57 protein-coding genes and 2 tRNA genes (2 of these 59 running past the window's edge) are annotated in these 56,235 nt (G+C 51.6%); 33 read left to right on the top strand and 26 right to left on the bottom strand.

Annotation, left to right across the window (positions count from 1 at the left end):
- Positions 1-403: the 3' end of a DNA helicase IV gene (helD, locus tag FDX22_RS09275; protein WP_146717088.1), read on the top strand. Its footprint begins 1,652 nt before the window's first position; the window shows 403 of its 2,055 coding nt (coding positions 1,653-2,055); its start codon lies beyond the left edge, outside the window; it ends in the stop codon at positions 401-403.
- A 30-nt stretch (positions 404-433) separates the two neighbouring features.
- On the opposite strand, the gene mgsA is transcribed toward helD, so the two are convergent.
- Positions 434-892 (bottom strand): methylglyoxal synthase, encoded by a 459-nt coding sequence (gene mgsA, locus FDX22_RS09270; RefSeq protein ID WP_115258915.1) that lies wholly within the window; start codon positions 890-892, stop codon positions 434-436.
- A 93-nt stretch (positions 893-985) separates the two neighbouring features.
- Entirely contained in the window at positions 986-1,648 is a 663-nt protein-coding gene (locus FDX22_RS09265; protein ID WP_096757635.1) for a DUF2057 family protein, read from the bottom strand.
- 172 nt (positions 1,649-1,820) lie between these two features.
- Here FDX22_RS09265 and FDX22_RS09260 point away from each other — a divergent pair, with 172 nt between their 5' ends.
- Positions 1,821-2,234 carry a CoA-binding protein gene (locus FDX22_RS09260; RefSeq protein ID WP_096757634.1) on the top strand — a complete coding sequence of 138 codons (414 nt, stop codon included), beginning with the start codon at positions 1,821-1,823 and terminating at the stop codon, positions 2,232-2,234.
- A 49-nt stretch (positions 2,235-2,283) separates the two neighbouring features.
- Here FDX22_RS09260 and hspQ read toward each other — a convergent pair whose 3' ends face one another.
- Both hspQ and rlmI read right to left on the bottom strand, forming a co-directional pair.
- Positions 2,284-2,601 (bottom strand): heat shock protein HspQ, encoded by a 318-nt coding sequence (gene hspQ / locus FDX22_RS09255; protein ID WP_005123508.1) that lies wholly within the window; start codon positions 2,599-2,601, stop codon positions 2,284-2,286.
- 57 nt (positions 2,602-2,658) lie between these two features.
- Positions 2,659-3,849 carry a 23S rRNA (cytosine(1962)-C(5))-methyltransferase RlmI gene (gene rlmI, locus FDX22_RS09250; protein ID WP_146717087.1) on the bottom strand — a complete coding sequence of 397 codons (1,191 nt, stop codon included), beginning with the start codon at positions 3,847-3,849 and terminating at the stop codon, positions 2,659-2,661.
- A 94-nt stretch (positions 3,850-3,943) separates the two neighbouring features.
- Here rlmI and yccX point away from each other — a divergent pair, with 94 nt between their 5' ends.
- Positions 3,944-4,225 (top strand): acylphosphatase, encoded by a 282-nt coding sequence (yccX, locus tag FDX22_RS09245; protein WP_096757632.1) that lies wholly within the window; start codon positions 3,944-3,946, stop codon positions 4,223-4,225.
- Here the strand turns inward: yccX and tusE are convergent.
- Positions 4,222-4,551: a sulfurtransferase TusE gene (gene tusE, locus FDX22_RS09240; RefSeq protein WP_096757631.1), complete on the bottom strand. Its 330-nt coding sequence runs from the start codon at positions 4,549-4,551 to the stop codon at positions 4,222-4,224. The genes yccX and tusE overlap by 4 nt on opposite strands.
- A gap of 88 nt (positions 4,552-4,639) precedes the next feature.
- The gene (yccA, locus tag FDX22_RS09235; protein ID WP_096757630.1) at positions 4,640-5,299 is read right to left on the bottom strand and encodes an FtsH protease modulator YccA; all 660 of its coding nucleotides are present in this window, start codon (positions 5,297-5,299) and stop codon (positions 4,640-4,642) included.
- A 271-nt stretch (positions 5,300-5,570) separates the two neighbouring features.
- On the opposite strand from yccA, the gene FDX22_RS09230 reads away from it, so the two are divergent.
- A complete protein-coding gene (locus FDX22_RS09230) occupies positions 5,571-7,199 on the top strand; it encodes an ABC transporter substrate-binding protein (RefSeq protein ID WP_146717086.1) in 1,629 nt (542 codons plus the stop codon).
- 143 nt (positions 7,200-7,342) lie between these two features.
- Positions 7,343-7,430, top strand: a tRNA-Ser gene (locus FDX22_RS09225).
- Between the two features lie 211 nt (positions 7,431-7,641).
- On the opposite strand, the gene FDX22_RS09220 is transcribed toward FDX22_RS09225, so the two are convergent.
- The 4 genes from FDX22_RS09220 to FDX22_RS09205 all read right to left on the bottom strand — a co-directional run bounded on the left by FDX22_RS09220 (position 7,642) and on the right by FDX22_RS09205 (position 10,375).
- Positions 7,642-8,493: an aldo/keto reductase gene (locus FDX22_RS09220; RefSeq protein ID WP_096757627.1), complete on the bottom strand. Its 852-nt coding sequence runs from the start codon at positions 8,491-8,493 to the stop codon at positions 7,642-7,644.
- A gap of 143 nt (positions 8,494-8,636) precedes the next feature.
- A complete protein-coding gene (locus tag FDX22_RS09215) occupies positions 8,637-8,936 on the bottom strand; it encodes a putative quinol monooxygenase (protein ID WP_115258908.1) in 300 nt (99 codons plus the stop codon).
- A 132-nt stretch (positions 8,937-9,068) separates the two neighbouring features.
- Complete coding sequence (locus tag FDX22_RS09210) at positions 9,069-9,683, bottom strand: LysE family translocator (RefSeq protein WP_135912281.1); 615 nt, start codon at positions 9,681-9,683, stop codon at positions 9,069-9,071.
- Between the two features lie 95 nt (positions 9,684-9,778).
- Positions 9,779-10,375 (bottom strand): urea carboxylase-associated family protein, encoded by a 597-nt coding sequence (locus FDX22_RS09205; protein WP_146717085.1) that lies wholly within the window; start codon positions 10,373-10,375, stop codon positions 9,779-9,781.
- Positions 10,376-10,579: 204 nt separating this feature from the next.
- Here FDX22_RS09205 and FDX22_RS09200 point away from each other — a divergent pair, with 204 nt between their 5' ends.
- Positions 10,580-11,056 carry a glutathione peroxidase gene (locus FDX22_RS09200; protein WP_146717084.1) on the top strand — a complete coding sequence of 159 codons (477 nt, stop codon included), beginning with the start codon at positions 10,580-10,582 and terminating at the stop codon, positions 11,054-11,056.
- A gap of 45 nt (positions 11,057-11,101) precedes the next feature.
- Here FDX22_RS09200 and FDX22_RS09195 read toward each other — a convergent pair whose 3' ends face one another.
- Complete coding sequence (locus FDX22_RS09195; RefSeq protein ID WP_146717083.1) at positions 11,102-12,310, bottom strand: multidrug effflux MFS transporter; 1,209 nt, start codon at positions 12,308-12,310, stop codon at positions 11,102-11,104.
- Positions 12,311-12,659: 349 nt separating this feature from the next.
- On the opposite strand from FDX22_RS09195, the gene FDX22_RS09190 reads away from it, so the two are divergent.
- Entirely contained in the window at positions 12,660-13,496 is an 837-nt protein-coding gene (locus FDX22_RS09190; protein WP_135912278.1) for an alpha/beta fold hydrolase, read from the top strand.
- 133 nt (positions 13,497-13,629) lie between these two features.
- Here the strand turns inward: FDX22_RS09190 and FDX22_RS09185 are convergent, their stop codons facing one another.
- Entirely contained in the window at positions 13,630-16,749 is a 3,120-nt protein-coding gene (locus tag FDX22_RS09185; RefSeq protein ID WP_146717082.1) for an efflux RND transporter permease subunit, read from the bottom strand.
- Positions 16,750-16,777: 28 nt separating this feature from the next.
- Complete coding sequence (locus tag FDX22_RS09180; RefSeq protein ID WP_146717081.1) at positions 16,778-17,935, bottom strand: efflux RND transporter periplasmic adaptor subunit; 1,158 nt, start codon at positions 17,933-17,935, stop codon at positions 16,778-16,780.
- Between the two features lie 440 nt (positions 17,936-18,375).
- Here FDX22_RS09180 and FDX22_RS09175 point away from each other — a divergent pair, with 440 nt between their 5' ends.
- Entirely contained in the window at positions 18,376-18,735 is a 360-nt protein-coding gene (locus FDX22_RS09175; protein ID WP_096757619.1) for a YcgJ family protein, read from the top strand.
- A 75-nt stretch (positions 18,736-18,810) separates the two neighbouring features.
- Here FDX22_RS09175 and cbpM read toward each other — a convergent pair whose 3' ends face one another.
- The 3 genes from cbpM to dsbA form a co-directional block, all read right to left on the bottom strand.
- Positions 18,811-19,116, bottom strand: a complete 306-nt coding sequence (cbpM, locus tag FDX22_RS09170) for a chaperone modulator CbpM (RefSeq protein ID WP_146717080.1) — start codon at positions 19,114-19,116, stop codon at positions 18,811-18,813.
- Positions 19,116-20,036 carry a curved DNA-binding protein gene (gene cbpA / locus FDX22_RS09165; protein ID WP_135912272.1) on the bottom strand — a complete coding sequence of 307 codons (921 nt, stop codon included), beginning with the start codon at positions 20,034-20,036 and terminating at the stop codon, positions 19,116-19,118. Before cbpA ends, cbpM begins: the two co-directional genes overlap by 1 nt.
- 204 nt (positions 20,037-20,240) lie before the next feature.
- A complete protein-coding gene (gene dsbA, locus FDX22_RS09160; protein ID WP_115258904.1) occupies positions 20,241-20,864 on the bottom strand; it encodes a thiol:disulfide interchange protein DsbA in 624 nt (207 codons plus the stop codon).
- 345 nt (positions 20,865-21,209) lie between these two features.
- Here dsbA and FDX22_RS09155 point away from each other — a divergent pair, with 345 nt between their 5' ends.
- The 5 genes from FDX22_RS09155 (at position 21,210) to agp (ending at position 26,002) form a co-directional block, all read left to right on the top strand.
- Complete coding sequence (locus tag FDX22_RS09155) at positions 21,210-21,572, top strand: copper resistance protein (RefSeq protein WP_146717079.1); 363 nt, start codon at positions 21,210-21,212, stop codon at positions 21,570-21,572.
- Positions 21,573-21,620: 48 nt separating this feature from the next.
- Positions 21,621-23,501, top strand: coding sequence for a protein-disulfide reductase DsbD domain-containing protein (locus tag FDX22_RS09150; protein WP_146717078.1), 1,881 nt, complete (start codon positions 21,621-21,623; stop codon positions 23,499-23,501).
- Positions 23,498-24,121 carry a DsbA family protein gene (locus FDX22_RS09145; RefSeq protein WP_096757613.1) on the top strand — a complete coding sequence of 208 codons (624 nt, stop codon included), beginning with the start codon at positions 23,498-23,500 and terminating at the stop codon, positions 24,119-24,121. The genes FDX22_RS09150 and FDX22_RS09145 overlap by 4 nt, the downstream gene beginning before the upstream one ends.
- Positions 24,111-24,617, top strand: a complete 507-nt coding sequence (locus FDX22_RS09140) for a protein disulfide oxidoreductase (RefSeq protein WP_146717077.1) — start codon at positions 24,111-24,113, stop codon at positions 24,615-24,617. The genes FDX22_RS09145 and FDX22_RS09140 overlap by 11 nt, the downstream gene beginning before the upstream one ends.
- A gap of 143 nt (positions 24,618-24,760) precedes the next feature.
- A complete protein-coding gene (agp, locus tag FDX22_RS09135; protein ID WP_146717076.1) occupies positions 24,761-26,002 on the top strand; it encodes a bifunctional glucose-1-phosphatase/inositol phosphatase in 1,242 nt (413 codons plus the stop codon).
- Positions 26,003-26,049: 47 nt separating this feature from the next.
- On the opposite strand, the gene FDX22_RS09130 is transcribed toward agp, so the two are convergent.
- Entirely contained in the window at positions 26,050-26,277 is a 228-nt protein-coding gene (locus FDX22_RS09130; RefSeq protein ID WP_096757610.1) for a YccJ family protein, read from the bottom strand.
- 20 nt (positions 26,278-26,297) lie between these two features.
- Positions 26,298-26,894, bottom strand: coding sequence for an NAD(P)H:quinone oxidoreductase (gene wrbA, locus FDX22_RS09125; RefSeq protein ID WP_096757609.1), 597 nt, complete (start codon positions 26,892-26,894; stop codon positions 26,298-26,300).
- A gap of 385 nt (positions 26,895-27,279) precedes the next feature.
- On the opposite strand from wrbA, the gene FDX22_RS09120 reads away from it, so the two are divergent.
- Together FDX22_RS09120 and rutR are read left to right on the top strand one after the other, a co-directional pair.
- Complete coding sequence (locus FDX22_RS09120) at positions 27,280-27,453, top strand: general stress protein (RefSeq protein ID WP_096757608.1); 174 nt, start codon at positions 27,280-27,282, stop codon at positions 27,451-27,453.
- 194 nt (positions 27,454-27,647) lie between these two features.
- A complete protein-coding gene (rutR, locus tag FDX22_RS09115) occupies positions 27,648-28,286 on the top strand; it encodes an HTH-type transcriptional regulator RutR (RefSeq protein WP_096757607.1) in 639 nt (212 codons plus the stop codon).
- Here the strand turns inward: rutR and FDX22_RS09110 are convergent.
- Together FDX22_RS09110 and putA are read right to left on the bottom strand one after the other, a co-directional pair.
- Entirely contained in the window at positions 28,283-28,678 is a 396-nt protein-coding gene (locus tag FDX22_RS09110) for a lysozyme inhibitor LprI family protein (protein ID WP_115259968.1), read from the bottom strand. The two genes, rutR and FDX22_RS09110, sit on opposite strands and share 4 nt — an antisense overlap.
- Before the next feature lie 795 nt (positions 28,679-29,473).
- Complete coding sequence (gene putA / locus FDX22_RS09095; protein WP_135912267.1) at positions 29,474-33,436, bottom strand: trifunctional transcriptional regulator/proline dehydrogenase/L-glutamate gamma-semialdehyde dehydrogenase; 3,963 nt, start codon at positions 33,434-33,436, stop codon at positions 29,474-29,476.
- 422 nt (positions 33,437-33,858) lie between these two features.
- Between putA and putP the strand changes: the two genes are divergently transcribed.
- The 6 genes from putP (at position 33,859) to phoH (ending at position 40,949) form a co-directional block, all read left to right on the top strand.
- On the top strand, positions 33,859-35,367 hold the full coding sequence (putP, locus tag FDX22_RS09090; protein ID WP_096757603.1) for a sodium/proline symporter PutP: 1,509 nt from the start codon (positions 33,859-33,861) through the stop codon (positions 35,365-35,367).
- Positions 35,368-36,320: 953 nt separating this feature from the next.
- Entirely contained in the window at positions 36,321-37,154 is an 834-nt protein-coding gene (gene efeU, locus FDX22_RS09070; RefSeq protein ID WP_146717075.1) for an iron uptake transporter permease EfeU, read from the top strand.
- Between the two features lie 58 nt (positions 37,155-37,212).
- Entirely contained in the window at positions 37,213-38,340 is a 1,128-nt protein-coding gene (gene efeO / locus FDX22_RS09065) for an iron uptake system protein EfeO (RefSeq protein ID WP_115258893.1), read from the top strand.
- A gap of 5 nt (positions 38,341-38,345) precedes the next feature.
- Positions 38,346-39,629, top strand: coding sequence for an iron uptake transporter deferrochelatase/peroxidase subunit (gene efeB, locus FDX22_RS09060; RefSeq protein WP_146717074.1), 1,284 nt, complete (start codon positions 38,346-38,348; stop codon positions 39,627-39,629).
- A gap of 259 nt (positions 39,630-39,888) precedes the next feature.
- Positions 39,889-40,182 (top strand): hypothetical protein, encoded by a 294-nt coding sequence (locus FDX22_RS30005; RefSeq protein WP_170973033.1) that lies wholly within the window; start codon positions 39,889-39,891, stop codon positions 40,180-40,182.
- Positions 40,161-40,949: a phosphate starvation-inducible protein PhoH gene (gene phoH / locus FDX22_RS09055; protein ID WP_186805289.1), complete on the top strand. Its 789-nt coding sequence runs from the start codon at positions 40,161-40,163 to the stop codon at positions 40,947-40,949. Before FDX22_RS30005 ends, phoH begins: the two co-directional genes overlap by 22 nt.
- 239 nt (positions 40,950-41,188) lie before the next feature.
- On the opposite strand, the gene FDX22_RS09050 is transcribed toward phoH, so the two are convergent.
- Positions 41,189-41,276: transfer RNA gene (locus tag FDX22_RS09050), tRNA-Ser, on the bottom strand.
- A gap of 232 nt (positions 41,277-41,508) precedes the next feature.
- Between FDX22_RS09050 and ghrA the strand changes: the two genes are divergently transcribed.
- The 4 genes from ghrA (at position 41,509) to FDX22_RS09030 (ending at position 44,467) form a co-directional block, all read left to right on the top strand.
- The gene (gene ghrA / locus FDX22_RS09045; protein ID WP_096757599.1) at positions 41,509-42,447 is read left to right on the top strand and encodes a glyoxylate/hydroxypyruvate reductase GhrA; all 939 of its coding nucleotides are present in this window, start codon (positions 41,509-41,511) and stop codon (positions 42,445-42,447) included.
- 119 nt (positions 42,448-42,566) lie between these two features.
- A complete protein-coding gene (locus FDX22_RS09040) occupies positions 42,567-43,304 on the top strand; it encodes a phosphatase (protein WP_115258890.1) in 738 nt (245 codons plus the stop codon).
- Between the two features lie 24 nt (positions 43,305-43,328).
- Positions 43,329-43,883, top strand: coding sequence for a molecular chaperone (locus FDX22_RS09035; protein ID WP_146717073.1), 555 nt, complete (start codon positions 43,329-43,331; stop codon positions 43,881-43,883).
- Between the two features lie 101 nt (positions 43,884-43,984).
- On the top strand, positions 43,985-44,467 hold the full coding sequence (locus FDX22_RS09030) for a DUF1097 domain-containing protein (RefSeq protein ID WP_135912264.1): 483 nt from the start codon (positions 43,985-43,987) through the stop codon (positions 44,465-44,467).
- Between the two features lie 52 nt (positions 44,468-44,519).
- Here FDX22_RS09030 and csgG read toward each other — a convergent pair whose 3' ends face one another.
- The 4 genes from csgG to csgD are packed head-to-tail and all read right to left on the bottom strand — an operon-like array spanning position 44,520 to position 46,865.
- Positions 44,520-45,353 (bottom strand): curli production assembly/transport protein CsgG, encoded by an 834-nt coding sequence (gene csgG, locus FDX22_RS09025; RefSeq protein ID WP_096757595.1) that lies wholly within the window; start codon positions 45,351-45,353, stop codon positions 44,520-44,522.
- 25 nt (positions 45,354-45,378) lie between these two features.
- Positions 45,379-45,792, bottom strand: coding sequence for a curli production assembly/transport protein CsgF (csgF, locus tag FDX22_RS09020; RefSeq protein ID WP_096757594.1), 414 nt, complete (start codon positions 45,790-45,792; stop codon positions 45,379-45,381).
- Positions 45,793-45,817: 25 nt separating this feature from the next.
- Positions 45,818-46,210 (bottom strand): curli production assembly/transport protein CsgE, encoded by a 393-nt coding sequence (csgE, locus tag FDX22_RS09015; RefSeq protein ID WP_115258887.1) that lies wholly within the window; start codon positions 46,208-46,210, stop codon positions 45,818-45,820.
- Between the two features lie 4 nt (positions 46,211-46,214).
- Positions 46,215-46,865 carry a biofilm master transcriptional regulator CsgD gene (gene csgD, locus FDX22_RS09010; protein WP_115258886.1) on the bottom strand — a complete coding sequence of 217 codons (651 nt, stop codon included), beginning with the start codon at positions 46,863-46,865 and terminating at the stop codon, positions 46,215-46,217.
- Between the two features lie 763 nt (positions 46,866-47,628).
- Here csgD and csgB point away from each other — a divergent pair.
- The 6 genes from csgB (at position 47,629) to FDX22_RS08980 (ending at position 51,510) form a co-directional block, all read left to right on the top strand.
- Positions 47,629-48,084 carry a curli minor subunit CsgB gene (csgB, locus tag FDX22_RS09005; protein WP_115258885.1) on the top strand — a complete coding sequence of 152 codons (456 nt, stop codon included), beginning with the start codon at positions 47,629-47,631 and terminating at the stop codon, positions 48,082-48,084.
- Positions 48,085-48,124: 40 nt separating this feature from the next.
- A complete protein-coding gene (gene csgA / locus FDX22_RS09000) occupies positions 48,125-48,580 on the top strand; it encodes a curli major subunit CsgA (protein ID WP_115258884.1) in 456 nt (151 codons plus the stop codon).
- A gap of 60 nt (positions 48,581-48,640) precedes the next feature.
- The gene (gene csgC / locus FDX22_RS08995; RefSeq protein ID WP_096757589.1) at positions 48,641-48,973 is read left to right on the top strand and encodes a curli assembly chaperone CsgC; all 333 of its coding nucleotides are present in this window, start codon (positions 48,641-48,643) and stop codon (positions 48,971-48,973) included.
- Positions 48,974-49,123: 150 nt separating this feature from the next.
- Complete coding sequence (locus tag FDX22_RS08990) at positions 49,124-49,444, top strand: type 1 fimbrial protein (protein ID WP_115258883.1); 321 nt, start codon at positions 49,124-49,126, stop codon at positions 49,442-49,444.
- Between the two features lie 100 nt (positions 49,445-49,544).
- Positions 49,545-50,087 carry an O-acetyl-ADP-ribose deacetylase gene (gene ymdB / locus FDX22_RS08985; RefSeq protein ID WP_146717072.1) on the top strand — a complete coding sequence of 181 codons (543 nt, stop codon included), beginning with the start codon at positions 49,545-49,547 and terminating at the stop codon, positions 50,085-50,087.
- Complete coding sequence (locus FDX22_RS08980; protein ID WP_146717071.1) at positions 50,023-51,510, top strand: phospholipase D family protein; 1,488 nt, start codon at positions 50,023-50,025, stop codon at positions 51,508-51,510. Before ymdB ends, FDX22_RS08980 begins: the two co-directional genes overlap by 65 nt.
- A 15-nt stretch (positions 51,511-51,525) precedes the next feature.
- On the opposite strand, the gene mdoC is transcribed toward FDX22_RS08980, so the two are convergent.
- Positions 51,526-52,686, bottom strand: coding sequence for a glucans biosynthesis protein MdoC (gene mdoC, locus FDX22_RS08975; protein WP_115258880.1), 1,161 nt, complete (start codon positions 52,684-52,686; stop codon positions 51,526-51,528).
- 271 nt (positions 52,687-52,957) lie between these two features.
- Here mdoC and mdoG point away from each other — a divergent pair, with 271 nt between their 5' ends.
- Both mdoG and mdoH read left to right on the top strand, forming a co-directional pair.
- Positions 52,958-54,493 (top strand): glucans biosynthesis protein MdoG, encoded by a 1,536-nt coding sequence (mdoG, locus tag FDX22_RS08970; RefSeq protein ID WP_096759435.1) that lies wholly within the window; start codon positions 52,958-52,960, stop codon positions 54,491-54,493.
- On the top strand, positions 54,486-56,235 hold the 5' portion of the coding sequence (mdoH, locus tag FDX22_RS08965; protein WP_115258879.1) for a glucans biosynthesis glucosyltransferase MdoH. It continues 779 nt past the right edge of the window; only the first 1,750 of its 2,529 coding nucleotides appear in the window; it begins with the start codon at positions 54,486-54,488; its stop codon lies beyond the right edge, outside the window. The genes mdoG and mdoH overlap by 8 nt, the downstream gene beginning before the upstream one ends.

The following is a 56,235-nucleotide window of genomic DNA, read 5'->3' as shown; positions in this document are numbered from 1 at the left end:
TAAGCTGTCTGGTTTTGCGAAAGCCGAGGAGCGAATTCTGGTACTGGCGCGCTATCATCATCTGAAACCTGCCAGCCTGGAGAAGGCGGCGACCCGTTGGCCCAAGCTACAGCTTGAGTTTATGACTATCCATGCCAGTAAAGGGCAGCAGGCGGATTACGTCATTATTGTCGGGCTTCATGACGGTAATGATGGTTTCCCGGCACCAGCCCGCGAGTCAATTATGGAGGAGGCGCTGCTGCCGGCGGTAGAAGATTTTCCTGATGCAGAAGAGAGACGCTTGCTTTACGTGGCGCTTACGCGTGCACGGCATCGGGTATGGCTGCTGTTTAATAAAGACGCGCCGTCGTGTTTTGTCGATGAGCTTAAACAGCGGGATGTGCCAGTTAGCCGTAAACCTTGAAAGCAGGCGGCGACAGCCGCCTGCTGGCTATTATTTGAGGCGCTCAGCCAGGTAGCGGGCGTAATCGGGGATCAGGATCTCCGTCTCGTCGCTGAAATTCGGCGACTGGATAATAAAGTCGGCCGTCGACACGTTGGTCGCTACCGGAATATTCCACACCGTTGCCAGGCGCAGAAGGGCTTTGACATCAGGGTCGTGAGGCACGGCATTGAGCGGATCCCAAAAGAAGATCAGCACATCAATTTTCCCTTCAGAGATCAGCGCTCCCACCTGCTGGTCGCCGCCCATCGGGCCGCTCAGCATAGCGTTAACGTCCATACCGGTCGCGCGCTGGATTAAATTACCCGTTGTGCCTGTCGCATAGAGAACGTGTTGTTCCAGCAGTGGCTGGTGGCGTTCAACCCAGTTCATCAACATCTTTTTACAGTGATCGTGTGCAACCAGCGCAATATGCTTGCGCGCTGGCAATGTGCGAGTCGTCAATTCCATAGTACCGCTCCCAAGTTAACCTTGCTACAGAGTACTGGAAGCACTTGACGCTGCAAGAGAAAGACAAAAAAAATGCGTACGTGGACATAAATGTCATGAGGGGGGCTGCTTCTCTGCCCATTGCAGGAAGTTACTTCGTGTTTGCGCGTCGGCCTGCTGAAACCAATATTTTAACCTCTGCTCGGTGAGCGCTTGCGATTGAGGCGGCACCCGATCCAGTTCAGAAACCCCGGAGAGTAACGAACTGTCATCGGCCATCATGGTGGCAAATTGTGGTAATGAAGCATGCTTAGCCGCTTTGTTGTAGCGTTCGGTCTCCAGTTCATAATCAACGGTTTTCGCGGTGGATGTGATGGTCATCACATCCAGCTTGACCGGAATCGGCATGGCGTCACCATCCAACAGTTCCACACGAGGGGTTTCATCGAAATGTGCCGCGTCACGCTCATTGCCCAAACGCGGAAGATGAAAATTAACCTGACTGACTAATTGGGTATCGAAGCTGATGACCAACGGGGGGGAGATATACAGCCGTTCTTCATGGCTGGACAGGCGAATGGTTTTCTCGACGCGAAAAACCAGCTGATGCCGACCATTTTCCAGCTCAATGCTTTCGGCACCGCGTAACAATGAGCTGGAGACTTTTTTTCCGTCCAGTACCAGCAGGTCAATGTCGCTTGACAGACGCAGTGAGGTCGCATAAACGGATACCGGCAAACACAGGGCAATCAAGGCTGTCACAATGCCGGCTCTCATAGGGTTCTCCTGTCCAGAAAATACCTGAGTAAGATGTATCAAAAGTTTTCGACAATCATGTTTACTAACATATAGACATAATTTCCAGTTTAGCTCTCATGCGCCGGTATGGGATGAATGGTTGCAACGTCAGGTTTGTCGTACACTTTGCAAAACAGCCTGGAGGAAGATGATGAAAGAGACCGATATTGCTGGCATTTTGACATCCACCCGCACGATTGCTTTGGTAGGGGCAAGCGATAAACCCGACCGCCCCAGCTATCGCGTGATGAAATATTTGCTCGATCAGGGCTATCACGTTATTCCTGTTTCCCCCAAGGTTGCCGGGAAAACGTTACTGGGACAGCAAGGGTATGCGACGCTGGCGGATGTGCCGGAGAAGGTGGATATGGTGGATGTCTTCCGTAATTCAGAAGCGGCCTGGGGTGTTGCGCAGGAGGCGATTGCCATCGGGGCAAAGACATTATGGATGCAGTTGGGCGTGATCAATGAGCCGGCGGCGGTGCTGGCGCGTGATGCGGGTCTGGCTGTGGTGATGGATCGCTGCCCGGCTATCGAGATCCCGAGACTGGGGCTGGCGAAATAAGAATGAGCCGTTGCCGGATGAGTTTATCGTCATCCGGCAACGGCTAAAGTCAGTTGCGCAGGCGTGGAGCCTGAAGCTGTTTACGGATGGTCCGTGCCAGTTCATCCATCGATGGTTGCTCTGGATGTTCTTCCTGTAGCTCACTGCTCAACTGTGCTTCCGCCAGATACGTATGCACTGGCAGGCCATTATCGTCTTCCATCACCACGTGATACCAGGGAGCGGCGCGAAGTTCGTCGTTAACCGCCAACTCATCAGGTGACGGGTCATCAAGCGAATATTCCGGGTCGATATCCACGACCACTCCGAGGTAACCTAACAGGGAATGGCGGACCTGCTGGCCGATACCGAATTTGCTGGCAATCATAGTCACCTCCCGGGAAATAGATACCCTCTATGTAAGGGCAATATTCCACTTTTCAAGTTACATGATGCGACAGGCAAACCCTTTCAGATACAGCCCTTCCGGGTAGGTAGCGATCACCGGATGATCGGCGGCCTGACGGAACTGCTCTATAAATTGTACATCACGACCCGCATCTAATGCGGCATCAGCGATGATTTTCTGAAATAAATCGGTCGTCATCAGTCCGGAGCACGAGAACGTCAGCAGTACACCGCCAGGATTCAGTAGCTGGATAGCCAGCATATTGATGTCCTTATAGCCACGACAGGCGCCCATTAGCTGGCTTTTGTTTTCCACAAACTTCGGCGGATCCATCACGATGACATCAAACTTCTCACCGCGATCGCGATAGGCGCGCAGCAGTTTAAAGACGTCATCGCGCACAAATTCAGCTTTGCTCAGATCCAGCTTATTCAGTTCGACGTTTTGTCTGGCGATGTCGAGCGCTTCCTGCGAGGTATCAACGCTGACGACCTGGCTGCATCCACCCATCAGCGCAGATACCGCGAAACCGCCGGTATAGGAGAAACAGTTCAGGACACGTTTGTCTTGTACATAACGACGCGTGGCCAGACGGCTGTCACGCTGATCCAGGTAGTAACCTGTCTTATGACCGTGCTGAATATCGACCAACAGCTTCATGCCGTGTTCTTCAATCGGCAGCAGGGCCGGAGGCAGTTCGCCCGTGACGGGCCCCTGGGTCAGCTCCATACCTTCTTTTTTGCGCACTGCAACATCGCTGCGATCATAAATGGCGCATTCAGGGAACACCGTTTGCAGGGCGCTAATCAGCGCGGCACGCTGATATTCAGCCCCGGCGCTGAGCAGTTGCAGGACGAGGAAACGGCCAAAACGGTCAATGGTGATACCCGGCAGGCCATCGGATTCTCCGGCGATCAGACGGTAGCTGTCCAGGCCGTCTTTCTTCGCCAGCCAGTCGCGCCATGTCTTTGCTTGCTGCAAACGGCGGGTGAAGAAGTCAATATCAATGGATTCGGACTTGTCGAATGTCCAGACGCGTGCACGGATCTGCGACGCCGGTGACCAGGCTCCGCGTGCTAACCATTTACCCTGATGGTCAACAATATCGATGGTTTCACCCTGGCTGGCTTTACCTTCCATACGGGCGACGGCACCAGAAAATACCCACGGATGGCGGCGAAGTAATGATTTTTCGCGCCCTTTGGCTAACACTAAACGTACACTCATAATTTGCTATTCTGTCGATTCAAAGAAATGGGCGCCATTGTCCTGAGTTTTTCGAGGATTTGCAACGCGCAACGCGATGATAAGGAGAACCGCTATGTCTAAAGTCTGCATCATTGCCTGGGTTCACGGCCGGGTACAGGGCGTGGGTTTTCGCTACACCACTCAGCATGAAGCACAACGGTTGGGATTAACCGGATACGCAAAGAACATGGATGACGGTAGCGTAGAGATTGTCGCCTGCGGCGAAAGCGACCAGGTGGAACAACTGATGAGGTGGTTAAAGGCTGGGGGCCCGCGTAGCGCCAGGGTAGACAGAATTCTCAGCGAACCCCACCGTCCTGGCGATGATTTAAAGGGATTTAGTATCCGCTATTAAATACATTTTACCGGTTTAGGCAGGCCCGCGATTTTGGTTGCCTGTTTAGCCGGACCTTTCGGAAACAGACGGTAAAGATAACGGCTGTTACCTTTGTCTTCGCCAAACTTGTTGGCCATCGCTTTTACCAGCATGCGGATTGCCGGAGACGTATTAAACTCCAGATAAAACTCGCGTACAAAGCGCACCACTTCCCAATGCTCGGGCGTCAGGGTAATACCTTCGTTTTCGGCAATGGCAGCGGCCAGCGGCTCACTCCACTCGGTAGTGTCTTTTAAATAGCCTTCGCTGTCGGTACTGATTTCTCTACCTTCAAAGATCAACATAATCCTTCACTGCGTTAGTCAAACTGGCGGCAGTTTAGCAAAAAAGAAAGCCCCGCATAAGCGGGGCTGGATAATGCGAGTTGACAACTTAGTCGCGGCTGGCGAAGCCCAGAATGCTCAGCAGGCTGACGAAGATGTTGTACAGCGACACATACAGGCTGACCGTTGCACGGATGTAGTTGGTTTCACCGCCACGGATGATATTGCTGGTTTCGAACAGGATAGCGCCTGAAGAAATCAGAATAAACACCGCGCTGATAGCCAGATGCAGAGCCGGCAGCTGCAGGAAAATATTGGCAACCATACCAATCAGCACCACCACGATACCCGCCATCAGCATACCGCCGAGGAAGGACATGTCTTTACGGGTGGTCAGCACGTAGGCAGAACAGCTGAAGAAGACCAGCGCGGTACCGCCCAGCGCCATACCGATGACATCACCCATGCCCGCAGACAAGTAGGCATTCAGCATCGGTCCCAGAATGTAGCCCAGGAAGCCGGTGAAGGCGAAAGCTGACAGAATACCGACCGGCTTATCTGCCGTTTTATAGGTCAGGAACATCAGGCCATACATACCGACCAGCGTCAGGATAAGACCCGGGGATGGCAGCATCAGCACGGTGCTAGCCGTTGCGGTGATGGCAGAAAACGCCAGCGTCAGGCTAAGCAGAAAATAGGTATTACGCAGCACTTTATGCGTGCTGAGTAGCGATGTACGGTCGCGCGATGAACTAATAATACGATCCATGAGTCACTCTCTTATGACAGATGTAATTAATGACGGAGGATAATGAAATCGCGGGTAATGACACAGCGGTTTTACCCATCTTTACGCATTTTAACCCGCCAGACTTAAGCATTTTATTTCAGCAAAAGTGCCTGAATCAGATGTTACCACTTAATGTTTGAAAATGTCAGATCGATATCTGATAGGTAACTGAAAAATATTGCGTTATCCCCTACATCCCTTTAAGAGTGACTGCGGTGTCATCATAAAACAGAACAATAAGGTGCAGGGAATGACTCAACAAAAATCGAAGGTATTTACGTTTTCGCTGTTGACCGCCTGTTTGATATCGATAAACGGTGCGGTATGGGCTGCCAATGTTCCTGCAGGAACAACATTGGCCGAAAAACAGGAACTGGTGAGAAATAACGGGAGTGAACCTGCATCGTTGGATCCGCATAAAGTTGAAAGCAACGTTGAATTTACTTTAATCAGCGATATGTTCGACGGTCTGGTTGCCGTCAGTCAGGATGGGGCTATCGAGCCTCGACTGGCGGCATCCTGGGAGAATAAAGATAACACCATCTGGACCTTTCATTTACGACCGGGTATTACCTGGTCTGATGGCTCTGCCATTACCGCACAGGATGTTGTCTGGAGCTGGCAGCGTCTGGTTTCACCGCAAACAGCCTCACCGTATGCCTCTTACCCTGGCAACATGCATATTGCCAACGCTGTCGATATCGCACAGGGGAAAAAAGATCCCGCCACGCTGGGTGTAAAAGCACTGAATGATACCACGCTGGAAATTACCCTGACGCAACCGACGGCGGCGTTTCTGGCTATGCTGGCGCACCCGTCACTGGTACCTCTGGATAAGGTACTGATTGGCCGTTATGGCGACAAGTGGACCCGACCAGAGCATTTTGTCAGCAGTGGACCGTACGAACTGTCGCAGTGGGTGGTGAATGAGCGAATTGTCGCGGTGCGCAATACGTACTACTGGGATAACGCGCACACGGTCATTGATAAAGTCACTTATCTGCCTATTAGCTCAGAAGCGGCAGATGTTAACCGCTACAAGGCCGGTGAAATCGATATTGTCTTAAGCGTGCCGGTGAATCAGTTTGCCCAGTTGAAAAAAACAATGGGTAATGAGCTTCACGTCTCACCGTTGTTATCAACCTATTACTACCAGTTTAATACGACCCGGGCGCCGTTTAACGACTCGCGCGTGCGTCGGGCGCTGAATATGGCGCTGGATAAAGACATCATTGCCCAAAAGGTGATGGGGCAGGGGCAGCGGGAAGCCTGGGTTATCAGCCAGCCTGAAATTGGCGGGGTGACGTTATCCGCGCCAGAATACGCGTCGTGGCCGCGGGATAAACGTATTGCGGAAGCGAAAAAACTACTGGCAGAAGCCGGTTTTGGCCCTGAACATCCGCTTTCATTAAATTTGCTCTACAACACGTTCGAAACGCATCAGCGGATTGCGATTGCGGCATCGTCGATGTGGAAGAAAAATTTGGGTGTCGAGGTGACGCTGCAAAACCAGGAGTGGAAAACGATGCTGGACACCATGCACACCGGTAATTTTGACGTGGTGCGCTATGCGTGGATCGCTGATTACGATGATGCTTCAAGCTTCCTGAATATTTTCCGTACCGGCGATAGTGAGAACACGACCCAGTACAGCAACCCTGCCTATGATGAGGCGATGAGTCATGCGGCGAAAGCAGGTTCAGTGGAAGAACGTGGCAAGTACTATCAGCAGGCGGAAGCGCTTTTGGCTGAGGATGTGCCAGCCATTCCGATTTATCACTATGTTCGCGCACATCTGGTGAAGCCGTGGGTAGGGGGATTTGCGCCGGATAACCGGGGCTATTACTACACCAAAGATATGTTCATCAAAAAACACTAAGTGGCAGAAGAGCATATTTGTGCTGAATAAACGTTCAATCTGTTGTTATTTCAGTCGATTAACAACATTTTGACTGTTTTTCAGGCAAACGAACACATTGGTGCTTTACAGGTCCGTTCGGGATGTTTATAGTGCGCCTCATTGGAAGCGTGGCCGAGCGGTTGAAGGCACCGGTCTTGAAAACCGGCGACCCGAAAGGGTTCTAGAGTTCGAATCTCTACGCTTCCGCCAAATACGAAACCCAAGTCGTTATGCGACTTGGGTTTTTTCGTTTTATTCGGTTCTGGTTGCGGCATTTAACGTGTCAGGCAAACAGATTCAGCGTGTTAGTCATGTAAGCCGTGGCTTAGCCCCATGAAACCGAGTCCTGTCGCCAACACGTCGAGCCAGGATTGACCGAGATAACGTGTTTGCGACAGTAAACCACTGTTTGTGTCGCGGATTAGACGTCGAGCTTACGGCCAGCCAGCCATTCCACTCTGGCCGGGTCGCGATGGGAAAAGAATGCGCTGGTTGCGGTGTCGATCGCGGTGATGTGCAGCATGTCTTCCGCGCTCAGTTCAAAATCGAGGATGTTGATATTCTCTTCCATACGTTCTTTACGCACCGATTTTGCCAGTGACACGATGCCACGCTGGAAGATCCACCGCAGGACAACCTGACCGACGCTTTTGCCGTATTTCTGGCCTATCGCTGTTAACTCAGGATGCTGGAACAGACCGTTTTTCCCTTCGGCAAACGGGGCCCACGCTTCAGGTTGAATGCCACGACTTTGCATCCACGGCACGGCATGCAGCTGCTGATTGAAAGGGTTCACTTCAATCTGATTCACCGCCGGGGTGACCTTATTAAAGGCAATAAGATCGGCCAGTCTGTCGGGATGGAAGTTGCTCACGCCAATAGCACGAATTTTACCTGCCTGTTGCAGCTCTTCCATGGCACGCCATGCGCCGTGGACATCGCCGTAAGGCTGGTGAATCAAATACAGGTCAACATAGTCGAGCTGTAGTCGGTTCAGTGACCGCTCGAACTGGGCCTTCGCACCTTCGTAGTTTGTATCGTGTAACCACAATTTGGTGGTCACAAAAAGCTCATCGCGGGCGACGCCGCTTTGTTTTAGCGCGTTGCCTACCTGAGTTTCATTCAGGTAAGAGGCTGCGGTATCAATCAGGCGATAACCCGTTTCGATGGCGTCAATCACCGCCCGCTCGCACTCGGCGGCATCCGTCATCTGGAATACACCAAAGCCCAACAGGGGCATGTTAATACCGTTATTCAGTGTGACTGTTTGCATGACGTTATCCTTCAACTGTTGTCCAGTAACAGCATAACGCAAACTGATTTATTTGATTAGATGGAGTAATTCACTAAGCTTTATTAGATGGATTCATTAATCTTATGGAACAACGCTGGTCGGCTTCGAGCCGGAAACGGACTTTATCTCTCCGGCTCCACCCGACCATCCATCAGGATATACTGCGCCGCTTTACGTGCGTATTGATCAATCAAAGGAACAAGCCGAGTAAAATGCTCGCTGGCACAGTGTGCATCGAGTGCTGCCCGGTCTGGCCACTCTTCAATGAAAATAAAATGCCCCAGATCCTTTTCATCCCGGTACAAATCATAAGCAATACACAGAGGCTCTTTCTTCGTTGCCGCGATGAGTTCGCGGTATAAAGGGAGAACGTTGTCGACGCATTCAGGTTTGATAAAATCTTCGGCGATGACTTTTAGCATGCGAACTCCTTCATTAAAAATGGTACAAGGTTTTTTACGGATAATGCCAGCCTCAAGGGCCGGTCAGAGCCAGAAACAGACGCTCAGATTTAATAAATCTGCCGACAAATGGCCAGCAGACTTTTTAGGGTATTAGTTGCGTGCAGCGATAGCCGCAGCGGCACCGCCCATAGCAACAGCGCCTATACGATTGGCAAATCTCACCGCTTTAGGAGTCCGTAATAAAACGCGTGCTCTGTGTGCAAGGAACGTCCAGGTCAGATCGATCGCGGCCAATGTCACCAGCGTAATGCTGGCAAGGATTGCCCATTCACTTACACCGGCTTTTGACAAATCGATAAACGACGGAAGAAGAGCCAGGTAGAACACCATGATTTTGGGGTTACCCAACGTTAATGCCATACCCGCGCTAAACATTGACCATGAAGATGTCCGTTGCGGAAGTTCGTCTGTTTTCTCATTCACAGGCTTGCGCCACATTTTAAACGCAAGCCAGCAAAGGTAGGCGATGCTTACCCATTTCAGAATATGAAAACCGAACTGGAATGTTTGCGCGAGGGTAGTTAGCCCGGCCATAGCCATGGAGAGCCAGATCACTTCACCTATCCACATTGCAGCGATGAAAGGTATGACATTTCGCCAGCCATTCGTAATGACCCGTGACACAAGGGCAGCAATACTGGGCCCTGGAACGCCGGCATTAAGAAACAGCGCTCCGGCAAATAAAAAATAAGGAATAAATTCCATCGTTAACCTCAAATAAAAGTGCCCCGAAAGGCTTATTGCACCTGCTGTGCTCGTCCTGGAAGTCGGTGATAGCCCAGTCCTAATCTATCAGAATTTCAACCAACGATAATCTGGATACCAGTACAGTGGCCCCCATTGGTCGGGTGGAAATCAACAGAACAGGCAGTAACCACCACATAGAGATCTGTTTCCGCGAGTAATAGCACATTTCCTCCGGGGGGATTGTTCGAAGCCAATACCTCAAGCTTACCGTTAGCCTGCGGTTCTGAGCGTTGGAAAAAATTGACCGGATCGGGAACGATGGGGAGTGATATGTCTGCCGCCTGCAGTGCTCTCAGCATGTTGTCACGACAGTTCGGGTGATCATACAGGCCTGCTCGTTCGTAAAGTCCAGGGTTGCAGGCCGGGAACAGCATATCATGCGGGCATGGTGAGTTATCTTGCACTAATGTGAGTAAGGGTTTGGCTTTTTCACTGTAAAAAGACTCTCCCGGTGCGGGGAATAATCGCTCTGTTATATCTCGCGTCTGAGATGTGCTTAGCCAGTCAATTTCACCAGCGCTGATAGACATTGCCCACAAGTCCGCAACCTGCTGTCCTTCAGGGTCAATAACACTGAATGTTTGACCTTTAGCAACCCAAAAGCCACGACCATCCTGTGGCGGAATATCTATCTTTATCTGCTCGCTCATTTCCTGACATCCATTCTGATTACCAGTAACGAAGATTAACAAAATGGCAGTGGCGTAACTAATGAATGATGAGGAAACGGATATTGCTCGTATAATAGGGTGTTAATCAATGGGGAGCCGGATCTCCTCGCCACGACCCGCGACGATTACCCCAGCAGCAACCCGCTGCATGGCAATGTCGACGTCTGCTCTGAGGATCCCGACATGACCACTTTTCATCAACTTACTGCCACCAGCCTGCAGGGTCAGCTCATCTCTATGGCTGACTACGCTGGCAAGCTGGTTCTGGTCGTTAACACCGCCAGCCATTGTGGCTTTACGCCACAATACGCAGGTCTTGAGGCGCTTTACAAGAAGTACGCCGCGCAGGGACTGGTGGTGCTGGGGTTTCCCTGCAACCAATTTGGTAAGCAGGAACCCGGCGGTGCCGACGAAATCGCTCAGACCTGCCACATCAACTACGGTGTGAGTTTCCCGATGTTCGAGAAAGTGGAGGTCAACGGCGGCGCAACGCATCCGGTATTTCGCTACCTGAAAGACGAATTGCCAGGCGTGCTGGGTGGGCGGATCAAGTGGAACTTCACTAAGTTCCTGATTGGACGTGACGGTAAACCGCTCAAGCGTTTTGCACCGTTCACCACCCCAGAGAAAATAGAAGCCACAATTCTTACAGCACTGTAAATCTAAGAGTTTTGCCATTCTCTGGGGGAATAGCAGTATCTCGTGCTACTGCGGATTTTTTACCTGAATGCTCAGTGCCATGACGGCACTGGCTGTCGTAAATACCGCAATGACCCAGCTCATTGTCCAAGGTGTGCCATCGCTAAAGAGTGGCAGCAACAGCGAGGAGATGATGCCGCTACCGTATTGCAACGCGCCCATTAGCGCCGATGCGGAACCGGCGACATTCGGCGCGGCGTCCAGTGCACATGCCGTAGACGTCGCGGCGATGATGCCATTCATTGAGAAGAACACGAATACGGCTCCGACAATCACGGTGATCCCTCCCGCGCCCAGACCCGTTGTAACAGCCAGCACGATGGCGGCAACGGTAGCGATGAAGACAGCAATCTTAAGTAACGCCTCCAGTGGGTAGCGATAAACCAGGCGTCTGTTGACCATGCTCACGGCCATCAGTCCCACAATGTTGATGGCAAATAACCAGCCATAATGCTGCGGATCAACGCCGAAGTACGTGATGTACACAAATGGGGAACCGGTGATAAAGGCGTAGGCCGCGATGTAGTAAAACGTCAGGCATAGCGTAAAGCGCATATATCTGGTGTTGGTCAGTAATGCGGAATAATGATGAAAGGCGCTGGAGATGGAAGCCTGGGAACGTTTGTCTTCCGTCAGGGTTTCCGGTAGCCAGCATAACGACAGCAGCATGAATGTACCGATTATCGCCAGTAGCCAGAAAATGGTGTGCCACGAGGTGACCTTAATCATTTGCCCGCCAATCAGAGGACCGGCAATCGGCGCGATAGCCATGATGATCATCAGGGTCGACAGCATTTGTGCTGCGCGAGTACGGCTAAACAGGTCGCGGATCATTGCGCGCGCCAGCATCGGGCCGGTACAGGCACCTAGCGCCTGAAAAACACGCCAGAAGACAATGTGTACAATATCCGTTGATAACGCGCAGCCGACTGAACCTATAACGAATAAACTCAAACCAATGAATAGCGGCAGACGCCGCCCATAACGATCGCTAATCGGTCCCCAAATCAGTTGTGCAATGCAAAAACCCATGAGAAAACCGGTGATGGTTAACTCAGCATCGCCGTGTAAATCTTTTGCCATTATGGGCATTGCCGGCAGATAGATATCGGTTGATAAGGAGGTCACGGCCATTAAGGCGCTAAGGATAAGGATAAAAGTAAGACCGGTTTTTTTAGCCGTCGCTGACTGCGTTTGTGCTTGTAGGTTAAGCATGCTGAACCATCTGGATATTGAAAGACAGGACCATGTTAACGGGTTTGTGCTTGCAGATAATGGTCAGCAGGAGGATAGGCGCTATGAGTGGTATTCATTAATAATGTGAATTTTAATTTTCAGGTAAGTGGATGTTGGCTATTAACGCTTTGTTTTTAACGATTTATTGATGGCATACGTTATATATCCAGTAAAACCAAAATTAATAGGTTTCTTTTTTTGCAACTATACTCACTAAGCCTTACGCAGGTTCATTCGCGTTGATGTGTAACATGCTGGTAAGACGTTGCGCGATCAATGTGGTATCAACGATCTTTAGGCGGAATATCCTCTCGAGGGAAATACAACTATGTCATTTGTAAAAACAAAAGATGGTGTAAACATTTTTTATAAAGACTGGGGTGCGAAAGATGCGCAACCTATCGTATTCCATCATGGCTGGCCGCTGAGCGCAGATGACTGGGATAACCAGATGTTATTCTTCCTTAATCACGGTTATCGTGTTATCGCCATCGATCGTCGCGGGCATGGACGTTCAGATCAGGTGAGCGACGGTCATGATATGGACCACTATGCGGCAGATGTGTCGGCCGTGGTAGAGCATCTTGACCTGCATAATGCCGTGCATATTGGTCATTCCACGGGAGGGGGGCAGGTGGCAAGATATGTCGCTCAATACGGACAACCGCAAGGTCGCGTGGCGAAAGCCGTGCTGATCAGCGCCGTGCCACCGCTGATGGTTAAGACAGATAATAATCCGGGAGGGACACCGCTCAGCGTTTTCGATGGATTCCGCCAGGCGCTTGCCGCCAATCGCGCGCAGTTTTATCTTGACGTGGCAACCGGGCCTTTTTATGGATTCAATCGGGAAGGGGCAGAGATATCCAATGGAACTCTTCAAAACTGGTGGCGACAGGGCATGATGGGGAGTGCAAAAGCGCACTACGAAGGAATTAAGGCGTTCTCTGAAACCGATCAGACCGATGATTTAAAAGCCATTACGCTACCCGTTTTGGTGATGCAAGGAGATGATGATCAGGTCGTCCCTTATAAAAATGCAGCGCTGTTGCAGGATAAATTGCTCGTTAACAGCGTTCTGAAGATTTATCCAGGTTATCCGCATGGGATGCATACTACCCATGCCGAGGTGATTAATAACGATCTGTTGCACTTCATTCAGGCCTGAAAATATTCTGAAGTTGCGGTGAATGTTCAGAATATGCATTAAATCATTGTTAATCGATTATTTAAACACTCTGGGATTACATAATGTAACCCCAGAGTGTTTATCATATACGGATATATTATATTTATTTATATCAGCGCGATGTTTTAAATCGCGCTAACGTGTTTTCAACGAGCACAAAGAAGACCGGGACAAAATAAATCGCCAGTACGGTCGCCGCCAGCATGCCCCCGATTACGCCGGTACCGACGGCATTTTGTGCACCAGAACCCGCGCCGTTGCTTATAGCCAGTGGAATTACACCTAAAATGAAGGCCAGTGAGGTCATCAGAATAGGGCGCAGACGCATTTGCGCCGCCTCGACGGCAGCCTCAAGCGGTGTTTTACCTTCTTTTTGCATAATCTCGACGGCAAACTCAACGATCAGAATGGCGTTTTTAGCCGACAGGCCCATCGTGGTGAGCAGGCCGACCTGGAAGTAAACATCATTGCTCAAACCACGCAGGTCGGTAGCCAGCAACGCACCGGCGATGCCAATGGGCACTACGAGCATCACGGAAAAAGGAATGGACCAGCTTTCATACAGTGCTGCCAGCGCAAGAAAGACTACCACGAGCGAAATGGCATATAGCATGGGGGCCTGGTTGGTGGATAACGCCTCTTGATAAGACAGACCCGTCCACGCGTAGCCGACGCCGGCAGGGAGTTTATTAATCAGGGATGCCATAAAGTTCATTGCATCACCGCTGCTTTTCCCGGCAACCGGCTGTCCCAGAATTTCCATCGCAGGCTGCCCGTTGTAACGTTCAAGACGGGGTGAACCATAGGTCCATTCGGTGGTTGAGAAGGCGGAAAGCGGGGTCATAGAGCCGGAGGCGTTGCGCACGTACCAGTGGTTTATATTGCCAGGTAGCATACGGAACGGCGTATCAGCCTGGACATACACTTTTTTAACGCGGCCCTGGTTAAGGAAATCATTGACATAGCGGCTACCAAACGCTGTGGAGAGGGTCTGATTAATATCCGCGAGTGAAACGCCCATGGCCTCAGCTTTTTTGGCGTCAACATTAACATGGAACATCGGTGTGTCTTCCAGCCCGTTAGGACGCACCCCGGCGACCTCTCCGGATGACTGACTGGCCAGCTCCAGCAACTGATTGCGTGCCTGCATCATTTTTTCGTGTCCGAGATTACCGTTATCCAGTAGCTCCATATCAAACCCTGAAGCGGTTCCCAGTTCTGCTACCGCAGGTAAATTGAACGGATAAATCACGGCATTATTAATGGTGCTTAAAGCCACCATTGCCCGTTGAATAATGGCGGTAACTGCATTTTCTTCACCAACACGTTCTGACCATGGCTTCAGGCTGATAAAGGCCAGCCCGTTGTTTTGCCCCTGGCCGCTGAAGCCAAATCCACCAACGGTAAAAACAGACGCGACATTTTTCCGTTCTTTCGTCAGGTAGTAATCTGTTATTTCGTCGAGGACTTTGCGGGTATTGACCATCGTTGAACCTGAAGGCAATTGTGCCGTGGTCATGAATACCCCCTGATCTTCTTCAGGTAAAAAGGAGGTTGGGGTGCGTAAAAACAAGCAAATCATGCCGGCCCCGATCACCAAATAGATGACCATATAACGGCCTGTGCAACGCAAGAGTTTACGCGTGCTGTCCGTGTAGTGCCGGGTGCACTTCTCCATGAAATGATTGAAATGGGTGAACAGAAAATGTGTTCTTGTATTCTCCTCCTCAGGCGCGGGTTTCAACAGCGTGGCGCAAAGTGCGGGTGTCAGGCTCATCGCCACGAATACCGATAGCGTCATAGAGGAGATCAAGGTGATGGAAAACTGACGGAAGATTTCACCTGTCGCGCCGCTCATAAAGGCCATCGGCATAAATACGGCAGATAACACCACGGCAATACCGACCAGCGCTCTTTGCAACTGGCTCATCGCTTTATGCGCTGCCTCTTTTGGCGGCAATTTTTCTTCGCAAATAATACGCTCAACGTTCTCGACCACTACGATGGCATCATCGACTAAAAGTCCTATTGCCAGCACCATGCCAAACATCGTCAGTGTATTAATCGTAAAACCGGCGACAGACAAGATGGAAAATGTGCCGAGAATAACCACGGGAACTGCGATTGTGGGGATAAGCGTCGCGCGGAAATTTTGCAGAAATAGATACATGACGAGGAAGACCAGGATAATTGCCTCGATCAATGTTTGGAAAACACCCTGAATTGAAATCTTGATAAACGGGGTGGTGTCATAGGGGTAAACGGTCTTCATGCTGGCCGGGAACCAGGCCGATAATTTGTCCAGCTCTTTTTTGACCGCCTGGGATGTTTCCAGGGCATTTGCGCCGGCGGCAAGCTTAATCGCGATCCCGGCGGCAGGTTTGCCGTTATACCGTGCGACCGTCGAATAATTTTCCGCCCCCAGCTCAATTCGCGCAACGTCACGCAACAGAACCTGAGAACCGTCTTGCTGGACTTTCAGAAAGATCTTGCCAAATTCATCGGTACTTTGCAGGCGAGTCTGAACAACGATCGACGCATTCAACTGCTGGTCTGCCGACTGAGGCATCCCCCCCAGTTGTCCCCCCGATATCTGATTATTCTGTATCTTAATTTGCGCAATAACGTCCTGCGGTGTGAGGCTATATTTGTTGAGTTTTTGCGGATCCAACCAAATGCGCATGGCGTATTGTGAACCGAATAATTGCACGCTCCCCACCCCGGCAGTACGACTGAGAGGATCTTTAATGTTTGAGGCAACATAGTCAGCAATATCATATTGGCTCAGGCTGTTGTTATCCGAGATAAAGCCGGCAACCATTAAGATATTGCTACTGGATTTATCCACGCTGACCCCTTGTTGCTGAACCTCCTGCGGCAAGGAGGGCATCGCCAACTGCAGTTTATTCTGCACCTGAACCTGTGCAATATCGGGTGATGTGCCGGTTTTAAACGTCAGGATAATTGACGCATTGCCTGCCGCGTCGCTGGTGGACGACATGTACATCAGGCCATCAAGACCATTCATATTTTGTTCAATCACCTGAGTGACGGAGTCTTCTACGGTCTTTGCGTCTGCGCCAGGGTAGGCGGCGTTAATCGTAATCGTCGGGGGCGCTATTTGCGGATATTGGGCGATCGGCAGGTTCATAATAGCGATCCCCCCGGTAAACATCAGAATAATCGCCAGCACCCAGGCAAAAACCGGGCGCTCAATAAAAAAGTTAGCCATGAAGAAGGTGTCCTTAATACCTGAAATATTACTGTTCGGTTACCGTGTCAGGGCTGTTTGATGGCGAAGAGAGAACCCGGGCTTTCATTCCCGGACGGATTCGTTGTAATCCGGAAACAATAACCCGGTCGCCGGGACGTAATCCTGCGGTCACTAACCATTGGTTACCGACAGCTTTTACTGCGTTGATTTGGCGCAGTTGCACCCTGTTTTTCTGGTCGAGGATCAGGGCAGTCGCCTTTCCCTGCTCGTTATGGGTAACCCCTTGCTGAGGAACCATTAGAACGTTCTGCTGGCGACCTTCATCCAGTAAAGCCGTAACGTACATACCGGGTAAAATCTCGCCGTCAGGATTCGGGAAGATGGCGCGCAGGGTCACGGAGCCAGTGACTTTATCGACGGCGGGATCGGAAAACTGCAGCGCCCCGGTATAGCGGTAGGGTTTGCCATTTTCCAGCATCAATTCAACCGGGATCTGGCCTTTTTCCTGGGCGATTTTTCCACTGGATTTTTCTTCTTTCAGGCGTAAGAAGTCCTGCACCGACTGGGTTAAATCGACGTAAATCGGGTCTAATTGCTGAATGGTGACCAGCGCGCTTTCCTGATTCGCGGTGACCAGTGCGCCAACGGTAACGGAAGACGTGCCGCTAATGCCATCGATAGGCGAGGTGACATTGGCGTAATGAAGGTTAATGGCGGCCTGCTCGACGTCCGCTCTGGCGACGGCAACATTAGCGTCAGCTTCATTAAGCTGTGAACGCGTGGTGTCATAATCCTGACGACTGACGTAATTGGATTTTAATAAAGCTGACTGGCGCTGGAATGTTAAACGTAGATTATTGGTAGTGGACAGTGCTTTTGCCAGAGCGCCTTTGGCCGCATCGAGTTTTGCCTGCAGAGGCGCCGGATCAATTTGGTAGAGCGATTCACCTTTGCTGACTTTATCACCCTCAATAAAATTTCGCTTAATAATTATACCGCTGACCTGCGGTCTGATCTCAGCAATTTCGAACGATACGGCCCTGCCCGGAAGTTCACTTTTAATATCAACGGAAGAGGGTTTCAGAGTAATAATCCCAACTTCGGCTTCTCTGGTGATGTTTTTTTCTGAGGATTGATTGTCACACGCGGTGATAATTGCGACACTAAAAAACAATGGTATCAGCAGTAAGCGTTTTCTGTTCATAGTAATCCCTGAATAAATTTGACGTACACAGTAATTTGCATTGTATGCAGGGGAGGGATGTCATCGATAAATAGCATGAGGCGATCAGGCATAAGAAGGATAAAGCCTATTTTTGGCTAATGATTTAGCAAGTGAATTACAGGTAACAGAGTGCGTTATTTAAATTCAGGTTCACCCAATGTGTGATGGCGAGTTATACTTGCACTATCGTATTTAAAGCACACGCCGACAGGGCGAATGTCAGGGGCAGAATCATTACGCCTTTTGTTTTGTTCATTTTAATTCCCTGCTAAAAAAGACAGGTTTATAGTAAACCTTTGCACATTATTGTCATCAAGCGCGCAGCTGATTATCTAAAAGTAATATAATTGTAGCTCATGGTTATAGATGGTTTCTGGTGTACAATATTAATCATGTCAGGCGAAGAATATAGGGAGAGTATGATGATAAAAATTGGTAGCCTGCTGGCAGTTGGTATCCTGTCACTGCCCGCGTACGCCGCGACCACCGGACCACACAGCCCTGTCGCGGGCGTACTGTGCGACAAATATATCTGTGCGGATGAGCACGGCTTGTCGGTGGCGCTGACCACGAAGTATGTCGGAAAGAAGCAGGGTGATAAACTGGCAGCGGCCGGACAATTTGACACGACGGCCTTTACCTTCCAGGGCGGTCTGTTCTGCGACACCACTGAGCGTCTGTGCCGGGATGACCGATATTTTGGACCAGACGGTAAACGCAGTGGCAAAGTGAACACCCACTACACGGCGTTGCTGTTCGGCAAGACGGATAAATCCTGACTACACGGGTAAGCGCTGAATTCGTCGCTTACCCGTGGTATTTCACGTTATCAATCGGGCGTTAATCTCAATACGTTATGAATGCGTGACAAAGCGTGACAAACGCTGGCGCAGCAGGCGATTTTCCTGACGCAACTGCGCATTCTCTTCCAGTAACGTGAGCGCAACGGCTATCCCCGGCCAGTCAAGCGCCAGTTCCTGACGTAAACGCAAAGCCCGTCGTACGACACTTAATGCGCGATCGTCAAACTGCCAGTGGGCGCTTTCATCTTCGCGGGGTTCGATCATCCCCAGGCCGACAATCTCAGTCAGCTCCTCGGCGGAAACGCCGGTATGCAGGCAAAACTCAGTAATGGTAAAAGTGACGGTAACGTTAGCCATTATGCTTTCCCCCACTCTTTGCGTGGATCAAAGGTCTTCTGCGCGTCCGCTAGCTGTTGCCACAATGCGACGCTGTTGTCGTCAGGTTTGGGTGGCATCACAATTTTGATCACCGCGTACAGGTCGCCGGTCTGTTTTTTACTCACCAGCCCTTTGCCCTTGATGCGTAATCGTTGTCCGGCCTGGCTGCCAGGTGGGATCGTCAGCAGGATACTCTCTGTGAGTGTTGGCACGGTCACTTTTGTGCCCAGTGCGGCTTCCCATGGGGCAAGGGGCACGACAATTTCCAGGTCCTGATTGACGATATCAAATAGCGGATGCGGCGCGATATGAATCACCAGCCACAAATCACCGTTCGGGCCACCGTTCTCACCGGGCGTGCCCTGGCCTTTCAGCCTGATGCGCTGGCCGTTGCCTACACCTGCTGGAATTTTCACATTCAGCGTTTTGGGGATCTCTCGCTCTACCAGGCCAAACGCATTGTAGACCGGTAGGGAGTAACTGATGGTGCGGCTATGCTCAGCAAGGGTTTCTTCGAGGAACACGGCCACATCGATTTCGATATCGTGCCCACGACGGGCGTGGCGCTGTTGCGACTGGCGAGCGTGTTGACCAAAAATGGAGGAGAAAATATCGTCAAAATCTTCGGCGTTGTAGCTCTGACCTTCACCTTGCTGGAACTGACGGCTGAACTGCGGATCGTTGCGGTGCTGCCACAACTGATCGTATTCGGCACGACGTTGTTCATCGCTTAAGACTTCCCAGGCTTCAGCAACCTCTTTAAAACGCGCTTCGGCGTCGGTTTCTTTGCTGACGTCAGGATGGTATTTGCGGGCGAGTCGACGATAGGCGGTCTTGATGGTTTTGAGATCGTCCGTCGGTTTCACGCCCATGATGGCGTAATAATCCTTTAATTCCATAGTGTTATCTCGTATGAATCAACCCATGAAGAAGGATACCCCTCGGGAAAGGCATCACCGTAAGTTTAGGGTAATCCTGAAAAGTGCGAATGCCAACTATGAAAGGGACGAAAACAGTGACGCCTGACGGCATGAATCGGACATTGTGCACCACCAACGGTAGCAGATGGTTTCTGTTGGTGGTGCGTCGTGCAATATTAATGATCAGGATTTGGTAATAAGAAAACGGACCGTCTCTGCGTAGTTCTGCACAAAGGCATTCACGTTATCGGAATTTAATCCTTTCGGGTTAATCATATATTTGCCGTTAATGAAGATAGCCGGTACGCCTTTCAAATCGACGGCTTTGGCCAATTCTTGCTGTTTAGCGGTCAGTGATTTCACCGCAAAGCTATTCCATGCGGCATCATAATCGCTGGCGCTCACGCCTGCCTGGATAAACACGTTGCGAATATCATCAGCGGTTTTAATCGACTGTTTCTTCTGTACGGCATCAAAAAGTAAAGGTTTAACCTTATCTTCTACATTTAACAGCATGGCGACAGACCAGGCGTGCGTCATATCGGCTCCCAGAGGACCTAAAAAGTCGACGTGGTACTCGGTGAGTTTAACATCCTCAGGTAAGGCTTTTTTCACATTATCAGTAACTTCCAGGACCTCATCGTATTGATAGCAAGAGGGGCAGTAGAAGGAGAAAAACTTCAGTGCAGCAGGCGCTGACGGTACGGCTTTTTCCAGCGTGATAAATTCTTTTCCATCGGTAAATGTTGCGGCCTGAGCACTCACGGTAAACAGCAACCCGATCAGCGGGAGTAGATATTTTTTCATTTTCATATACTCTAAATAACATATTATAAACAAAGATGTTTATAATGAACGCGATGTCCATTACGCCATCATTATAATAAAGCATTTATTTTATAATGCGCTGCTCCTTACTTTGATTTACGCATGGATGCTTTTTAATAACGTATTTAAATGTCTGGGTGGATTTTTTGGAGTTATCGGAAATAGCGAAATATTTCCCTCGTTATATTTTACGGTGGCGATTATTTGTTTCCATGACATACACGCAGGGCGAATGAATGTCCTGCACCGACATAACTTTACAGCGTAAAGGTTGCCAAAACCTCGCCAGTAGCTAAGATAACCGCGTCAATCAGTGAGGGTAAAATGGCAAAACGTCAACGGATGGGATGGTGGTTCCTGTGCCTGGCATGTGTCGTAGTGATGGTATGCACTGCGCAGCGCATGGCGGGTCTGCACGCGTTGCAGATGAACACCACTGCCGCAACCGTTGTTGCCAGCGCGCAAATAGAGGCTGATGACGCCTCACCCGTGACCCCTTGCGAACTGAGTGCGAAGTCATTGCTGGCTTCGCCTCCGGTGCTGTTTGAAGGTGCCATTCTGGTGCTTTGCCTGCTTCTGTCGCTACTGGCGCCGGTGCGGGTTTTTCGTCTGCCGTTTTTCCCACCGCGAGCTATCTCGCCGCCCACTCTGCGGGTTCATCTCAGGTTTTGCGTCTTCCGTGAATGACAGAGCAGCCGTTGCTGACTGTTAGATAATTATTCACGGAGAAAAAATATGATGACTGTTTTCAGGCAGGCGCTGCTCTGTCTGTTATTGCTATGGCTGCCCGTATCCTGGGCGGCTGATATCGGCTGGCTGCGCTCAGCCGAGAATGACCATGCCAGTGTGCGGCTGCGTGCCGATACGTCCGCCGAGGGGGAAACCAGGCTGCTGCTGGACGTCAAACTGGAGGATGGCTGGAAAACCTACTGGCGCTCACCGGGCGAGGGCGGCGTCGCGCCGTCTATTGCCTGGAAGGGCGCCATGCCAACCGTGGACTGGTTCTGGCCCACGCCTGCGCGTTTTGAAGTCGCCAACATTACTACCCAGGGCTATCACGATCGGGTGACGTTCCCGATGGTGGTGCGCGGTACGTCACCGGCTACGCTGAACGGCGTTTTGACGCTGTCGACCTGTAGCAACGTTTGTCTGCTGACAGATTATCCCTTTTCTGTGACGCCTTCTGTCCTGGACGCCACCTTTGCCCATGACTATGCACAGGCCATGGGGCAGATCCCACTTGCCAGTGGTCTGACGGATTCTCTGCACGCCGGGGCGCGCGCTGGAGAACTGGTCGTCGAGGCGCAGCGTAAGGGCGGCTGGTCTACACCGGGGTTGTACCTGGATACTGTCGATGAGGCGGACTTTGGCATGCCGACAATGCGCGTGGAGGGTGAAACGCTGCGCGCCACGATCCCGGTGCATGACAGCTGGGGTGAGGGTGCGCCGGATCTGCGCGGTAAATCGCTCACGCTGGTGCTGGCAGATAACGGTGTCGCTCAGGAAAGTCGTCTTGTCATTGGTGACGCGCCGGCAGCAGAAAGCGCGGCGCTCCCGCTGTGGCAGGTGGTGTTGATGGCGCTTCTGGGCGGGCTTATCCTCAACCTGATGCCCTGCGTGCTGCCGGTTCTTGGGATGAAGCTGGGTTCAATTTTACTCGTCGAGGAGAAAAACCGTCGCCAGGTTCGCCGCCAGTTTCTGGCTTCGGTGGCCGGAATAGTGGTCTCCTTTATGGCGTTGGCCGCGCTGATGACGGTGCTGCGGATGACCAATCAGGCACTCGGCTGGGGGATCCAGTTCCAGAGCCCGTGGTTTATCGGCGTGATGGTGCTGGTGATGCTGACGTTCAGTGCCAGCCTGTTCGGGCTGTTTGAATTCCGTTTACCTTCAAAGATGACCACTACGCTGGCGACCCACGGTGGCAATGGCCTGGCCGGTCATTTCTGGCAGGGCGCGTTTGCGACGCTGCTTGCCACGCCGTGCAGTGCGCCGTTCCTGGGTACGGCTGTGGCGGTGGCGCTAACGGCTTCACTACCCACGCTGTGGGGGCTGTTTCTGGCTCTAGGACTGGGAATGAGTTTACCGTGGCTGCTGGTGGCTCTGCGCCCGGGTCTGGCGCTGCGTTTACCGCGTCCGGGACGCTGGATGACTATCCTGCGGCGTTTGCTCGGGGTGATGATGCTCGGTTCAGCCATCTGGCTGGCAACGTTGCTGCTCCCGCATCTGGGGTTTACCAGCCAAAGTGCTGCCAAAGAGAGCGTCAACTGGCAGCCGCTTAGTGAACAGGCCATTACCGACGCGCTGGCTCAGCATAAACGTGTTTTCATCGATGTGACCGCCGACTGGTGTATTACCTGTAAGGTCAACAAATTCAATGTCTTGAATAAAGAAGACGTGCAGGCCGCCCTGCAGCAGCCCGATGTGGTGGCACTGCGCGGTGACTGGACGCTGCCCTCTGAAGCAATTACCGAATTTCTAAAAAAACGCGGCCAGGTTGCTGTGCCGTTTAACCAAATTTATGGCCCCGGCATGCCGGAAGGCCAGGCGTTGCCGACGCTGTTAACCCGCGATGCGGTGTTAAACACGCTGGTAGATGCTAAAGGAGTTACACCATGAAACTGTTGATTGTTCTGCTGTTGTCCCTGTTTTCTGCCGTCAGTGTGGCGCAAGAGCCCGCGCCGTTTACCCCGGAGCAGGAAAAGCAAATTGAAGCGTTAATTCAGGAAGCGCTGTTTAACGATCCGGACAGTCCGCGCATTGGCGCGAAGCAGGCAAAACTGACGCTGATTAACTTTACCGATTACAACTGCCCGTACTGCAAGCAACTGGATCCGATGCTGGAAAAAATTGTGCAAAAGTACCCGGACGTAGCCGTAGTGATTAAACCGCTGCCGTTTAAAGGTGAAAGCTCGGTGCTGTCGGCGCGCACCGCACTGATGACCTGGCGTGAGCACCCGCAGCAGTTCCAGGCGTTACATGAAAAACTGATGCAGAAAAGAGGCTACCATACTGCTGCCAGTATTAAACAGGCGCAGGAGAAATCGGCGGCAACCCCGGTCACATTGGATGATAAAAGTATGGAAACGCTGAGCACCAACCTGCAACTGGCGCGGCTGGTAGGTGTGCGCGGTACGCCTGCCACGATTATCGGCGATGAACTGATCCCAGGCGCCGTACCGTGGGAAACGCTGGAAGCTGTGGTCAAAGAAAAGCTGGCGGCGGCCAATGCTCAGTGAACTGCGCCGCTGGCTGCGCGAAGGGCTCATCTTACTGGTGCTGATTGTGGGCGCGATGTTGCTGATGGATGCGTGGCGAGCGCCCACGCTCCCCACCGCTTTTGACAGCACGCCATTGCAGACTTTGGAGGGTGAAACCGTTACCTTGGCGGCGCTCAGTCAACAAGAACCTGTGCTGCTCTATTTCTGGGCCAGCTGGTGTGGCGTTTGTCGCTTCACCACACCGGATGTTGCCCGGTTGCAGCGGGAAGGCGAGAACGTGATGACCATTGCGTTACGCTCCGGCAGTGAAGCGGAAGTGTCTCGCTGGCTGTCGCGCAAAGGCGTGGACTTCCCGGTCATCAATGACGCCGATGGCACGCTCTCCCGCAGTTGGGAGGTTAGCGTTACGCCGACACTGGTAGTGATGTCGCAAGGCCGCGTGGTCTCCACAACCAGCGGCTGGACCAGTTACTGGGGCATGAAATTGCGGCTGTGGTGGGCAAAAACGTTCTGAATATCGTGCCGGGGAAACCCGGCATTTTTTTACAGCTGAGATAAACCCTTAACTACACCTGCATTTTTGCGAAAGCGTTCCCGGAAAAATGTCTTGTTTCTGTCACACTCAGTGGTGATTGATAACAACAAGAGGTCGTAGGGATGAATAAATCGCTAATCGCCGCAGCCGTGGCAGGGGTCGTATTACTGTCATCCGCCGCACAGGCGCAGACCGCGCCGGAGGGCTATCAACTCCAGCAAGTATTGATGATGAGCCGACATAACTTACGTGCACCTTTAGCCAATAATGGCAGCGTTCTGGAGCAATCGACGCCGAAGCCGTGGCCACAATGGGATGTGCCGGGCGGTCAACTCACCACCAAAGGCGGGGTGCTGGAAATCTATATGGGCCATTACATGCGTGAATGGCTGGCAGAGCAGGGGATGGTGAAATCCGGTGAATGTCCGGCCCCGGACTCGGTGTATACCTACGCCAATAGCCTGCAGCGTACGGTCGCAACGGCGCAGTTCTTTGTGACCGGCGCGTTCCCGGGCTGCGATGTTCCCGTGCACCATCAGGAAAAAATGGGCACCATGGATCCCACCTTCAACCCGGTAATCACTGACGACTCTGCCGCCTTTAGTCAGCAGGCCGTGCAGGCGATGGAAAAAGATCGCAGCAAAATGCAGCTTAGCGACAGCTACCAGTTGCTAGAGCAAATGACAAACTACAAAGACTCACCGTCCTGTAAAGAAAAACAGCAGTGCTCACTGACCGACGCCAAAGACACGTTTACTGCGAAGTACCAACAGGAGCCAGGGGTTTCAGGACCGCTAAAGGTTGGTAACTCGCTGGTGGATGCGTTCACGTTGCAATATTACGAAGGGTTCCCGCTAAATGAGGTGGCCTGGGGTGAGATCAAATCCGATCAACAGTGGAAGGTGCTGTCAAAGCTGAAGAATGGCTATCAGGACAGCCTGTTTACCTCGCCGGCCGTGGCGCAAAATGTGGCCAAGCCGCTGGTGAAATATATCGATAATGCACTGGTGACCGAGCGTACAAAAGCGCCGAAAATTACCGTGTTGGTCGGTCACGACTCCAACATTGCGTCATTACTCACCGCGCTGGATTTCAAACCGTATCAGCTGCATGACCAGAACGAACGCACGCCGATTGGCGGGAAGATTGTCTTCCAGCGCTGGCATGACAGTAATGCTAACCGGGATCTGATGAAAATCGAGTATGTTTATCAGAGCTCGCAGCAGCTGCGTGATGCACAGGTGTTGACGTTGAAATCACCCGCGCAGCGCGTGACGCTGGAACTGAAAGGCTGCCCGATAGATGCGAATGGCTTCTGCCCGATCGATAAATTCAATAGCGTGCTGAATGCGGCGGCAAAGTAGAGTGAAATAACAAGAAACTCCCCCGTGCAGACGGGGGAGTCATGATGCTAGACGTTTTTACGTTCGATAGTCTGTTCACCCCAAAAGAGTGAGTCTTTGTCCGTTTTCTCGAAGGCTTTGATCAGCACCTCGTCGCTGCCTTCTTCCCAAATTTTCTCCGCCAGTTTCTCGTCATAATGGGCGACTTCAAAAATAGCCTCGGCGATTTCCGGCGATGTATTGCGCAGACGCGCCCATTCACCGACGCGATGGGCTTTCGCTTCTTGAGTTGGCATACGAATCCTCCTGTTGCAGATTAGCCGTTGAGTTTTACTGCCAGACCGGCGACATATTCACCCTGATAGCGGGCGATAGACAACTCTTCCTGACTTGGCTGGCGAGAGCCGTCGGCCCCGGCAATGGTGGTCGCGCCGTACGGTGTCCCGCCGCGAACTTGCGAGACGTCAAACAGCTCTTGCGCGGCGTATCCAATAGGAACGATGACCATCCCGTGGTGGGCAAGCGTTGTCCAGGTTGAGGTAATGGTTTGTTCCTGACCGCCGCCGGTTCCTGTTGAGCTAAATACGCTGGCGAGTTTGCCGTACAGGCCGCCAGAAGCCCACAGGCCACCGGTCTGATCCAGGAAGGTACGCATCTGACCGGACATATTGCCAAAGCGGGTAGGGGTGCCGAAAATAATGGCGTCGTAATCAGCCAGTTCTTGCGGGGTCGCGACAGGGGCATTTTGTGTTTTACCGCCCGCCTTCAGGAAGATCTCAGGCTGCATCGTTTCTGGCACACGCTTAATAATGACTTCCGCGCCATCGACCTTATTTGCACCTTCTGCGACTGCATGGGCCATCGTTTCAATGTGTCCGTACATGGAATAATAAAGCACCAGAACTTTTGCCATTTTACACTACTCCTCGAGTTAACCGTCTGTGTAGCGAATCGCTACCTCTCTTTAAAGATATGACGTACTGCCAGGAGTGCAAATTTCACCATCATTTCTTTGATTTATAACAATTTTAATGGCAGTTCTATTTTGTCGCAAAATGATACATTTTTGAGCAGGTTGGATTTGCTAGTCATAAGAAAGGGTTATTGATTTCCGGCGGTGATTATTCGCCAAATACCGGCAAACCTGTTGCAGAATATTACCGTTAGCCGGTTGTCAGGCCAGTCTTCACTATGCTTAATCCCACGCAGCGAACATAGGGCATTGCCCACAGCTTGCGTGAGGTATCACTCCTCAGTACCTATGCAATATGATGTCTAATCAATGACGGAGGTCAGTAATGGCAAACCATCGAGGCGGTTCCGGCAACTTTGCGGAAGACCGCGAAAGAGCATCAGAAGCAGGTCGAAAAGGTGGCCAGCACAGCGGGGGTAATTTCAAGAATGACCCGCAACGCGCTTCAGAGGCAGGCAAAAAAGGGGGCAAAAATAGCCACGGCAATAACAAAACGTAATTGCCAGGCTGTCTGTTAACTATATCGTGACGTCTGAGCGTTCAACGACAGACGTCGCAAAGCCACCGCCGCCGGATTGTCCGGCGGTTTTTTTGTTTGAAGGATGCACGGTAACTACTTCCCGTGGCCGCTTTAATTTATCCATTCACCGTATGATTTGTTATGCTGACGCCCTCAGAACAAGGGGAGGGCGGATGGCTCAAGGCGTAGAGAAAAAAACAGGTAAACGCTCGCAGGCGGTCAACGCGAAACGCCAGGCCATTTTAACTGCGGCGCTAAATATCTTCTCCCAGTTTGGGATCCACGGAACGCGTCTTGAACAGGTGGCTGAGCAGGCGGGCGTGTCAAAAACCAATCTGCTCTATTATTACCCGTCAAAAGAAGTGCTCTATATTGCCGTGTTACGCCAGATCCTCGACATCTGGTTGGCGCCGCTGAAGGCCTTTCGTGAAGACTTTGCGCCGCTGGTGGCGATCAAAGAATATATCCGCCTCAAACTGGAAGTTTCCCGCGATTACCCGCAGGCATCACGGCTGTTTTGTATGGAGATGCTGGCAGGTGCGCCGCTGCTGATGACCGAGTTGACGGGAGATCTCAAAACGCTGATTGATGAGAAATCCGCGCTGATTGCCGGGTGGGTCAGTAGCGGAAAACTGGCTCCGGTCGATCCGCATCATCTGATTTTTATGATTTGGGCTTCAACCCAGCACTACGCCGACTTTGCTCCACAGGTGGAAGCAGTGACGGGTGCGACACTACGCGATGAAGCCTTTTTTAACCAAACGGTTGAGAACGTCCAGCGGATGATTATCGAAGGGATCCGCGTGCGTTAACCGGCGGGCGGTAACGGGCAGCTTAAATCACCTTCTTCACACTGCAGCAGCGAGGCGAGAAACGCTTCGCGCTCGTGGGTTTTATCGGTCAGACACTGGCTCGCGATCATCGATTGCACGCTGCCGCCTTCCGTACCTGAGCTGATTAACGCGCAGTCAGCATCGCGCAGAGTTATCCACGCGACTTGCGCCTTTTTCAGTAATTCACGTTGAGTGGGCGCTGCACGCTTAAGCGCATTCTGATAGGTATCATTGAGCTTTGCATCCGCCGTTTTAAACTGCTCAGCAGCGCAGGTGTTCATCTCAGTTTGGGTGTTCGCGTTGGTGCAGTCTTCTGCCAGCGCCGGGCTGCTGAGCAGCAGTGCCGCACATGTCAGTACAATTCGTTTCATGCTTCTCTCTGACTCCATAAAAAAGGCCCCGTTACCGGTAATACTGTTCATTCAACGACTCAGTTTCAGAAAGCATCAACCAGTGTTGGGGAGGTGATGAACATGCTATCTCAGAGAGAGGTTCCGTTCACCTCATGTTCATCGTTTTTCTGAGGCACCGATTCCTGTGAACGTGTAAAGGGCGTTTTCCGCCACGCCCTTTACAATCCCGGCTCCCGGCAGGAAAATTGCCACTTCGTGGTTCCCTCCGCTTATTCCTCCAGGCTATCGGGCCGGGCGCGAGGTAGCGTCCCTGCAAAACGCGCCCTGAGCCAGCATCCATGCTGGCTCTCCCGGTCTTACGGAAACACGTCGGCAATTTTCAGCCGGACCAGCCCACACCTGTCCACCTGTGCTTTTACTTGAATATCTCTGAACAGCAAAACGGATATAGCTGAAAGCCAGAGCGCTGAAGCGACACCCTGGTCCGGCTGAAAATCGATGAGCCGTTGACGGCTGACCGGGTCTGCCCGCAGGGATGCGGGCAGAGGGGACGGCCTGCATGGATGCAGGCTCGGCCCCGACCCGACAGTCAGACGGAATAAGACGAATAACTCGCGTAGCGACGATTTTCCCGCCGGGAGCCTGGGTTGCAAGGGAGGCGGCGGTGAGCCTCCCTTGCACGTTCACGGGTACCTGAGCTTCAGAGAAATGATACCGCTGAGGTGAACGGAACCCTGAGCAAGAATCACATGTTCACCCTACATGCTTAACTGAATGGTATTGCCGTTACCGGAGCCTTAATTAACCATACCCTTAGCCGATTGTCATCAGGCTGGCGTTACCGCCAGCAGCAGCGGTGTTGACGCTCAATGAGCGTTCAATATACAGCCGCTCCAGCAGGATATTGCTCTCACCACGGGCAAAGCCTTGTACCGAGACAATTGCGCCATCCCGTGCGGCAACCGCCTCGCATAACGCGCGCAGTTGATCGGAATCACCGTGGAAGATAACGGCATCGAACGGTTGTACGGTCAGATTATCCGCTTTGGCAAACTGGATGCGCCCGGAAAGAGCGGCAGGCAGACGTTTTGCCAGATCGCGGTGGAAAGCATCATCCGGCCACAGGATGAGACTGCCCACGGAAGCCACGGCGGCGACCTGAACCAGTGCGTCCTGTTCGTTATCGGCAATACACAGAACGCGATCGCGAGGTAACAGCGTCCAGGTGTTGCGCTCGCCGGTAGGGCCAGGCAACAAACGCTGAGTTCCGGCCTGCGCCAGTTCAGCAAACTGTTGGCACAGGGTCTGCAACGCCGGGCGATCGGCTGCCCATTCGGTGAGGGCATCCAGCGGCTGGATCAGCGCCGCCTTGAGCTGTGCATCGACAGGGTAATCGGCATCCTGGCGCGCCAGGGTGATGCTTAGCGCATTTTCCGGACGGTTAGCCAGCAGACGGTACAGATACAGCGGACCGCCGGCTTTCGGACCGGTGCCTGACAAGCCTTCGCCGCCGAAGGGCTGCACGCCGACCACCGCGCCAACCATATTACGGTTGACGTACAGGTTACCCACGTGTGCGGAGCCGGTGACCTGAGCGATGGTTTCATCAATACGGGTATGCACACCCAGCGTCAGGCCGTAGCCGGAAGCATTGATTTGCTCAATCAGATTGCCCAGATTGCTGCGGGTGTAGCGTACGACGTGCAGCACCGGACCAAACACCTCTTTTTGCAGTTCGTCGAAGCTCTCCAGCTCAATCAGCGTCGGCGCAATAAAGGTACCGGTTTGCCATTCCCGCGCATCCTCGCTGTTTTCACGTGCAGCCTGGAATACCGGACGTCCCTTGGCGCGCATGGCCTGAATGTGGCGCTCAATATTGGTTTTGGCCTCATCGTCAATAACCGGCCCAATGTCAGTGGTCAGGCGGCCCGGATTGCCCATCCGGCATTCGGCCATCGCGCCGCGCAGCATTTTCAGTGTGTGCTCGGCGATGTCATCCTGCAGGCACAGGACGCGCAGTGCCGAGCAGCGCTGTCCGGCGCTGTCAAAGGCGGAGGCCAGCACATCAACGACCACTTGCTCCGTCAGCGCCGAGGAGTCGACGATCATCGCGTTCATTCCACCGGTTTCGGCGATCAGCGGGATCGGACGGCCTTGCGCGTCAAGACGGCGAGCAATATTACGTTGTAACAGCGTGGCGACTTCCGTTGAACCGGTGAACATCACGCCGCGTACGCGCTCATCGGACGTCAGCTGTGCCCCGACGGTTTCACCCTGGCCGGGCAACAGTTGTACCACGCCTGGCGGCACGCCAGCTTCCAGTAAAATGGCGATCCCCTGGGCGGCAATCAGCGGTGTCTGTTCTGCCGGTTTTGCCAGCACGCTATTGCCTGCAGCCAGCGCGGCGGCAATTTGCCCGCTGAAGATGGCCAGCGGGAAGTTCCACGGGCTGATACAGACCACCGGGCCGAGCGGACGATGGGTTTCGTTATCAAAATCATCGCGGACTTGCCCGGCGTAATAATGCAGGAAGTCGACCGCTTCACGCACTTCGGCAATGGCGTTGCTAAAGGTTTTACCTGCTTCGCGAACCAGAATGCCAATCAGTTGCTGCATCTGGCCTTCCATCAGAACGGCGGCGCGATGCAGAATAGCGGCGCGCTCCTGCGGCGGCGTTGCGAACCAGATCGGCGCATTATTTACCGCGCTTTGTAACGCTTGCTCCACTTCATTCGGGGAGGCTTCACGCACGTAGCCCACAATATCTTTCGGCTCCGCTGGGTTAATTACCGGCGTCATTTGTCCGTCAGTCACCGGATGCTCCAGCATCGGTTTCGCGTGCCATTTTTGCAGTGCGCTGTTGAGCAGGGCAGAGGACAGCGAGGCCAGGCGATGTTCGTTCGCCAGATCCAGTCCGCCTGAGTTTTCGCGTCCCTTGCCGTACAGGTCGCGTGGCAGCGCAATCTTCGGATGCGGTAGACCCGCCAGGCCTTCCTGCTGCGCCAGTTTTTCTACGGCTTCGACCGGGTCGGCGACCAGTTCATCCAGCGGCAGAGTGGTGTCGGCAATACGGTTAACGAATGAGGTATTCGCGCCGTTTTCCAGCAGCCGACGCACCAGGTACGCCAGCAGCGTTTCATGGGTCCCTACCGGTGCGTAAATACGGCATGGGCGGTTCAGTTTGCCATCGGCAACTTTGCCGGTAACCTGCTCGTACAGGGGTTCACCCATGCCGTGCAGGCACTGGAACTCGTACTGTCCGGGATAATAGTTCTGACCCGCTAACTGATAAATGGCCGCCAGCGTATGGGCGTTATGGGTGGCAAATTGCGGGTAGATCAGATTCGGCACGGCAAGCAGTTTTTTGGCGCAGGCCAGATAGGAAACGTCGGTGTAGACCTTACGGGTATACACTGGATACCCTTCCAGACCGTCCATCTGGGCGCGTTTAATTTCGCTGTCCCAGTATGCGCCTTTTACCAGGCGGATCATCAGGCGACGGCGGCTGCGCGTGGCCAGATCAATCAGATAATCAATCACGTACGGACAGCGTTTCTGGTAGGCCTGGATGACAAAACCAATCCCGTTCCAACCCGCCAGCTCAGGTTCGAAGCACAGTTTTTCCAGCAGATCGAGGGAGATTTCCAGGCGGTCTGCTTCTTCGGCGTCAATATTGATGCCAATGTCGTACTGACGCGCCAGCAGGGTGAGCGACTTCAGGCGTGGATAAAGCTCGTCCATTACGCGATCGTACTGCGCACGGCTGTAGCGTGGGTGCAGCGCCGACAGCTTGATCGAAATCCCCGGCCCTTCATAAATGCCGCGTCCATTAGACGCTTTACCAATCGCGTGGATAGCCTGCTGGTAAGACACCATATAGGCCTGCGCGTCAGCGGCGGTCAGTGCTGCTTCTCCCAACATGTCGTAGGAGTAGCGGAAACCTTTGTCTTCCAGCTTCCGTGCGTTAGCCAGTGCTTCGGCGATGGTTTCCCCGGTGACGAACTGCTCCCCCATCAAGCGCATCGCCATATCGACGCCTTTGCGGACCAGCGGCTCGCCGCTCTTACCGATGATGCGGTTCAGCGAGCGCGAGAGGCTGGCTTCGTTATGTGTGGAGACCAGGCGTCCGGTAAACAGCAGTCCCCAGGTTGCCGCGTTGACGAATAACGACGGGCTGCGTCCAATGTGCGACTGCCAGTTACCGTTGCTGATCTTGTCGCGGATCAGCGCATCGCGCGTGGCTTTGTCGGGAATACGCAGCAGCGCTTCCGCCAGGCACATCAGCGCAACACCTTCCTGAGAGGATAGCGAGAACTCTTGCAAGAGTCCCTGTACCATGCCGGCGCGACCGCTGGCGGTTTTCTGGTTACGCAGTTTGTCGGCTAACTGATATGCCAGCTTATGAGCCTGTTCAGCGATCGGTTGCGGCAGACGCGCCTGTTCCATCAGCATCGGTACGGCGTCGGTTTCTGCACGACGATACGCGGCGGTGATCGCCGCCCGGGAAACAGACTGCGGCAGGATCTGCTCGGCAAACTCGAGGAAAGGCTGGTGAGTTTCATTCTGGTATGCCGAGGCGTCATCACCTTCATTGGCTGCACCCGCCAGTAGGGCAGGCAGCTCAGGCAGGGCATCGTCATTTTCCAGTCTTTCGAGATAATTAAAGATGGCTTGTTTGATCAGCCAATGCGGCGTGCGATCGATTCGTGTTGCGGCTGTTTTAATACGCTCGCGTGTGGCGTCGTCCAGCTTAACCCCCATCGTGGTGGTTCCCATGCCGTTTACTCCTGTTGTGCTGAAATACGGGACTGATAGTTACTGAGAAATATCCACTATGTTGCAACTTTGTGCAACCGTGTTAAATGTGACTTGGTTTGCAAGCTTGAAAATGAATGAAATGTTAATAAATGTGGTATTTGTTGGGGTGTCTGTAAAAAATACGAGCGCTTTTTCTCTGCGGCAGTTAACACTTTTTAAAGGTGCAACCGCGAAAAGTGTGAGAGAGTGCAACCTCCAGAAAAATGCTATCTACTCGAGATCAAAATTGATGTAAATGGTGTGTTAAATCGATTGTGAATGATCCTTGCTTCCGGCAGGATACGGTCGCCCAGGTCAACATAGATATCTTTGCCACGTTCCGGCAGGGTAATAAAACGGCAAGCCACGGCATTGTCGATACATAATTTTGGAGAGTTTTGATGGCTATTAGCACACCGATGTTAGTGACATTCTGTGTCTATATTTTTGGCATGTTGTTGATTGGGTTTATTGCATGGCGTTCAACCAAAAACTTTGATGATTACATTCTGGGTGGACGCAGCCTGGGGCCGTTTGTCACCGCGCTTTCCGCCGGGGCATCCGACATGAGCGGCTGGTTGCTGATGGGGCTGCCGGGGGCGATTTTCTTGTCGGGGATTTCAGAAAGCTGGATCGCCATCGGCCTGACATTAGGCGCATGGATCAACTGGAAGCTGGTGGCTGGACGTTTACGCGTACACACCGAGTTCAATAATAATGCTCTGACGCTACCGGATTACTTTACCGGTCGTTTTGAAGATAAAAGCCGCGTGCTGCGTATTATTTCCGCGCTGGTTATTCTGCTGTTTTTCACCATCTATTGTGCTTCAGGGATTGTTGCAGGGGCGCGTCTGTTCGAAAGCACCTTCGGCATGAGTTATGAAACAGCGCTGTGGGCGGGTGCGGCAGCGACGATTATCTATACCTTTATTGGTGGTTTCCTGGCCGTCAGCTGGACCGATACCGTGCAGGCCAGCCTGATGATTTTTGCTCTGATCCTGACGCCGGTGATGGTGATTATTGGCGTCGGCGGCTTTGAAGACTCGCTGGAAGTGATCAAACAAAAGAGCATTGAGAACGTGGACATGCTCAAAGGCCTGAACTTTGTCGCCATTATTTCCCTGATGGGCTGGGGGCTGGGTTACTTCGGTCAGCCGCACATCCTGGCGCGCTTTATGGCGGCAGATTCTCACCATAGCATCGTGCATGCACGTCGCATCAGCATGGCATGGATGATCCTGTGTCTGGCGGGCGCGGTGGCCGTTGGTTTCTTCGGTATCGCCTACTTCAATAACAATCCGGCACTGGCCGGTGCGGTGAACCAGAACGCCGAGCGGGTGTTTATTGAACTGGCGCAAATCCTGTTCAACCCGTGGATTGCCGGTATTCTGCTGTCGGCTATCCTTGCGGCGGTGATGTCGACGCTGAGCTGCCAGCTGCTGGTGTGTTCCAGTGCCATTACGGAAGATTTGTACAAAGCGTTCCTGCGTAAAAATGCCAGCCAGAAAGAACTGGTGTGGATTGGCCGCGTCATGGTACTGGTAGTCGCGCTGATCTCTATTGCTCTGGCAGCTAACCCGGAAAACCGCGTTCTCGGTCTGGTGAGCTACGCCTGGGCTGGCTTTGGTGCGGCATTCGGACCGGTGGTGCTGTTCTCCGTACTGTGGTCGCGTATGACCCGTAACGGTGCGCTGGCGGGGATGATCATTGGTGCGGTTACGGTTATCGTCTGGAAACAGTTCGCCTGGCTGGGCCTGTATGAAATCATCCCGGGCTTTGTGTTCGGCAGTATTGGTATCGTGGTGTTCAGCTTGCTGGGTAAAGCACCTTCAGCCGCAATGCAAAAACGCTTTGCTGAAGCTGATGCGCATTATCATTCTGCACCGCCGTCACGTTTACAGGTTGAGTAATCTACTTATTGCTTCTACAGCCCGCCGCGTGCGGGCAATGCCGTTCAGTTAAGCATGTAGGGTGAACATGTGATTCTTGCTCAGGTTTCCGTTCACCTCAGCAGTGTCATTTCTCTGAAGCGCAGATACCCGTGAACGTGCAAGGGAGGCTCACCGCCGCCTCCCTTGCAACCCAGGCTCCCGGCGGGAAAATCGTCGCTGCGCGATTCATTCGTCTTATTCCGTCTGCCTGTCGGGTCGGGGCCGAGCCTGCGTCCCAGCAGGCCGTCCCCTCTGCCCGCATCCCTGCGGGCAGACCCGGTCAGCCGTCAACACCTCATCAATTTTCAGCCGGACCAGGGTGTCGCTTCAGCGCTCTGGCTTTCAGCTATATCCATTTTGCTGTTCAGAGATATTCAAGTAAAAGCGCAGGTGGTCAGGTGTGGGCTGGTCCGGCTGAAAATTGCCGACGTGTTTCCGCAAGGCCGGGAGAACCCGCAGGGATGCGGGTTCGGGGCGCGTTTTGCAGGGACGCTACCTCGCGCCCGGCCCGGTCGCCTGGAGGAATAAGCGGAGGGGATTGCGAAGCAACAATTTTCCGTGCCGGGAGCCGGGATTGTCAAGGGTGCGGCGATAGCACCCTTGACACGTTCACTGGCCTTCAAGGCATAGAAAAACGATGAACATGAAGTGAACGGAACCTTTCTCTGAGATAGCATCTTCATTACCTCCGGCAGCACATGTTGATACCTTCTGAAAACGTGTCGTTAACTGAATAATATAGCGCCGCGTGCGAGCTTTTTATGCCGCTTCGCAAAATCAAAGTAACCCTTATCAGACTAACTGTTTACATTAAGTCATCATTCTCAAAACATTCTTCTTGAGTTTTTCTTTTCTGTAATGATAATCACTATCACTGTAATTTACTTTTCTTTTCACGAGTTGACTGAGAATAACGTTTAAGGGTACTTCGCATGTTTGTTCCATTTCTGATTATGTTGCGCGAAGGCCTAGAGGCCGCGCTGATTGTCAGCCTGATAGCCAGTTACCTGAAACGGACTCAGCGCGGTCGCTGGATTGGCGTAATGTGGATTGGTGTTCTACTGGCGGCGGCGCTATGCCTGGCGCTGGGGATTTTCATCAATGAAACTACCGGTGAATTTCCGCAAAAAGAGCAGGAGCTGTTTGAAGGGATCGTGGCAGTGATTGCCGTGGTGATCCTCACCTGGATGGTCTTCTGGATGCGTAAAGTTTCGCGCAACGTCAAAGTTCAACTGGAGCAGGCGGTCGATAACGCGTTACAGCGTGGCAATCATCACGGATGGGCGCTGGTGATGATGGTCTTTTTTGCCGTCGCTCGTGAAGGCCTGGAGTCGGTTTTCTTTCTGCTGGCGGCCTTTCAGCAGGATGTGGGTATCTGGCCACCGGTTGGAGCGATGCTGGGACTGGCAACGTCCGTCGTTCTGGGCTACCTGATATATCTCGGCGGGATCAGACTGAATCTCGGGGCCTTCTTCAAATGGACCAGCTTGTTCATTTTGCTGGTGGCCGCAGGTCTTGCCGCCGGAGCCATTCGCGCGTTCCACGAAGCCGGGTTATGGAATCATTTCCAGGATGTGGCATTTGATCTGAGCAGCGTGCTGTCGACGCACTCGCTGTTTGGCACGCTGATGGAAGGGATTTTTGGTTACCAGGAAGCGCCAAGTGTCAGTGAGGTTGCCGTCTGGTTTATCTACCTGATCCCGGCACTGATTATGTTTGCATTACCGCCTCGTTCAGGCTCTACGGCGTCTCGTACTGCACCCTGATAACAACGCGACGCAGAATATCATTTAGTTACAACATACTTATTTATAGGGATAGGTCATGACGATTAACTTTCGCCGTAGTGCGCTGCAGCTGGGTATGGCTGCGCTGTTTACTTCTGCTTTTGCCTCACACGCCGCAGATATTCCCAAGGTCAATGTCACGGTTAACGACAAACAGTGTGAACCGATGACAATCACGGTTAATGCCGGAAAAACCCAGTTCATTATTCAGAACCACAGTCAGAAAGCGCTGGAGTGGGAAATCCTCAAAGGCGTGATGGTGGTGGAAGAGCGTGAAAATATTGCGCCGGGCTTTAGCCAGAAAATGACCGCCAACCTGCAACCTGGCGAATATGATATGACCTGCGGCCTGCTGACGAACCCGAAAGGGAAGCTGATCGTCAAGGGCAGCGCAACGGCAGATGCGGCACAGAGTGACGCCCTGCTGAGCCTGAGCGGTGCAATTACCGAATACAAAGCCTATGTAACCGCAGAAACCGCACAGCTGGTGGCGGGGACCAAAGCATTTACAGATGCCATTAAAGCCGGGGATATCGAGAAGGCTAAATCCCTGTATGCGCCGACGCGCCAGCATTATGAACGTATTGAACCGATTGCTGAGCTGTTCTCTGACCTCGATGGCAGCATCGATGCACGTGAAGATGATTACGAGCAAAAGGCCGCCGATCCTAAATTCACCGGCTTCCACCGTCTGGAAAAAGCGCTGTTTGGCGACAATACCACCAAGGGGATGGATAAATACGCCGACCAGTTGAACACCGATGTTATCGACCTGCAAACGCGCATCAGTGAACTGGCCTTCCCACCGTCTAAAGTGGTTGGCGGAGCGGCGGGTCTGATTGAAGAAGTGGCCGCCAGTAAAATTAGCGGCGAAGAAGATCGCTACAGCCACACCGACCTGTGGGATTTCCAGGCCAACGTCGATGGCGCGCAGAAAATTGTCGATCTCCTGCGTCCTCAACTGCAAAAATCCAATGCTGAACTGCTGGCAAAAGTGGATGCGAACTTCAAAAAAGTCGATAGCATTCTGAGCAAGTATCGCACCAAAGACGGGTTTGAAACTTACGACAAACTGACCGATGCTGACCGCAACGCGCTGAAAGGACCGATTACGACGCTGGCAGAAGATTTGTCGCAATTACGCGGCGTACTGGGTCTGGATTAAGCATCATGCAACAAGATAATGAAAACGGCGTGAGTGAACCCTCACGCCGACGTCTGTTAAAGGGCATGGGAGCATTGGGCGGCGCGCTGGCACTGGCGGGCGGCTGTCCGGTTGCGCATGCGCAAAAACCGCACAGTGCGCCGGGCACTCTGTCACCCAATGCGCGCGATGATGTACAGCCCTTTTATGGACCGCATCAGGCGGGGATCCTGACGCCGCAGCAGGCCTCGATGATGCTGGTGGCATTTGATGTCCTCGCCAGCGACAAAGCAGATCTTGAACGTCTGTTCCGTTTATTGACCCATCGCTTTGCGTTCCTGACCACCGGCGGCCCGGCTCCAGAAACGCCGAATCCGCGCTTGCCGCCAATGGACTCCGGCATACTGGGGGCTTACATTGCCCCGGACAACCTGACGATGACGCTGTCGGTCGGCCATTCACTGTTTGATGAGCGCTATGGCCTGAAAGCACAAATGCCAAAAACGCTGCAAAAAATGACGCGCTTCCCGAATGATTCGCTGGATGCGGCGCTGTGCCACGGGGATCTGCTGTTACAAATTTGCGCCAACACGCAGGACACCGTTATTCACGCGTTGCGCGATATCATCAAGCACACGCCGGATTTGCTCAGCGTGCGCTGGAAGCGAGAGGGATTTATCTCCGATCATGCTGCACGCAGTAAAGGCAAAGAAACCCCGGTAAATTTACTCGGTTTTAAAGACGGGACCGCGAACCCGGATGGTACTGATGAAAAGCTGATGCAAAACGTGGTGTGGGTCACGGCCGATCAAGGCGAGCCTGCATGGGCGGTAGGGGGCAGCTATCAGGCGGTGAGACTTATTCAGTTTCGCGTGGAGTTCTGGGATCGCACGCCGCTTAAAGAGCAGCAAACCATTTTTGGTCGCGATAAACAGACCGGCGCTCCGCTGGGAATGCAGCATGAGCATGATGTACCGGACTATGCCAATGATCCTGAAGGTGAGGTGATTGCGCTCGACAGCCATATCCGGCTGGCGAACCCGCGGACCAAAGAGACCGAATCCAGCCTGATGATGCGTCGTGGCTACAGCTATTCGCTCGGTGTGACGCAATCTGGACAGCTGGATATGGGGCTGCTGTTCGTATGCTATCAACACGATCTGCAGAAAGGTTTTTTGGCCGTACAGAAACGCCTGAATGGTGAAGCGTTGGAGGAGTACGTTAAGCCGATTGGCGGCGGTTACTTCTTTGCTTTACCGGGCGTAAAAAAACCGGACCACTACCTCGGACAATCTCTGCTACAAGCCTGATACCCGTGCCCCGCGCCTGTGCGGGGCAATTCCTCACATGTTGACCTGATACAGCGATGAACGAAATAATTAATTTTCGTGATACGTGCTGCAGTGAAATAATTCTGTCATCTCTCTGTAAGAGACTGTTGCCAACGATAAGATGGAATTTAGTTAACAATAAGTAAAAATATTGTTGCATTGAGAATAAATTCTGTTGTACTTATATGTAACAGCGGTAGTTCCCGGCAGTGATAGTCATTCACTATGGAGATCGCGAATGGTAACGTCCTGTATTGGACAGGTTTCTTACATTATCACCACCTTACGCGGACGTTTCTCTTCCGGTAGCCATCTCGTCACCGCTAAATTCCTCTCTCTTCCACATCTTATCCTTGTTACTGACGCCTTATACGGTGCGCGTAGCCGTGTGTGGTGTCTTATTCGTAGGCAAGCAATGGCTTACAAGGAAGCCAACCCTCAGATGTTCGTGCGCATAATCGTGCCGAAGATGGCGCGTGTGATGTATACCTACAACTCAAGGTGCTATCCATGGGAAGACAAAAAGCAGTGATCAAAGCTCGTCGTGAAGCAAAACGTGTGCTGAGACGGGATTCGCGTAGCCATAAACAACGTGAAGATGAATCGGTCACCTCGCTTGTGCAGATGGGCGGCGTAGAAGCGATTGGTATGGCGCGTGACAGTCGCGATGCCACACCTATCACGGCGCGAAATGAGGCTCAGGCGCACTACCTGAATGCTATTGAGAGTAAACAGCTGATCTTCGCTACCGGTGAAGCCGGGTGTGGTAAAACCTGGATCAGCGCGGCAAAAGCAGCAGAGGCTCTGATCCACAAAGATGTGGACCGGATCATTGTCACCCGTCCAGTTCTGCAAGCTGATGAAGATCTCGGCTTCTTACCTGGAGATGTTTCCGAGAAGTTTGCTCCCTATTTTCGCCCGGTGTATGACGTGCTGGTAAAACGTCTGGGTGCCTCCTTTATGCAATATTGCCTGCGACCTGAGATTGGGAAGGTAGAAATCGCGCCGTTCGCGTATATGCGCGGACGGACATTTGAAAATGCCGTTGTCATTCTCGACGAGGCTCAGAATGTCACTGCTGCGCAGATGAAGATGTTTTTGACGCGCCTCGGGGAGAATGTGACGGTAATTGTGAACGGGGATATTACCCAGTGCGATTTACCGGCGCATGTTCGATCCGGGCTAAACGATGCGCTGGCCCGCTTCGAAGAAGATGACATGATTGGAATCGTTTGTTTCAATAAAGATGATTGCGTTCGCTCGGCGCTTTGTCAGCGGACGCTTAACGCTTACAGCTGATAGGTTCTGCGTCTTCAAGGCCCGGGGAACCGGGCTTTGTTTTTTTATAAGCAGGGATAATCGTTTATATGCATATAAAAAACACAGACACGCTTCTTTGCAGGATGCCTGATGGCGCTTCGCTTATCCGGCCTACGGGGATTTGCGTTGTCGGCCGGATAAGATGCTCGTATCGCATCCGCCATATTGCAACAGACGAAAAAAAAGCCCGTACTTGCGTACGAGCTCTTCTTCAAATATGGCGGTGAGAGAGGGGTTCGAACCCTCGATACGTTGCCGTATACACACTTTCCAGGCGTGCTCCTTCAGCCACTCGGACACCTCACCGTATTGTTGTTCCTGCGTTAGCGGAACGGGCGCTAATGTAGGGGAAACACCGCCCCGACGTCAATCTACTTTTTAAAAAAAACGTGCATTTACACAAACTTCAAGCAACATGGGGCGTAAATAAGCAAGAATTGCTTTTTTTGCCAGCATCCTAAAATTTGCTATTCTGATATTCCTTGGAAAATGATGATAAGTGCGAGAAAGTTCCGCATAACACTGCTCAGGAGTTAATATGGAAATACTTTTCTATCACCCGACATTCGATACGGCCTGGTGGCTGAAGGCACTGGCTAAGGCAATCCCAGGCGCAAATGTCCGTGAATGGAAGCGGGGTGATAATGCGCATGCTGACTATGCCCTCGTCTGGCATCCACCGGTTGATATGCTGGCAGGTCGCAAGTTAAAAGCTGTTTTCGCGTTGGGCGCCGGCGTGGACTCTATCCTCAGCAAGCTAAAAGCCCACCCTGAAATGCTGGATGCGTCAATCCCGCTTTTCCGTCTGGAAGATACCGGTATGGGTCTGCAAATGCAGGAATATGCGGTGAGTCAGGTGCTGCACTGGTTTCGACGCTTTGATGACTATCAGGCGCTAAAAAGTCAGGCGAAATGGCAACCGCTGCAAGAGTATACCCGCGAAGAGTTTACTGTCGGGATTATGGGGGCAGGGGTATTAGGGGCCAAAGTGGCTGAGAGCCTGCAAGCATGGGGCTTCCCGCTGCGTTGCTGGAGTCGGACGCGTAAATCCTGGCCCGGTGTGGAAAGCTTTGCCGGTACCGCAGAGCTGGCGGCGTTCCTGAGCCAAACGCGGGTGCTGATTAATCTTCTGCCAAATACGGCAGAAACGGTAGGTATTATTAACACCGGGCTGCTGAATCAATTGCAGGATGGGGCGTACGTGCTTAACCTGGCTCGCGGGGTTCATCTGAAGGAAGACGATCTGCTGGCTGCGCTGAATACCGGAAAGTTGAAGGGCGCGATGCTGGACGTCTACAGCAGCGAGCCGCTACCGGAAAATAACCCTCTATGGAAACATCCGCGCGTGGCGATGACGCCGCATATTGCCGCCGTGACGCGTCCTGCAGAGGCCGTAGACTATATCTCACGCACCATTTTAAACCTTGAGAGTGGGAAAGCCGTAACGGGTCAAGTCGATCGCGTTAGGGGATATTGATAACAACCCGGCCAGCCGCCGGGTTTCGTCTAAACACCGTCCTACAGCTCTAATTATTTAGGGTATTAATGGTGGAGATACCTGCTATCCTTGACGAAAAATGACTACAGGAGAGAATTATGTATCCCGTTGACCTGCATATGCATACCGTCGCCAGCACCCACGCCTACAGTACCCTGAGTGATTACATCGCCGAAGCCAAACGCAAAGGTATCAAGCTGTTTGCGATCACCGATCACGGGCCGGACATGGCAGATGCCCCGCATCACTGGCATTTTATTAATATGCGCATTTGGCCAAGGTTGGTGGACGGGGTGGGAATTCTCCGCGGTATTGAAGCGAATATTAAAAATATTGACGGCGAGATCGACTGCTCCGGTCCGATGTTTACTTCCCTGGATTTAATCATTGCAGGCTTCCATGAGCCGGTTTTCGCACCTGTTGATAAAGACACGCATACCCAGGCGATGATTGCCACAATGGCGAGTGGTAATGTGCACATTATCAGTCATCCAGGAAATCCAAAGTATGAGTTAGACTTTACCGCCGTCGCACAGGCGGCAGCGAAATACCAGGTAGCACTGGAAATCAATAACTCCTCATTCCTGCATTCACGTAAGGGCAGTGAAGACAACTGTCGCGCAGTCGCCGCAGCGGTACGCGATGCCGGTGGATGGGTGGCGTTAGGATCGGATTCCCATACCGCCTTCACGCTGGGGGAATTTGGTGAATGCCGTAAAATCCTGGATGATGTGAACTTCCCGGAGGACAGAATTTTAAACGTATCGCCAAAACGCCTGCTGGCGTTTCTGGAATCGCGCGGCATGGAGCCTATCGCGGAATTTGCTGAACTTTAATTGTGAACTAACTGGAATACAACAATGAACGAGTTTTCTATCCTGTGTCGCGTCCTGGGATCGCTGTTTTACCGCCAACCGCAGGACCCGTTACTGGTTCCTCTTTTTACCGTGATCGGTGAGGGTAAACTGTCAGCAAGTTGGCCACTGGAGCAAGATGAACTGCTGGCTCGCTTACAGAAAAGCTGTGATATGCCGCAGGTGGCTGCAGATTATAACGCGCTGTTTGTCGGTGAAGAGTGTGCGGTGCCACCTTATCGCAGCGCTTGGGTCGAAGGTGCTAAGGAATCCGATGTTCGCGCATTCCTTTCTGCGCGCGGCATGCCGCTGTCGGATACTCCTGCTGATCATATCGGCACATTGCTGCTGGCTGCGTCATGGCTTGAAGATCAGTCTGCTGAAGATGAAAGTGAAGCGCTGGAAACGTTATTCGTTGACTATCTGCTCCCGTGGTGTGGCGCGTTCCTTGGCAAAGTGGAAGCGCATGCCAGTTCCCCATTCTGGCGTACCATGGCGCCGCTGACGCGCGATGCGATTGGCGCGATGTGGGACGAGTTGCAGGAAGATACCGAAGAGTAAATGTGATTTAAGTCACTTTATTCTGCAACGCAATTTATCAGCTTGCATAAATTGTGTGCACGATCTCATTATCATGCCGTTTTTCTGCTAAGATGCGCGGCATGAACATACTTCTTTCTATTGCAATCACAACGGGCATTCTCTCCGGTATCTGGGGATGGGTGGCCGTTTCTCTTGGTTTACTCAGTTGGGCAGGTTTTTTGGGTTGTACAGCCTATTTTGCCTGTCCGCAGAGTGGGCTGAAAGGGCTGTGGATCTCAGCGTGTACGCTGTTAAGCGGTGTGGTGTGGGCGTTGGTGATTATTAACGGTAGTGCGCTTGCCCCGCATATGGACATCATCGGCTATGTCATTACGGGGATTGTTGCCTTCTTGATGTGCATTCAGGCTAAGCAATGGTTGCTTTCATTTGTGCCGGGTACGTTTATTGGTGCATGTGCAACATTTGCAGGGCAGGGGGACTGGCGTCTGGTTCTGCCTTCGTTAGCAGTGGGACTGGTGTTTGGCTATGCAATGAAGAACAGCGGACTGTGGTTGGCGTCCCGCCGTGAAAACCGAGAATCACCTTCGTTGACCAGTAAATAATAAAAAGCGTGAGGTTACCCTCACGCTTGTCGTTGTCTTTTCATATTAAGTATCAGGATTCCGGCGGTACCGACAAATGACGGTATTTAACCAGAATATCGTTATCGACCTGTTTCTTATCCTGCAAGTCCCATAATCCGCGATCAATCCCGTCGTTAATCAGGAAAATAACCCCAGTTTCAATGGCTGACATCAGGCACAGCATAACGGGTTCGTTAGAGGTATAACCGATTTCACCTTCCAGCAGACGTTGGTAATCAATGAAGCGGAATACCCCAGCCTGGACTTCATAGGAGAGAATGGTTTTGCTGGTGTTCACCGAAGAAAGGATTTCACCCGTGCTGACGTTGACCACACGCAGGTTGACCGCAATCTGATCAAGCTGGTATTGCGTGTCTGCGCCAATACCGAAATAACGCGCGCCAACCCCACCAGACTTAACGTTGCTTTCATAACCGATGATAGACCCTTCCACCATTACGTTTGCGGCGGTCAGTGACTGAAGCGGAATACGGTTATTTACAGCAACGGTACCGTTTTCTTGCGCAGCACGAATAATTTTTCGTTCGTTAAGCAAGTTCTGTAATCCCTGACGCTCCAGCGGTACAAACCAGCGAGAATCCTTCAATGCGGTGACCAGCATCGCCGTGGCACTTTGCGGGACAGCCGTTGAGAAGTTACTTGCCGGGTAAGGCTTAAATTGACCCGTTTCATCTTGAATGTTGTAAACCGAGACAAAAATCTTGCCCGTAGGCATTGGCAGGTGCGTCAAGTCTTTATAGCTTTGGGCACGCGGCATTAATGTCGGTTTAGCGGCTTCTTGTGGCGGGGCTGTTAAGCATCCGCTGAGTAAGAATATTGCAACCAAAATAAGTAAGCGCTGCATGATTTTTTCCTTTCGTAGCTATAGCTTAGAAATCGGCTGACTGTGTTTGTAAACCCGACACTTCTATCGTCGATGTTTTGCCCGTTTTCCTGTCTGTGACATTGAGTTGCAGCTGCCCATCCCGGTTGGCGATATCAATGATAAAATCATTGGTTACCATCCTGCCCGGCTTACCGGTATTAATATTGGTAAGCAGACCGCCGAGAATTTGTGACTGGATGGCCTGGGTAAAGTTGTCCAGGGCCGATGGGGTTTCAAAACCGAAATCGTCACCACTTGGATCTTTATACGAGTTTTGCGCCTGCGCACTGTTCAGCAAAAAAGCGCCGTTATTTGGGTTGCCACCAAAGTTTGGATTGCGGAACTGGAACGTCATGTTTCCGGCCCAACTTAATGGTGAAATTAGCATGAGCAAAACCACTGCATGTTTGACACGCATGAAAGCCTCCGGACAAAATCATGTTTTAGAATTCATCACGCGCTAAATCGCTTGTGCTTAATAGTGTTTGATCTATTTGCCGACGATTTAATGCATCTTCTGTTTCAGCCAGAGCGAAGACGACTATTTTGTCGAAGTCTCTTTTCGTCGGGAATAAAAAAGTCTGGAAGATAACGTCCTGATTGATCGTTATGGTGATCCAACTTCCCCAACGTGCACTGGGTCTTTCATTGATGGTTAAGTTTCCTGTGTACTCACTTTCCCACTTGTCGCTAAACGCACGATAAAAATCATGGCCGATTGAAGAGACAGTGTGGTCGGTTAACAGTCCGGGAACCTCCACTTCTACAGCGGCGTGTAGATTCCCGGCAGCAAGGAATAAATTTGCTGCCACAATCCAGTTCAAATAGCGTTTCATGGCATTATCGCCTGAGGTTATCATTGGCCCACGAGACCGCCTGCGTACGGTTCTTCACAGCTATCTTTTTGAAAAGATTATAAAGATGCGTTTTTACCGTATTTTCACTGATAAACAGTGAGCGTGCGATTTCAATATTTGAGGCGCCGATACGCAGTTTATTAAGGATCTCTTTTTCACGATGTGTGAGTAGTGCTGACTCTGTACTGTTATAACGATAGTTTCCAGAATGTGTGATCAGGTAGCTGGCGAGCTTTTGCGAGAAGTAGCATTCACCGCGTAAAACGCCTTGTAACCCGGCCACCACACGCTGTTCATCTTCTGCTACGTAAAATACACCATTGATATGCGGCCAGTTTTCAATATCCCGGTACGGATAATCATCGGGTGTATTCAACAATAACGTCTTTATACTGTTGTTTTTTCTACTTAAGTTATCTTGCCAGTAATGGATCAGCTTTTTATCTGCCTCCATCATATCCAGTAAAACAATGCAGCTGGAGGAAATATCGTCCAGAGAACGTTGAATATTATGCAGTTTTCCGGTGAGCGCCAGCGATTGCTTTAAATGTTGTAATAATGCAGTTGCCTGCAGGGACGGTTTAGTGATCAACAATAATGTATGACCATGAATACTATGGACTTCATTAAACATGATGAAACTCCACTTTTATAGTCGCACACCTGACAGCTGCCTCTACTAAAATAGAGGCACCAGAAGTACTGACAGATGCTGCACTGCTGTGTAGAAATAAAATATCGACCCAAAGGGGTGAAAATATTAAAACAAATGGACTTCAACTGATTTCAATCTAGCTATTACAAATCTTAAAGCAAGTGTTAAACTTGTTACAGAATGTAAATTTATATATTAAAATGTGATTTTAAGGTTTTTATTGAGTTTAGATTTGATAGGAAAGTTGTACACTTTACTGTTATTGCATAGATTTAAAAAATCATACAAATTATATTAATTGCATGATAAATAAGAAGTTTATTAATAGTTCTTTCGTTTTAGCTTTCTAATGAATTCTGAAGTTTTTGTCTCACTTTACGTTGAGTAATTTTCGACAGAAAAAAATGATGTTTGTCACGACTTGCGCCAAGGCCTATCAACACCTCGCGCTGCGAGGGCCTGAAGTCGCTGAAGATTGGTTTTTTATGCTTCTGCATAGAAATGCACATCTCACGCTAAAGCCAAAATAAAATGTATACAGATAACAGCGTTATTGGCTGTTAATTAGTACTTTGGGGTGAATCTGAATATAAAAATACCACTCGCGGGTGAGTTATTTAAAATGTTTCAACGGACATACTCTTCATCGTAACGTGGCATTAACAAGTTTAAGTCATGTTAACAACAAAACTTGAGTGGTAAATAATTCAACTTCATGTACGACCAGGTCCAGGGTGACAACATGAAAAACAAGTTGTTATTTATGATGTTTACAATGCTGGGTGTGCCTGGAATTGTGTCCGCAACAAGTTATGACATGGCTAATGCAGAATATAACTTTGCGGTAAATGAATTAAGTAAGTCTTCATTTAATCAGGCAGCCATTATTGGTCAAGTAGGCGCTGGGAACAGTGCCAATACACGCCAGTCGGGCTCGAAGCTATTGTCGGTCATTTCGCAGGATGGTTCAAGTAACCGAGCGAAAATAGATCAGGCAGGATCATATAATCTTGCATATATAGATCAGGCGGGTAGTTCCAATGATGCGAGTATAAAACAAGGTTCTTACGGTAATACGGCCGTTATTATCCAGAAAGGTTCGGGTAATAAAGCAAATATTACCCAGTACGGTACACAAAAAACAGCAGTTGTGGTGCAGAGACAGTCGCAAATGGCCATTCGCGTGACTCAACGCTAATCCATGAACGACTTTTAAATCAATCCGATGGGGGTTTACCATGAAACTTTTAAAAGTGGCAGCATTCGCAGCAATCGTAGTTTCTGGCAGTGCTCTGGCTGGTGTTGTTCCGCAATGGGGCGGCAACGGCAATCACCATGGTGGTGGTAATAATTTTGGTCCAGAATCATCAATGAGTATTTACCAGTATGGTTCTGGCAACATTGCGAATGCGCTGCAAAGTGATGCACGTAAATCCGATGTGACCATCACCCAGCATGGGCGTGGTAACGGGGCAACCGTCGGACAAGGTGCTGATGACAGTACCATTAGTCTGAAACAGTCAGGCTTCAGCAACAGCGCTGACATCAATCAGTGGAATGCTAAACGTGCGGACATTAACGTGACCCAATACGGTGGTCGCAACGGTGCGGTGGTTAATCAGACTGCGTCTGACTCCAACGTTCTGGTTCGTCAGGTTGGTTTTGGCAACAACGTCACGGCTAACCAACATTAATTCAGTCTGCTGACTGAGAATAAACAGGGCGAAAGCCCTGTTTTTTTTCGGGAGAATAGTATGCATACGCTATTACTTATTGCCGCGCTGTCAAATCAAATCACCTTTAATACAACCCAGCAAGGCGAAATGTACACCATTATTCCTCAGGTAACGTTAACGCAACCCTGTGAATGTCAGGTACAAGTCTTCGCGATACGTGAAGGGAAGGGGGGGCAAAGCCAAACGCAGCAGAAAACAAGCCTTTCGGTCCCTGCTAATCGGCCGATTGATTTAACTAAGCTGAGCTTTAATATTTCCGCTGAGGACTCAGTAAAAATTATTGTCACCGTTTCGGATGGGCAATCGCTGCATCTCTCACAACAATGGACAGACTCATCCGGTCATTCTTGAGGGACTGAAGTATTTGCAGGTCGGGTGTGGCTGGGAGCGCATTGCTGTTCTATGAATATAGAAACGTGAAGATGTTTTTATCGGGTCGTTAATCGCAGCGGTGAAGGATCATACCGATCCCTCAAGAGGACTAATCATTGAGGAACCTTTATGTGTACTTTAGCGAACAGAATTCTGAGTATTGGCATTGGTGTTTTTTCTCTTTTTACAGTATCCGTAAGTGCTCAACAAATCTCAGCGGGTGGGATTATTCATTTTCGCGGTGAAATAGTGGAACCGCCTTGTGAAGTTAGCACCCAGCAACAACAGATAGAAATGTCATGTATACGCGACGGCAAGATGCAAAGTAGCCGTTTTAATGCGCAACAGGTCACTCTGGTGCCGCAGAATGTTAAGCAAATTGCGAGCGCTAACATGCACTACCTCAATGAGCAGAAAACCCTCGCTATTCTTAACATTGAATATAAATAAGTCGTTCTGGCGTAGATATGCAGCCGTTTCGTTAAAAAGTGAGATTTCCTGGAAAACCCTGCTGTACACTGAAGAGAAGGTGTTTCGTCAGGGGAAGTTTATGCAATCGCGTGTTCATGTGGTACAGGGCGACATTACGACGATGGCTGTTGATGTGATCGTCAATGCTGCCAATTCGTCCCTATTGGGAGGCGGTGGTGTGGATGGGGCAATTCATCGCGCTGCCGGACCGGCATTGTTGGAGGCCTGCAAACAGGTTATCCAACAGCAGGGAGAATGTCCAACGGGTCATGCGGTCATCACTCTGGCAGGCAATCTTCCTGCGAAAGCGGTTATTCATACCGTGGGGCCTGTGTGGCAGGGGGGCGATCATCATGAAGCTGAACGTCTCGAAGAGGCCTATTTGAACACGCTGCAACTGGCCTTAGCCAATGGCTATCAATCCATTGCTTTTCCGGCGATTAGCACGGGAGTGTATGGTTATCCGCGCGCAGCAGCAGCGGAAATCGCCGTCAACACGGTGTTGAGGTTCACGACCCGCCGGCCGCTACCTGAGCAGATTTACTTCGTGTGTTTTGATGACGAAACGGCCCAACTTTATAACAGATTACTCACCCAGCAAGGCGATGATAACCCAGCCTGATATGACGCGGCTCGAGCGTGCAATTACTCCGCTTTGCGCCAGCCATCCTGAACAATGCGGCATCCTTGCGCTGGATGACAGTCTGGATGCGTTTGCCGCTCGCTATCGACTCACTGAAATGGCGGAACGCTCCCTGGATGTGCAGTATTACATCTGGGAGAACGACATGTCCGGGCTGCTATTGTTTTCGGTACTGCTGGCCGCAGCGAAACGTGGCGTGCAGGTCCGTTTGTTGCTGGACGACAACAACACGCCGGGTCTGGATGATACGCTGCAATTACTGGATAACCACCCGAATATCGAAGTCCGCCTGTTTAATCCTTTCTCTTTTCGCATCTTGCGTGCGGTGGGCTATTTAACCGATTTCGCCCGACTTAACCGCCGTATGCACAATAAAAGTTATACCGCCGACGGGGTGGTCACGTTGGTTGGCGGGCGCAATATCGGTGACGCCTATTTTGGCGCAGGCGAACAGCCGCTATTTTCAGATTTGGATGTAATGGCCGTTGGGCCGGTGGTGACCGAGGTTGCGGATGATTTTGAACGTTACTGGCAGTGTCAGTCCGTTTCAACACTCAAAAAAGTGCTCTCACTGTCAGAGCCTGAACCTACCCAGCGTATTGACCTGCCGGAGTCCTGGTATAACGATGATATAACTCGCCGTTACCTGAATAAGCTGGAAACCAGCCAGTTTATGGCCAGTCTCGATCGGGGGGCGTTGCCGCTGATTTGGGCCAAAACACGCCTGCTCAGCGACGACCCGCTAAAAGGTGAGGGGAAGGCTCCGCGCCATTCGCTATTACCTCAGCGCTTGTTCGATATTATGGGCTCACCTACCGAGCGTATTGATATTATTTCCGCCTATTTTGTGCCTACACGGGCGGGCGTGGCCCAACTGCTGCGTTTGGTGAGAAAAGGGGTCAAAATTGCCATTCTAACCAATTCGCTGGCGGCGAATGATGTGGCAATTGTTCATGCCGGCTACGCGCGCTGGCGAAAAAAACTGCTGCGCTATGGTGTGGAATTATATGAGCTTAAACCGACACGCGATCGCGCCACGGCTGTACACGATCGCGGATTAACCGGTAATTCGGGCTCGAGTTTGCACGCTAAAACTTTCAGTATTGACGGGCGTAAGGTGTTTATCGGCTCGCTTAATTTTGATCCGCGCTCCACATTGCTCAACACGGAAATGGGATTTGTGATTGAAAGCGAAAGCCTGGCTGCACTGATTCATAACCGTTTTATGCAGAGTCAGCATGATGTTGCCTGGCAATTGCGTCTCGATCGCTGGGGACGGATTAACTGGATTGACCGCCAGCAGGGTCATGAGCAGGTGCTGAAAAAAGAACCCGCCACCGGATTCTGGAAGCGGGTATTGGTGAAGCTGGCCTCGATATTACCGATTGAATGGTTGCTCTGAACGACGTAACCCAAGCTAACCAGTGACGGCCTTGTTTTTGTCCTGCTTAACCGGCGGTTTTCCTGAAAACAAAAACTTCAGTACCGGGATCCGGAGATGAATTTCGTACAGTATCACCGCGATCCCGACCACAAACAGCAGTCCACAGAGAAAGCCCAGCAGATTGGATGAGATGTGCGGTGTGATATAGGCGCCGAAAAACAGCGTTAACGGATGATGCACCAGATAAATAAACAGCGATGCATTGACAAAATAGGTTACGCGCGCTGACTGAAAATTCAATAAACGATAGCCGAGCGAAAAGACCACGTTAACCATCAACAGCCCCAGAACCATGGTTACCACGTATTCAGTTTCATACATCCAGGCGTCGCCGTTGCCGTAACGTTGGTTGAGTAGGTACGCCACAAAGGCCGCTCCTGCACCGAGAGTGCAACCACGCGAGGGGGTGGTGAACAGCGCCTTCAGATTGGGATTAATGAATGCCAGCGCGCCGAGCATAAAGAAAGGCACATAAAACAGCGTTTGCATGACGACAAAATTAAACATGCCGTCGCTGAGGATCGAAGGGTAGAGAATAAAAATGGTTCGTCTGACGACGGCGTAGCCCACACCAAGCAAGGCAAAAATTAGCGTTAACTTTACCATTGACGCTGGGGCAGGGGGCGTTCCCTGCTGGCTTTCCTGACGCTTCTTAATTTGGGTAAATACCCACATGCTCACGGTCGTTAACACCACAAGGACCAGCAAAAACCACAGATGAGAAATGAGCTCCCAGGCAAGGGCGTTATATTTATCGTACCCGCTGAGCGTGTGCCAACTCTCTGCTTTCCCTTTTACATATTGCAGCATGATAAATTGCGGCAGTGTGAGCAAGGGAATCGCGGTCAACATCGGGATCCCCACGCGCTCAACACGCACTTTCCACCAGCGTTTTAATGGATAGCGTAAAAACAACATGTAGGAAAAATAACCCGAAATAACAAAAAACACCTGCATGCGAAACGCATGGATGAAGTCGTTAAACAAGGTTAGCCACCACGACGGTTCAGCACTGTTCACGTGCCAGGTGTGTGTGGAATAGATCAATGAGATATGGAATGGGATCCCCAACAACATCAGCCAGGCGCGGATGGAGTCAAGAAAATATTCACGCGGAGGGGATACAGAGCTCATAAACAGTTACGTATTCTCAGACTTTTCGTCTTATCCCTAAGACGAATAATGGTTACATTCGAGGGCAACCCTACACGAAGTCCAACAACCTGTCTCCAGGATAAGCACGCAAAGTGAAAACAGGCAGATGAACCTGATTAAACCATGAGCCAGCGCGCGAACAATACAGGGATTCAGTTGTCGGAATACCCGATTATCCATTAAAATGGATCGGATCAATATAAGCACACAAAGGGGGAAGTGCTTACTAATTATGAAACATAAACTACAAATGATGAAAATGCGTTGGTTGGGTGCAGCAGTCATGTTAACGCTGTACACATCTTCGAGCTGGGCATTCAGTATTGATGATGTGGCAAAGCAAGCTCAATCCTTAGCCGATAAAGGCTATGAGGCGCCTAAAAGTAACTTGCCCTCCGTTTTCCGCGACATGAAGTATGCGGATTATCAGCAGATCCAGTTCAATCACGATAAAGCCTACTGGAGCAATCTCAAGACCCCATTTAAGCTCGAGTTCTACCACCAGGGTATGTACTTCGACACGCCGGTCAAGATCAACGAAGTTACCGCCACAGCGGTAAAGAGAATCAAATACAACCCGGATTATTTTAATTTCGGCGATGTTCAGCATGATAAAGACACGGTAAAAGATCTCGGTTTCGCCGGGTTCAAGGTGCTGTACCCGATCAACAGCAAAGATAAAAACGATGAAATCGTCAGCATGCTCGGTGCCAGCTATTTCCGCGTCCTGGGAGCCGGTCAGGTTTATGGCCTGTCTGCACGCGGCCTCGCTATTGATACCGCACTGCCTTCCGGTGAAGAATTTCCCCGTTTTCGCGAGTTTTGGATCGAACGTCCAAAACCGACTGACAAACGTTTAACCATCTATGCATTGCTGGACTCCCCACGCGCCACCGGGGCCTATCGTTTTGTGATTATGCCAGGCCGTGACACGGTGGTGGACGTTCAGTCCAAAGTTTACCTGCGCGACAAAGTAGGCAAACTGGGCGTTGCGCCGCTGACCAGTATGTTCCTGTTCGGGCCGAACCAACCGTCTCCGGCGACCAACTATCGTCCGGAGCTGCATGACTCTAACGGTTTGTCTATCCATGCTGGCAACGGCGAGTGGATTTGGCGTCCGCTGAATAACCCGAAACACCTCGCGGTGAGCAGTTTTGCGATGGAAAACCCGCAGGGATTTGGTCTGCTGCAACGTGGCCGCCAGTTCTCGCGTTTTGAAGATATCGACGACCGCTACGACCTGCGTCCGAGTGCCTGGGTAACGCCGAAAGGTGACTGGGGCAAGGGGAAACTTGAGCTAGTTGAAATCCCAACCAACGATGAAACCAACGACAACATCGTCGCTTACTGGACGCCGGACCAACTGCCTGAAGCAGGCAAAGAGATGAACTTCAAGTACACGCTGACCTTTACCCGCGATGAAGACAAACTTCATGCGCCGGATAATGCCTGGGTACAGCAGACACGTCGTTCTACCGGTGATGTCAAACAATCGAACCTCATTCGTCAGCCTGACGGCACGATTGCATTTATCGTGGATTTTGCCGGCGCAGATATGAAAAAACTGCCGCAGGATACCCCAGTCACCGCGCAAACCAGCATTGGTGATAACGGTGAAATCGTTGAGAGTACCGTGCGTTATAACCCGGTCACTAAGGGTTGGCGTCTGATGCTGCGCGTGAAAGTGAAAGATGCGAAGAAAACCACTGAAATGCGTGCTGCGTTGGTCAATGCCGATCAGCCGTTGAGTGAAACCTGGAGCTACCAGTTACCTGCCAATGAATAAGACAACTGAGTATATTGACGCAATGCCGCTTTCGGATATCGAGAAAGCGGCACTGCCGAAAACTGACATCCGCGCCGTTCATCAGGCGCTGGATGCTGAGCATCGTACTTACTCGCGCGAAGACGATTCACCGCAGGGGTCTGTTAAAGCTCGCCTTGAGCAAGCCTGGCCGGATTCTCTGGCCAAAGAGCAGTTAATTAAAGACGATGAAGGACGCGACCAGCTGCAGGCTATGCCGAAGGCTACGCGTACATCTATGTTTCCCGATCCCTGGCGTACCAACCCGGTAGGCCGTTTTTGGGATCGTCTGCGTGGACGCGATGTTACGCCGCGTTATCTTTCTCGTTTGACGAAAGAAGAACAAGAAAGTGAACAGAAATGGCGTACCGTCGGGACGATTCGCCGCTATACGCTGCTTATCTTAACGCTGGCGCAAACGGTCGTTGCGACCTGGTATATGAAGACCATTCTTCCGTACCAGGGCTGGGCGTTCATTAATCCGGCAGACATGATGGGGCAGGACCTGTGGGTCTCCTTTATGCAATTGCTGCCCTATGTGCTCCAGACCGGTATCCTGATTCTGTTTGCGGTATTGTTCTGCTGGGTATCGGCAGGGTTCTGGACCGCGCTGATGGGGTTCTTGCAACTGCTGATTGGCCGCGATAAGTACAGTATTTCCGCGTCAACGGTGGGGGATGAAGCATTAAACCCTGAGCACCGCACCGCGTTGATCATGCCTATCTGTAACGAGGACGTTGACCGCGTATTCGCGGGGCTGCGCGCCACGTGGGAATCGGTGAAAGCCACGGGTAATGCTGCGCATTTCGATGTCTACATCCTGAGCGACAGCTACAACCCTGATATCTGCGTGGCGGAACAAAAAGCCTGGATGGAGCTGATCGCTGAAGTGCAGGGCGAAGGACAGATTTTCTACCGCCGTCGTCGTCGTCGTGTGAAGCGTAAAAGCGGCAACATTGATGACTTCTGCCGTCGCTGGGGGAATCAGTACAGCTACATGGTCGTCCTGGACGCTGACTCAGTGATGAGCGGCGATTGCCTGACCGGTCTGGTGCGTCTGATGGAAGCGAACCCGAATGCCGGTATTATTCAGTCGTCGCCAAAAGCGTCCGGTATGGACACGCTGTATGCACGCTGCCAGCAGTTTGCTACGCGCGTGTATGGGCCGCTGTTTACCGCCGGGCTTCACTTCTGGCAGCTCGGGGAGTCGCACTACTGGGGTCACAACGCGATTATTCGCGTGAAGCCGTTTATTGAGCATTGTGCGCTCGCACCGCTACCGGGTGAAGGCTCGTTTGCGGGTTCGATCCTCTCCCATGACTTCGTGGAAGCGGCGTTAATGCGTCGTGCAGGCTGGGGGGTGTGGATTGCCTACGATCTGCCGGGTTCTTATGAAGAGCTGCCGCCAAACCTGCTTGATGAACTGAAGCGTGACCGTCGTTGGTGTCACGGCAACCTGATGAACTTCCGTCTGTTCCTGGTCAAAGGGATGCATCCGGTTCACCGTGCGGTGTTCCTGACGGGCGTGATGTCTTATCTGTCTGCCCCGCTGTGGTTTATGTTCCTCGCGCTTTCAACCGCATTGCAGGTGGTGCATGCGCTGACGGAGCCGCAATACTTCCTGCAGCCGCGTCAGCTGTTCCCGGTGTGGCCGCAGTGGCGTCCTGAACTGGCGATTGCGCTGTTTGCCTCAACCATGGTGCTGCTGTTCCTGCCGAAGCTGC

The sequence above is a fragment of the Citrobacter sp. TBCS-14 genome (assembly GCF_005280805.1).
Classification (GTDB): Bacteria; Pseudomonadota; Gammaproteobacteria; order Enterobacterales; family Enterobacteriaceae; genus Citrobacter; species Citrobacter gillenii.
This window is presented reverse-complemented; position numbering and strand designations above follow the sequence as displayed.

What these genes read in the sequence shown, in the direction of transcription:
- mgsA (WP_115258915.1), bottom strand. Translation starts at nt 892, where the DNA reads ATGGAATTGACGACTCGCACATTGCCAGCGCGCAAGCATATTGCGCTG.
- FDX22_RS09265 (WP_096757635.1), bottom strand. Translation starts at nt 1,648, where the DNA reads ATGAGAGCCGGCATTGTGACAGCCTTGATTGCCCTGTGTTTGCCGGTA.
- FDX22_RS09260 (WP_096757634.1), top strand. Translation starts at nt 1,821, where the DNA reads ATGAAAGAGACCGATATTGCTGGCATTTTGACATCCACCCGCACGATT.
- hspQ (WP_005123508.1), bottom strand. Translation starts at nt 2,601, where the DNA reads ATGATTGCCAGCAAATTCGGTATCGGCCAGCAGGTCCGCCATTCCCTG.
- rlmI (WP_146717087.1), bottom strand. Translation starts at nt 3,849, where the DNA reads ATGAGTGTACGTTTAGTGTTAGCCAAAGGGCGCGAAAAATCATTACTT.
- yccX (WP_096757632.1), top strand. Translation starts at nt 3,944, where the DNA reads ATGTCTAAAGTCTGCATCATTGCCTGGGTTCACGGCCGGGTACAGGGC.
- tusE (WP_096757631.1), bottom strand. Translation starts at nt 4,551, where the DNA reads ATGTTGATCTTTGAAGGTAGAGAAATCAGTACCGACAGCGAAGGCTAT.
- yccA (WP_096757630.1), bottom strand. Translation starts at nt 5,299, where the DNA reads ATGGATCGTATTATTAGTTCATCGCGCGACCGTACATCGCTACTCAGC.
- FDX22_RS09230 (WP_146717086.1), top strand. Translation starts at nt 5,571, where the DNA reads ATGACTCAACAAAAATCGAAGGTATTTACGTTTTCGCTGTTGACCGCC.
- FDX22_RS09220 (WP_096757627.1), bottom strand. Translation starts at nt 8,493, where the DNA reads ATGCAAACAGTCACACTGAATAACGGTATTAACATGCCCCTGTTGGGC.
- FDX22_RS09215 (WP_115258908.1), bottom strand. Translation starts at nt 8,936, where the DNA reads ATGCTAAAAGTCATCGCCGAAGATTTTATCAAACCTGAATGCGTCGAC.
- FDX22_RS09210 (WP_135912281.1), bottom strand. Translation starts at nt 9,683, where the DNA reads ATGGAATTTATTCCTTATTTTTTATTTGCCGGAGCGCTGTTTCTTAAT.
- FDX22_RS09205 (WP_146717085.1), bottom strand. Translation starts at nt 10,375, where the DNA reads ATGAGCGAGCAGATAAAGATAGATATTCCGCCACAGGATGGTCGTGGC.
- FDX22_RS09200 (WP_146717084.1), top strand. Translation starts at nt 10,580, where the DNA reads ATGACCACTTTTCATCAACTTACTGCCACCAGCCTGCAGGGTCAGCTC.
- FDX22_RS09195 (WP_146717083.1), bottom strand. Translation starts at nt 12,310, where the DNA reads ATGCTTAACCTACAAGCACAAACGCAGTCAGCGACGGCTAAAAAAACC.
- FDX22_RS09190 (WP_135912278.1), top strand. Translation starts at nt 12,660, where the DNA reads ATGTCATTTGTAAAAACAAAAGATGGTGTAAACATTTTTTATAAAGAC.
- FDX22_RS09185 (WP_146717082.1), bottom strand. Translation starts at nt 16,749, where the DNA reads ATGGCTAACTTTTTTATTGAGCGCCCGGTTTTTGCCTGGGTGCTGGCG.
- FDX22_RS09180 (WP_146717081.1), bottom strand. Translation starts at nt 17,935, where the DNA reads ATGAACAGAAAACGCTTACTGCTGATACCATTGTTTTTTAGTGTCGCA.
- FDX22_RS09175 (WP_096757619.1), top strand. Translation starts at nt 18,376, where the DNA reads ATGATGATAAAAATTGGTAGCCTGCTGGCAGTTGGTATCCTGTCACTG.
- cbpM (WP_146717080.1), bottom strand. Translation starts at nt 19,116, where the DNA reads ATGGCTAACGTTACCGTCACTTTTACCATTACTGAGTTTTGCCTGCAT.
- cbpA (WP_135912272.1), bottom strand. Translation starts at nt 20,036, where the DNA reads ATGGAATTAAAGGATTATTACGCCATCATGGGCGTGAAACCGACGGAC.
- dsbA (WP_115258904.1), bottom strand. Translation starts at nt 20,864, where the DNA reads ATGAAAAAATATCTACTCCCGCTGATCGGGTTGCTGTTTACCGTGAGT.
- FDX22_RS09155 (WP_146717079.1), top strand. Translation starts at nt 21,210, where the DNA reads ATGGCAAAACGTCAACGGATGGGATGGTGGTTCCTGTGCCTGGCATGT.
- FDX22_RS09150 (WP_146717078.1), top strand. Translation starts at nt 21,621, where the DNA reads ATGATGACTGTTTTCAGGCAGGCGCTGCTCTGTCTGTTATTGCTATGG.
- FDX22_RS09145 (WP_096757613.1), top strand. Translation starts at nt 23,498, where the DNA reads ATGAAACTGTTGATTGTTCTGCTGTTGTCCCTGTTTTCTGCCGTCAGT.
- FDX22_RS09140 (WP_146717077.1), top strand. Translation starts at nt 24,111, where the DNA reads ATGCTCAGTGAACTGCGCCGCTGGCTGCGCGAAGGGCTCATCTTACTG.
- agp (WP_146717076.1), top strand. Translation starts at nt 24,761, where the DNA reads ATGAATAAATCGCTAATCGCCGCAGCCGTGGCAGGGGTCGTATTACTG.
- FDX22_RS09130 (WP_096757610.1), bottom strand. Translation starts at nt 26,277, where the DNA reads ATGCCAACTCAAGAAGCGAAAGCCCATCGCGTCGGTGAATGGGCGCGT.
- wrbA (WP_096757609.1), bottom strand. Translation starts at nt 26,894, where the DNA reads ATGGCAAAAGTTCTGGTGCTTTATTATTCCATGTACGGACACATTGAA.
- FDX22_RS09120 (WP_096757608.1), top strand. Translation starts at nt 27,280, where the DNA reads ATGGCAAACCATCGAGGCGGTTCCGGCAACTTTGCGGAAGACCGCGAA.
- rutR (WP_096757607.1), top strand. Translation starts at nt 27,648, where the DNA reads ATGGCTCAAGGCGTAGAGAAAAAAACAGGTAAACGCTCGCAGGCGGTC.
- FDX22_RS09110 (WP_115259968.1), bottom strand. Translation starts at nt 28,678, where the DNA reads ATGAAACGAATTGTACTGACATGTGCGGCACTGCTGCTCAGCAGCCCG.
- putA (WP_135912267.1), bottom strand. Translation starts at nt 33,436, where the DNA reads ATGGGAACCACCACGATGGGGGTTAAGCTGGACGACGCCACACGCGAG.
- putP (WP_096757603.1), top strand. Translation starts at nt 33,859, where the DNA reads ATGGCTATTAGCACACCGATGTTAGTGACATTCTGTGTCTATATTTTT.
- efeU (WP_146717075.1), top strand. Translation starts at nt 36,321, where the DNA reads ATGTTTGTTCCATTTCTGATTATGTTGCGCGAAGGCCTAGAGGCCGCG.
- efeO (WP_115258893.1), top strand. Translation starts at nt 37,213, where the DNA reads ATGACGATTAACTTTCGCCGTAGTGCGCTGCAGCTGGGTATGGCTGCG.
- efeB (WP_146717074.1), top strand. Translation starts at nt 38,346, where the DNA reads ATGCAACAAGATAATGAAAACGGCGTGAGTGAACCCTCACGCCGACGT.
- FDX22_RS30005 (WP_170973033.1), top strand. Translation starts at nt 39,889, where the DNA reads ATGGTAACGTCCTGTATTGGACAGGTTTCTTACATTATCACCACCTTA.
- phoH (WP_186805289.1), top strand. Translation starts at nt 40,161, where the DNA reads ATGGGAAGACAAAAAGCAGTGATCAAAGCTCGTCGTGAAGCAAAACGT.
- ghrA (WP_096757599.1), top strand. Translation starts at nt 41,509, where the DNA reads ATGGAAATACTTTTCTATCACCCGACATTCGATACGGCCTGGTGGCTG.
- FDX22_RS09040 (WP_115258890.1), top strand. Translation starts at nt 42,567, where the DNA reads ATGTATCCCGTTGACCTGCATATGCATACCGTCGCCAGCACCCACGCC.
- FDX22_RS09035 (WP_146717073.1), top strand. Translation starts at nt 43,329, where the DNA reads ATGAACGAGTTTTCTATCCTGTGTCGCGTCCTGGGATCGCTGTTTTAC.
- FDX22_RS09030 (WP_135912264.1), top strand. Translation starts at nt 43,985, where the DNA reads ATGAACATACTTCTTTCTATTGCAATCACAACGGGCATTCTCTCCGGT.
- csgG (WP_096757595.1), bottom strand. Translation starts at nt 45,353, where the DNA reads ATGCAGCGCTTACTTATTTTGGTTGCAATATTCTTACTCAGCGGATGC.
- csgF (WP_096757594.1), bottom strand. Translation starts at nt 45,792, where the DNA reads ATGCGTGTCAAACATGCAGTGGTTTTGCTCATGCTAATTTCACCATTA.
- csgE (WP_115258887.1), bottom strand. Translation starts at nt 46,210, where the DNA reads ATGAAACGCTATTTGAACTGGATTGTGGCAGCAAATTTATTCCTTGCT.
- csgD (WP_115258886.1), bottom strand. Translation starts at nt 46,865, where the DNA reads ATGTTTAATGAAGTCCATAGTATTCATGGTCATACATTATTGTTGATC.
- csgB (WP_115258885.1), top strand. Translation starts at nt 47,629, where the DNA reads ATGAAAAACAAGTTGTTATTTATGATGTTTACAATGCTGGGTGTGCCT.
- csgA (WP_115258884.1), top strand. Translation starts at nt 48,125, where the DNA reads ATGAAACTTTTAAAAGTGGCAGCATTCGCAGCAATCGTAGTTTCTGGC.
- csgC (WP_096757589.1), top strand. Translation starts at nt 48,641, where the DNA reads ATGCATACGCTATTACTTATTGCCGCGCTGTCAAATCAAATCACCTTT.
- FDX22_RS08990 (WP_115258883.1), top strand. Translation starts at nt 49,124, where the DNA reads ATGTGTACTTTAGCGAACAGAATTCTGAGTATTGGCATTGGTGTTTTT.
- ymdB (WP_146717072.1), top strand. Translation starts at nt 49,545, where the DNA reads ATGCAATCGCGTGTTCATGTGGTACAGGGCGACATTACGACGATGGCT.
- FDX22_RS08980 (WP_146717071.1), top strand. Translation starts at nt 50,023, where the DNA reads ATGACGAAACGGCCCAACTTTATAACAGATTACTCACCCAGCAAGGCG.
- mdoC (WP_115258880.1), bottom strand. Translation starts at nt 52,686, where the DNA reads ATGAGCTCTGTATCCCCTCCGCGTGAATATTTTCTTGACTCCATCCGC.
- mdoG (WP_096759435.1), top strand. Translation starts at nt 52,958, where the DNA reads ATGATGAAAATGCGTTGGTTGGGTGCAGCAGTCATGTTAACGCTGTAC.